The organism is Alteromonas sp. 5E99-2, assembly GCF_017368475.1.
Taxonomy (GTDB): domain Bacteria; phylum Pseudomonadota; class Gammaproteobacteria; order Enterobacterales; family Alteromonadaceae; genus Alteromonas_F.
This window is the reverse complement of sequence record NZ_JAFNJE010000005.1, coordinates 1-57,671: the sequence shown is the minus strand read 5'-3', so window position 1 is coordinate 57,671 and position 57,671 is coordinate 1. Positions and strand designations below refer to the sequence as shown.

Here is a 57,671-nt window from a genome sequence, read left to right as displayed (position 1 = left end):
ATCGACCTAATTCGGTCCACCGTCCTGGAGCATGAAAATCAGACCCCACAGAGCCTTTCAAACCGGCTTCAGCAACAATTTCATGAATAAGTAACTGCTTTTGCCCTGTAACACCTGGACCTGCAACTTCCACAGCATCTCCTTGTACATCAGCAAAATGAGAAACTAAACGGCGTATCCATTTGGTACTTAAATCGTACTTTAGCGGATGAGCTAATACGGCTTCACCACCTGCGCTTTGAATAGCATTGACCGCCATTTCAATGCTTGGCCACTGAGCTTTAACATCGCCGGCTTTGCCTTTCCCTAAAAAGCGCTTAAACGCTTCGGCCATCGAGCCTAAGCCATGAAACTGCACCAAAGCACGGCCGAAGTGAGCCCGTGTAATTTCGCCGTCTTTTGCTGCGGCCTGAGCTTGCTCATACACTCCATGGAAACCGGTTCTCTCTAGCTTTTCACCAATGCGCAAAGCTCGCTCTTCACGTATCCGTTTTTGTTCACTGACGAAATGATTGAATTCAGCATTATTGGTATCAACGTTCAAACCAACAATGTGAATACCAAAGCCTTGCCATAGCGTAGACACCTCGATTCCGGCAATAACAGTAAGCTTCAAATCATGCTCTGCAATCGCTGCTCTAGCTTCGTCAATACCGCCTAAGGTGTCGTGATCCGTTAATGCTAATACGTCTACTTGCATATTAGCCGCTCTCAACATTAACTCTGTTGGCGTTAACTGACCATCTGATGCAGTTGTGTGCGAATGTAAGTCTATTTTCAAATTTACCTTGACACTGAGGCCATTATGTTTTCTCCTATGGGGTATTGTAACAGGTAATGATTTACAACACGCACAGGTTTTTTAATGAAAACAATTTCTAGAAAAGTAGCTAATTGGTGGTGGCTGTCCTAACTCGACGGGCCGGCGTGTGTGTGCGCAAAATATATGAAAGCCCGTTTTTTTAACGGGCTTTTTTTTTATTCTTAACTTTATAAATTATGAGGTATGCCGTGGCTTTGGCAACACTCGGAACACAAACAGGACAAGTTGAAACCATTGTCCATTCGGTGCCCTATAACAATGATCCGCTGAGTATTATGGAGCAAATTTGCGACCCTAATACACCGGCTTTGCTACTAGAATCCGCTGAAATTGACAGTAAAGACAACCTCAAAAGTCTACTGATGACCAGTGCCGCAGTAAAAATAGAATGCTGGGCTGATAAGGTTGAAATTAGCGCACTTACCAATAACGGGAAGTCTGTTTTACCCGTGATCTCTTGTGCACTTGAAGGCCAATGTCAGATTGAATCAAGCCTCGATGAAACGAACTTCAGTTTGCGCATTTGCATTCCCTCTCGACCTGATAGCCTCGATGAAGATGCTCGTTTAAAAGCCCTTAGTGTGTTTGATGTTCTACGGGTTATTTCGTCAACATTAGAGCCCATTCGCGACATAGACAATGCTGTTTTCTTAGGTGGCGTATTTGGTTACGATGTATTTGCCACTTATGAGACTTTGCCCGAAGTTCCAACCAAAGAAAACACCTGTCCTGACTATTTGTTTTATTTGGCTGAAACCCTGATTACTTTTGATCATCAAAAACGTATTGCAGATATTGCCGGTAGTGTGTTCAGTGGCGAAGACGTCGCACAGAATTACTTTGCAGTGTCTCAACACATAGATACGCTGAAAACAAAACTAGCATCACTGCCAGAAAATTATACGAAAGAGCTAAATCAAAGTTCGAATACAGATTTACCTCTAGTAACCGATAAAAGCGATGAACAATACAAAAATGATGTACTAAAATTAAAAGAAAATATTCTCGCGGGCGATATTTTCCAAGTTGTTCCCTCTCGGACCTTTTCGCTACCTTGTGAAGCACCATTAGAGGCTTACCGCTGTTTAAAACAGCAAAACCCCAGCCCTTACATGTTTTACCTACAAACACCCGACTTTTCCCTGTTTGGCGCATCCCCTGAGTCAGCGTTAAAATACACTGCGAGCACAAATGATGTAGAAGTCTACCCAATCGCAGGTACTCGCCCCCGAGGGAAACACGCAGATGGCAGTCCGAATCCTGATTTAGACAGCAGACTTGAATTGTCTTTACGAGAAGATAATAAAGAAAAAGCAGAACATATCATGCTGGTCGATTTGGCCCGTAACGATGTTGCAAAAGTGAGTCGTCCTGGAACTCGTCATGTAAAAGAATTATTGAACGTAGATAGATATTCTCACGTAATGCATTTAGTGTCGAGAGTTGTTGGTAAACTTCGCAGCGATTTAGACGCGTTACATGCCTATCAAGCTTGTATGAATATGGGAACCTTAGTGGGTGCACCCAAAGTCAGTGCAGCCGCACTTATTCGACAAGTAGAACAAAAACGCAGAGGCAGCTACGGCGGTGCTGTAGGCTATTTAAACGGCAACGGTGATATGGACACTTGTATTGTAATACGAGCTGCATTTGTGAGAAACGGTATCGCTCATGTTCAAGCCGGTGCTGGCGTAGTTCACGACTCCATTCCGCAAGCCGAAGCCGATGAGACGAGAGCAAAAGCACAGGCCGTGATCACCGCGGTAAAAACGGCGTCTGGAGCGAAATAGTTATGACTAAATTAGCAGTTGTTTTATTAGATAACGTCGACTCATTCACTTATAATTTAGTGGATGAATTAGAAAGAGTCAGCGACTTTGTTAGTGTGTTTCGAAACACATTAAATGTACAAACCGTACTCGATGCCATTGCAGAAAAACAAAAAAACCATCAGGTTGTGGTTGTCCTATCGCCCGGCCCAGGAGAACCTCAAAATGCAGGTTGCATGCCCGAACTTTTAACCCAAATTGCGGGCTCAATTCCAGTGTTAGGTATCTGCTTGGGTCATCAAGCCATTGTTGAACATTACGGCGGTTCCGTAGGAAGAGCGCCCGTTGTGATGCACGGTAAAGCGTCATTGCTTCCCCACAATGAAAGCGGTGTGTTTTCTGAATTGCCTAACCCGTTACCCATCGCAAGGTATCACTCGTTAGTTGCACAAAAACTCCCTGATTCTTTACAGAAATTAGCGAGTATCGGCGACCAAGTGATGGCAATTTGGCACCCACAAGATAAAATGATGGGCTTTCAATTTCATCCAGAATCCATATTAACCACAGCGGGCAGCCAACTCTTGGCCAACACGCTGAATTATTTAACCCTAGGGGATGCTTAGAACCATGAATCCGAGTATGGACATGCCAACCGCTCTGAATTTAGTGCTTGAAGGTAAAAGCCTGTCTCAAGCAGACGCATTTTCGGTATTTAATGAAGTGCTTCATGGAAAAATTGATTCAATTCCATTAACGGCTTTGTTGGTTGCTTTAAAATTAAAAACAGAATCACCTGATGAAATCGCCGGTGCTGCGCGAGCAATGATTGCAAATGCATTGCCTTTCCCCACCCCAAGCTACCCTTTCGTGGACGTAGTAGGAACAGGCGGCGATGGCCACAACACCATTAACATTTCTAGTGCAGCAGCAATATTGGCAGCAGCCTGTGGCGTAAAAGTTGCCAAACACGGAAACAAAAGTGTATCGAGTAAGTCCGGCTCTGCCGATTTATTTGCGGCCTGTGGCGTAAACTTAACCATGTCTCCTGAAATCGCACGTAAGTGTTTAGATAACACTGGGCTTTGCTTTCTTTTTGCCCCTGTTTACCATTCAGGTATGAAACATGTCATGCCTGTTCGCACCCAACTAAAGACCCGTACTGTATTTAATATATTAGGGCCATTGGTTAATCCAGCGAACCCTTCTCACAGTTTACTGGGCGTATATTCTCCCCACTTACTCGATGTCTATGCGGAAACATTAATGTTAATGGGCCAACATAAAGCCATGATAGTTCACGGTGACGGCTTAGATGAACTTGCTCTGCACGGCGAAAGTACTATTGTAGAGCTCGATCACGGAGACAAGCGTGTACTCACAGTAACATCAAAGGATTTTGGACTACCTTCCTACCCTATAAGCGATATTGAAGGCGGAGAGCCAGAAGTAAACAAAATGCTGATAATGGATGCGTTAAACGGTGAAGGTAAAGAGGCCCATAAAGCTGCTATTGCGATGAACTGCTCTGCGTTGTTGGTGTTATCAGGGCTTGCTAAATCCTTCTCTCAAGGAACGGAATTAGCGATGAACGTAATGAAGCAAGGTAAAGCAATTGATTTACTCGCCCGCACAGCTGAATTGAGTAATGGAGGCAAATGCTAATGGCCAATGTTTTAGAAACCATTGTTGCAGATAAACGTGTTGAAGTCGCCCAAAGAGAATTGGACTTTCCCCTTACTCATTTTATTGACGATTTGACACCATCAACACGCTCTCTTTTTGATTCATTAAATAAGTCAAAGGTTGGATTTATTTTCGAATGTAAAAAAGCATCACCATCAAAAGGATTAATAAGAGAGCATTTTGATTTAGATGAAATTTTGTCTGCCTACTTGCCTTATGCCGCGGGTATTTCAGTATTAACCGATGAAAAATACTTTCAAGGTAAATACGAGTATTTAAACTATGTAACCCAAAGAGCAACGGTACCGGTTCTCAATAAAGATTTCTTTATATCCCCTTACCAAGTCTACCTTGCTCGTTACTACCAAGCTGATGCGATTTTGCTAATGTTGTCAGTACTCAGTGATGATGAATATCGAGACTTGGCAGCGATTGCCGAACAGTTGCAATTAGATGTATTAACAGAAGTCAGCAACGAAGAAGAAATGACCCGTGCTATTGCGCTTGAAGCAAAAATAATGGGAATCAACAATCGCAACCTTCGCGACTTATCTACAGACCTTGCGACAACCGAACGTCTAGTCCCTATGCTTGCAGACGCACAACACGATTTTGTGGTTATATCTGAATCGGGTATTTACACCCATGATGACGTAAAGCGTTTATCACCTATCAGCCACGGCTTTTTAGTCGGCAGTGCCCTAATGGCACAAAAGAATCTACCTAACGCAGTAAAAAGCATAGTGTTTGGTAAAAACAAAGTCTGTGGGATCACCCAAGCGAAAGACGCCATTTCTGCGTTACAAGCGGGCGCGACCTACTTAGGCTTTATTTTTGTCCCTTCGTCTCCCAGAGCTGTAACTCTTGCACAGGCTAAGCAAATAGTTCAAGACGTGCCTGACGAAGCTGTATTTGAACATTATGTTGCCGTGTTTAGAAATAACAGCCTTGATGAAATTACAGCGGTTATTGACGCTTTGCCGATTAAAGCAATTCAACTTCACGGTAGCGAAAACGCCTCGTTTCGCGCTGAATTGAAAGCGAAGTTATCGCCTGAACAGCAATTATGGCAGGCCGTTCCTATGTCGGTATCACCCACCAGCGAACAACTTGAGTTAGCAAACGATACACTGAATGACCCTAACTGTGATCATGTATTGTTCGATTGTAAAGTGGGCGAACAAGAAGGTGGAACGGGACAAGCATTCGATTGGTCACACCTAGCCGATTTACCCGAACAGCAAAAATGGATATTAGCGGGGGGTATAGGTGAGCACAATATTGCGAACGCATGTCAGGTATCTCCCAACATTATTGACATTAATTCATGTGTAGAAAGCGCGCCCGGTATTAAAGATGCTGATGCTGTTTATCGCACATTACAACAAACTCGATGCTTATCAGTAAGCGCCACTCATTCAAAGAATTAAAGAGACAATCATGAATCAGCTTAACAGTCGTTTTGGACAGTACGGTGGAATGTATGTTCCTGAGCTGCTGATCCCTGCGTTAGATCAGCTTGAAAAAGAATTTTTGTTAGCCAGTGAAGATCCTAGCTTTCAAAAAGAATTTCATCAATTACTCACCGAGTATGCAGGACGTCCTACCGCCCTCACACTTACGCGAAATATTGTTAATAACCCAAAAGTAAAACTCTATTTAAAACGAGAAGACTTACTGCATGGTGGCGCACATAAAACTAACCAAGTGTTAGGCCAAGCATTACTGACTAAGCGTATGGGTAAAACGGAAGTTATTGCCGAAACAGGTGCTGGACAACACGGCGTTGCAACGGCTTTGGCTTGTGCTTTATTAGGCTTAAAAGCGCGAATTTATATGGGTGCAAAAGACGTTGAGCGTCAATCACCTAACGTATTTAGAATGCGTTTAATGGGCGCTGAAGTGATTCCCGTTACCGCAGGCTCTGGCACATTAAAAGATGCCGTTAACGAAGCCATGCGAGATTGGTCGGCAAATTACGATAAAGCACATTACTTGCTTGGTACTGCAGCAGGCCCACACCCTTTCCCAACTATGGTTAGAGACTTCCATAGAATGATTGGAGAGGAAACGAAGCGCCAAATAATAGAGCGTGAAGGTCGTCTACCTGATGCTGTGGTTGCGTGCGTAGGTGGAGGTTCAAATGCCATCGGCATGTTCGCAGATTTCATTGACGAAGAAAATGTCCGCTTGATTGGCGTAGAGCCAGCAGGTAAAGGTGTTCACACAAAAGAACACGGCGCAACAATTGTGACAGGAACCCAAGGTATCTTGCACGGAGCGTATACCTACATAATGCAGGACAAAGAAGGCCAGATAGAAGAAAGTTATTCTGTTTCTGCTGGTTTAGATTACCCTGCGGTAGGCCCGCAACATGCTCACCTTGCCGATATAGGTCGCGCTGAATATGTTGCTGCGACCGATGATGAAGCATTAAATGCCTTTCAGCTTCTAGCCAAAAAAGAAGGGATCATTCCTGCTTTAGAGTCGTCACATGCCTTAGCTCATGCACTGAATATGGCCGATGAAGCAGAAGAAGAAACCATCATAGTGGTCAACCTTTCTGGACGTGGAGACAAAGACTTGAATCACGTCATTAGCATTTTAGGAGAAAATTTCGATGCCAAATAACGCTAACCTTTACGATGCTATGTTCCAGAGTCTCGATGAAAAAAATCAAGGCGCATTTGTTCCTTTCGTCATGATCGGCGACCCTTGTATTAAAGAATCTGAACAGATTATTTTGCAATTAATCGAAAGTGGCGCTGATGCACTTGAGTTGGGCATTCCCTATTCCGACCCCATTGCCGATGGCCCCACAATACAAGCGGCCAGCATTCGTGCATTGAGCTCTGGTATTACCCCCTCAGATTGTCTAGCACTGCTTGCAAGAATTAACGAAAAACACCCTAATGTGCCTATTGGTTTGCTACTTTATAGCAACTTAGTGCTTGCTGCGGGTATAGAAAGTTTCTATGAAAAGGCGGCTAAGTGCGGTGTGAATTCAATTCTTATTGCCGACGTTCCGTTAAGAGAATCAGCAAGCTTTAAAGACATTGCTGATAAAACTGGCATAGATCAAATACTGATAGCCCCCCCCAATGCGACGCAAGAGACCTTACAACAAATAGGTGACCTATCGTCAGGGTACACGTACTTGTTAGGTAGAGCCGGTGTTACTGGTGCAGAAACTAAAGCCGATATTCCAGCAAAAACCCTTATAGATAATTTAACCGCGGTCAATGCTGCAAGGCCCTTACTTGGGTTTGGTATATCGACACCAGAGCAGGTTTCAGAAGCCATCGCAGCCGGCGCAGCAGGCGCGATCTCTGGCTCTGCGACGGTAAATATTATTGCTAAACACTTAGGCAACGCAGATAAAATGCTAGCAGAGCTTGGTGATTTCGTTGCAAGCATGAAAGCTGCAACTCAGCGCTAAAAGGAACAAAATCAATGACTATGCCCTACTTTGTAATTTACTCACAAGATATTGAAAATTCTCTTGAAAAAAGAATGAGCGCTCGACCCGCACATATTGATAGATTAAAAGCGTTAAACGAAGAAGGTCGCCTTTTAGTGGCAGGTCCATGCCCTTTAAGCGAAGTTCCTGACGACACACAAGCTGGCTTTTCAGGTTCCGTTGTTATAGCCGCATTCACCTCGTTAAAAGAGGCAAAACAATGGGCCGATGCCGACCCATATATTGAAGCAGGGGTTTACCAGCAAGTAGAAGTGAAACCCTACAAACCCGTGTTAGGCAGCGCCTTAGAAAATAGCTGAATATGAAAATCAGCGGTTAAAGACATTAAAGACGCCAGTAGTGCGTCTTTTTTTGTTTCTGATATTTGCCAATAAAAAGGGGTCATCATCAGCAAGGCTTCTCGAATTTCAGGAGAAGAAAGGTTCATAGGAAAGGTTAAACTTTTAGTTTCTAATAAAGTGAACCCCGAAGGTACAAGTGTATCAACAGTGTGTTTTTCAGGAGTGTCATACACTTTTTGTTTAAGTTCAAACAAGTGTTCTGGGCCGGGAGAGACTTTTATCCATAACCCTTGGTCATCTAAAATACGGTGAATTTCTTGTTCTGAACTTGGTGCAAACACTTGCACAACGGCATCTTGTGTTGCCGAACACAAAGGGACAGAATAAGTACTTGCAACGGCAAACTGACCTTGTTTTAACAACTTAGCTGCCTTTTGCACTGCAGGTTTAGAAATATCCACACCAGACACCTTAGGGGTTATTCCTTGATTAACTAGCCCAGAGAAAATGGCACTTAAGTATTGCCCTTCTCCACAACCTGCATCAAATAGCGATAGTGTATTTTCTTGTGACTCGGGCTTTGACTGGACACCAGCTTGAGTATGTTTTACTAAAGCAGCAACGATTTCATCCATAAGAGGCTGATAATATCCTTCAGACAAAAATCGCCTACGGGCTGTTATCATAGCCTTACTGTCACCGGGTTCCTTACTGTTTCTGTGTTGCGCCAATAATAAATTAACGTAACCTTCCTTAGCTTTATCGAAACTATGCTTGTTTTCGCAAGTCCAGGCTCCATCACAATAATTTAAAGCCAAAGAACAAGATGGGCAACGCCAAAAAAAAGATGAGATAGGCTGCATAAGAACACTTTTTGAAATCCAATCTACACATTATATCAATGGATTTGCATTCAGTAAGCATTCAGATGCAGAATATATACTGAAACTATGGTTATCGAAGAGTTTAATATGCGTTTTCATTTGTGGTTAAAGGTTTTGTGTATTGCAACTGGCTTAATTGCCAGCAGCGCAGTTTTACCCACTGCAGCACAAACCCCATCAAGCTCAGAAAGCAAAAAACAAATCAGCCAGTCACAAGCCGTTAAGGTTGCCAGAAGTCGAGTAGAAGGCCGTGTACTTAGAGTTGATAAGAGTTCAAACAGCTATAAAGTCAAAATGCTGTCTAAATCAGGCCGTGTTGTATTTGTAAATGTGAATCGAACAACCGGCAAAGTACAATAAAAAAGCAATAAAAAGCCGAATAAATCCAACTATTGAACGTCGAACTAAATTAAGAGAGAGCTGATAATTATGCGTTTACTTGTCGTTGAAGATGATAGTCGTCTTCTTACCCAACTCGATGTGATGCTACAGCAACAAGGGTACAGTGTCGATCTTGCCGATGACGGAGAAAAAGCCTTATTTTTAGCCAATGAGTATCCCTATGATGCGGCTATCGTCGATGTTGGCCTTCCCAAAATAGATGGTTTTGAATTAGTCAGGCAATGCCGTAAAAAAGATATTTCAATGCCCATACTTATGCTGACGGCAAGAGATCGCTGGCAAGAGAAAGTCGAAGGCTTAGATGCTGGAGCAGATGACTACCTCACCAAACCTTTCCAAAACGAAGAATTGCTGGCTCGTCTCAAGGCGTTAATCAGACGTGCGTCAGGTCAAGCGAATCCATTACTTAGTCACGGCCCTATTGCACTCAATACACTCAGTGAAGATGTTACAGTAAATGATGTATCCGTTTCACTTACTGCATATGAATATAAGGTTGTTGAGTATTTCTTACTGAATCCTGAAAAAGTGATTTCAAAAACTGAGTTAACGGAACATATCTACGACCAAGATTTCGATTTAGACAGCAACGTAATCGAAGTATTTATCGGTCGTTTACGAAAGAAGCTAGACCCCAATGGTGACGTTAAACCCATTGAAACACTTAGAGGTAGAGGCTACCGACTAGCAAAATGGGCTTAAATTCTGTTTCACTAAGAGCAAGAAGCGCAATTATTGCGCTAGTCGCCCTTATCTTATTTACACCTATCGCGATTTTCGCTATTGATAGAGCCTATGCCGCTACGCTTAAAAGCGCCACATTAGAACAATTAAAACTCACAGCATTAATGCTGATAAGTGAATTTAATTTCGAAGATGACGCGCCCAATATGCCGATATTTGTTTACGATGAAAAATTGAATCTGAGTGAATCTGGCGTATACGGTTATATTCGATGGAAAGACACCCTAGTTTGGCAATCAGCCTCTACCGACGGAATGCCTCTTTATCATTTACCTGAGCCTCCTGACACCGGCCAAGAAAGCTTTATTGAAACAAATGAGCACTTCATTTATTCCTACACCGCTGAATTTGAAACCGACTGGGGCTTCTCCCCTGTGTATTTTTCTGTTCTGTTCGATCAATCTAGCTATATTGCTGCACGAAGGACCTTTTTAAAAACCTTGTGGGGCTGGATGGGCATGTTAAATTTAGGGTTATTGGTATGTCTGATTATGGGAATACGCTTTTTATTGCGACCTCTGTCTCGTTTGCGGCATGAAATTAAGCGCACCACATCGGGATCCCAATCCCACATTAAGAATGAATACCCTAAAGAAATTGCACCGTTAACCAACAGTATTAATCTGCTGATCGACAATGAATATCAACAAAGAGAACGCTATAAAAACAGCTTAAGCGATTTAGCTCACAGTTTAAAAACCCCTTTAACTGTTGCATTAGGCGAAGCTAAAATTCATCAAGCATCAACTGAAACACTAGAACAACCCTTGTTTGAAATTAAAGCCATTATCGATAGGCAACTTAAGCGGGCGTCGACAACTTCCGCTGGTATTCAACAAATGACACAATTAGCGCCTTTAGTTGGAAAATTAGTAGGCGCAATGAAAAAAGTACACGCCGATAAATCTTTGATTATTGAGCACAGTGTTGCCGACGACATTGAAATAATGGCAGAACAAACCGACCTTATGGAATGCCTTGGTAATTTGTTCGATAACGCCTGTAAGGCCGCCAAATCCAATGTTGCATTGAGTATAGAAAAAAAGCTCAATACCTTTGATATTCATGTGGATGATGATGGCCCAGGGATCCCTGAAAACAAACGACACCTTTTACTCACTCGAGGTAATCGCTTAGATAATTACCAAGAAGGCCAAGGGATTGGCTTGGCCTTAGTGGTGGATATTATGTCTAGCTACGCAGGTAACTTGGTGATTGGAACTTCACCTTTAGGTGGCGCTAGAATGACCTTGTGTTTTAATTGTCCTGAACATTCCCGTCGCTAGATAATAATATAGCAAGCCACTGGCTTTCAGGACGAGATTCCAACGCAATTTTTACTACCATAGTCAGTGGTACTGACAACAGCATACCTACACTCCCAAGTAGCCATCCCCAAAAAATTAATGATAAAAACACCACTAAGGTAGACAGCCCTAACCCTTTGCCCATAAACCTAGGTTCAACCACATTGCCCATGACCATGTTCACCACAACAAACCCTAAAGCAGTTAAGCCTGCAACGCCCCAGCCTTGTTCAATAAACGCCATCATTACAGCAGGCACTGCCGCGACAATAGAGCCAATGTTGGGAATGTAGTTCAGTAAAAATGCCAATACCGCCCAAAGTAAAAAGTGATCCACACCTAGAATACTTAAATAAATACCAATAACAAGCCCAGTAAATAGACTTACAACTGTTTTAATCGCAAGATAGCTGTTCACAGATTGAATGAACCTGTCTACGTGTTGATATTCCATTTCTGGATCTGACATTGCAATGTGAATACGACGAGGCAGTGATTCAGCTTCAAACAACATAAACACAACGGTAAGCAAAATAAGAATAAGGTTTGATAACACCCCTCCCATTCCACTTAAAAAATTGGTGGCGATAGACATTGCCAAACCAGGATCTAAATGACTTTGAACCAATTCTCGATTGAGTTCGATATTAAAACGAGCCAGTTGATTTACGATCCAATCAAACTGTACTGACATTTGTTCTTTGTAAGTGGGTAAATTCTCTCTAAATTCCGCCATAGATTGCGCAACTAATCCAGCAATCATGAATCCGACTACCAAAATTAAGAGTATAACTAGTACTATGGATGCCCATCGAGGAACGCCTTTGGTGCTAGACCATTTAATAATTGGTCCGCAGGCAATGGCAATAAAAATCGATAAGAAAAACGGAACAACAATGGTTGTCGCCGCTTTAATGCCCGCCATAATGATAATTAAACTGGCAAAAACGATTAACATTTTTGCCACGGGTGATTGAACTTGCATGTATAGTTTTTTCCGGAAAACTGTATTCTATAGATAGAGTAACAAAAACAGACAATAAGCCAACAGGAATTCGAATGACGTTGAACGACGCCACAATAAAAATAAAAAACCTTCGCTTGCGCACTTACATTGGTATTAAAGACGACGAGATAAAAAATAAACAGGATGTGGTAGTGAATGTTGTCATTCACTACGATGGCGCACGGGCCACTGACAGCGATCAAATAGACGACGCGTTAAACTATAAACTCATTACTAAATCTATTATTAAGTTAGTAGAAGACAACCGGTTTTACCTTTTAGAAAAACTTACTGCTGAAGTGTTAGCCATTGCATCAGAGCATCCGTGGGTGAAATTTGCCCAAGTGGAAATAGACAAACCTCACGCATTGCGCTTTTCAGATTCAGTGTCCTTAACCTTGTCTTGCAATAAAGAAGCGATTTAATTATGCGATATCTGATCACCGGAGGTACTGGGCTTATCGGAAGCCATTTTTGCCAATCACTTAACGCCGATGATCAGGTTACAGTTCTTAGCCGAACTAAAAAGCCAACATCTTCGTCTTTAAAAAGAACTGAGTGTTCAATTCGATTTATATCGTCTCTTGAGGCGTTGTCCAACTTGAATGATATCGACTGCGTGATTAACTTAGCCGGTGAACCCATAGCAGACAAACGCTGGACTAAACAACATAAGACTACCCTTGAACAAAGTCGTTGGGAGACGACTCAAGCATTAAACGCCTTGTTTAAGACAAGCTCTACTCCACCTCACACCTTTATATCTGGCTCTGCTATAGGATTTTACGGTCGTCAAGGCACAAGGCCTATGGTTGAAAGTTCAACGGAGATTCACGACGAATTTACTCACCGTTTGTGTTCGAAATGGGAATCCATTGCGCTAGATGTACAAAGCCCTGCAACCCGTGTTTGCGTGCTAAGAACGGGTATTGTTTTGGCCAAAGAACAAGGTGCGTTAGCAAAAATGACCTTACCTTTTCAGCTTGGTCTTGGTGGGAAAATCGGCTCTGGGGTGCAAGGTATGTCTTGGATACATATAAACGACATGATTGCAGGTATACATCACCTCATTCAAAATAAACACCTAAACGGCGCCTTTAACTTCACCGCACCGTTTCCTGTATCAAATAAAGACTTTGTAAATGAGCTAGGTCATGCACTTAGCCGCCCTACTTTAATTCCAATGCCCGCCTTTGCACTACGTACATTAATGGGAGAAAGTGCAGATATACTGCTAACGGGGCAGTTTGTCTACCCAGAAAAATTACTCTCGTCGGCATTTAAATTCAGTTACCCAAAACTAAACCAAGCTTTGGGTAACTTATTTGATTAAGACTCTGGATACAGTAGTAACATCAAATCATTTTCCTAAGCAGTGTAGTGGTATTTAACGACAACAACCTCCAGCAACTTATTGCGCCTAATACGCCAACCACCGCTGCTCCCGATACAGAGGCAATTAGCCAGTAATTCAAATGTAAACTCGCTTGCATTTGAAAGACTTTTGTTTGTAATAGCAAGAGTGTTAATTCGTTGCCAATGGCAGCCATAAGTCCAGCGACTACCCCAATAATCACGAACTCAAAAATAACACTTTGTCGAATAAGAGAGCCTTTCGCGCCCAAAGTACGCAAAATTGCCAACTCTTGTTGTCGTTCATCCATACTCGCTTGTACCTGTGCAACTAACACTAGGCTACCCGCAATTAGCACTAATACTAAAATAAACTCTACAGCCAATGAAACTTGATCTACTACCGCTCTTAATTGATTAATTCTCGATTCTACATCAAACAAATTCACCGTAGGGAAAGGACTCAATAACGTGGTTAAATCTTCTCGACGTTCTGCGGCCAAATAGAAACTCGTCAAATAAACGGGAGTAAATTCTTTAAGTGCTTGGGGGTGCAAAATAAAAAAGAAATTGGGCTGCATTGACTGCCAATTTACTTCTCTAAAGCTTGTTATACGACTGTGAACAATCTCACTACCTATATTAAATGTGAGTTCATCCCCTAGCTCCAAAGATAACCGTTGGGCTAAGTCTTTTTCCACCGATACAGGATATAACGTAAGCTCATCAGTATTCGGGTTTACCCAATCTTTATGCCATTCTCCATCAACAATTTTATTTTCATTGTGCAGTTCAAGATCCCAGGTTAAATTGGCTTCTCTACCAAGCCCATCTCGTCCTTCTGATTCACTGTCGTCTTCATCGTTATCGTTTACTTTGGTGTTTATCTGCTCACCATTTATAGACACAAAACGCCCGCGAACAACGGGGTACAAATACCCCATGTCTACATGGTTATCCGTAAAATGCTGGGTAAGTGTTTGTTTTTCATCTTCCGTGATATTCATCATGAAGTAATTAGGAGTACCCGCAGGCAGCTGATCTTGCCATTGCGATATCATGTCGTTACGCATGACAAGTACCACCAATAGCAACATAATGGTGACAGAAAAACTGATCAACTGAACACTATTGTCCATAGAGCGGCGCTTGATTCTAGCCCACGCCAATTGCCAAGGTCCCATGCTACCTTGACCTAATTTTCGTCCCACAAAAATTAAAATATACGTAACGCCAATTAAACTAGCCACTAACGCAATGCCAGACGCAAACATAATAGCGCTGATCAGAAGTTCTCCACTATAAGCCCACATTAACGCAAAAATAGCGCCCCCAGCAGCAGCGAACTGAAGCCATTTAGCGGATAAGTTCGAATCTATATCTCTTCTTAACACCCGTAATGGCGGTATAGAAAAAAGTTGCAGTAAAGGATAAATAGAAAACATAAAGGCGCACAACGCACCAGTAAACGTCGCAATAGCGACTGGCCGCCAATGCCATACAGATAAGGACACATCTACCGAATTTGCCAAAGCCAACACCACTATATGCTGAGTAACAAACCCCACTACAAGGCCTACTGCAATGCCCAACAACATAATAAATGTAACTTGAAGCACATACACTTTACGTATAACCGATGTCGACGCGCCAAGGGTTTTCATAATAGCTACAGGGTCGTAATGTCGTCGACTATATCGCTGTGCAGCAACCGCAATAGAAACCGCCGCAAGCACAATGGCCAGTAAGCTTGCTAATAAAAAATACTGCTCAGCCGTCGCGACGGATTCACCAATAGGAGAGTCGTCGTCTTCCAACGAGCGCCAACTGTGTATTTCATCGTCAAGTTGGGGTTTTAACCAATCGAAATAGCTACTGATTAAGTTGCTTTCACCAGCAAAATAAGTTTTATAGTTAACACGGCTTCCCTCTCCCGTAATTTTTGTCGCTTCTAAATCAGATAGCGGCATTAACGCGATAGGATCAGAACCAAAGAAAGCAAAGCCCGCGTCGGGAATTTCACCTAGTACTTTTTCAACAACAAAGGCTTTGTCGCCAATGAATACCGTATCTCCAAGACTGACATCCAGCAATTGAAACAACCTAGAATCTAACCACACATTGCCGTCGCTTGGGGTATCTTGGGTCACCGAGATTTTACCAAAAGGCTTATCCATCACTTTAATATCGCCTTTGAGTGGATAAGTTTCACTTACCGCCCGTAAATCCACAAGTGACATGGCTTGTTCGCCAAATAGCATCGAGCGAGTACTTGCTTGGCGAGCAGTAGATAAGCCCTCTGTAATACCAGCTTGTTCCCAGTCGTCATTAAAACCTTCTCGGGAGCGCAATTGACTATCTGCCGCCATAAATGCAGCAGATCTGTCCACTAACGCGGCTTGTAACCGTTCACTGAATAAGCTTAGTGATAACACAGCCGACACCGACAGTATTATTGCAAATAAGATAATAGTTAACTCGCCTCTGCGAGCTTCGTGCCGAAATAAGCGCCACGCAAGATCTAATACCATTAAGCCACTTCCTCAGCGTTAGCGGTAATTTCTTGTAACACCCCAGCATTCATTCTTAGCTGGCGATCACACTTTAAGGCCAATTCGTCGTCGTGAGTTACTAATACCAAGGTTGTTCCTTTATCACGATTAAGTGTGAATAGTAAGTCTTCAACTTTAGTGCTGTTAGCTGCATCTAGATTCCCTGTAGGCTCATCAGCAAACAAAATACTGGGTTCACCAATAAAGGCTCGGGCTATAGCCACACGCTGTTGCTCACCACCAGATAGCTGATTCGGAAAATGATACGCTCGATGCGATAAACCAACTTGTTCCAAAATTATTTTTGCTTTTCTTGCGGGATCATCTAAACCTGCAATTTGCGCTGGTAGCATTACATTTTCTAACGCGGTTAAACTTTGAACTAGCATGAAACTTTGAAAAATGAACCCGACTTTTTCACCCCGTAAACGAGCGCGTTGTTCTTCGTTCATGGTATGCAAAGGCGACTCTTCGATGTGAATTTCGCCACTGGATGTTTCATCAAGGCCAGCAAGTAAACCTAGCAAAGTCGACTTTCCAGAACCCGACGCGCCGACAATCGCGATTGACTCTCCATGTTGAACATTAAAAGAAATAGGTTGAAGAATTTGAAGTTTACCTTCCCCCGTAGACACAGTTTTAGTAACCTTGCTAACCGCAATACTGTATTTGGAGTGTTCATTGTCATGTTGAGTCATGTAAAAGTTCTTTTTGTTGTTTTGGCCATTATAACGAATTTTATGTCTTCGGCTTCAGCTGAAAATAAAACCACTAAGCTATTAATTGTAGGTGATAGTTTGAGTGCTGCATATGGATTATTGTCATCCGAAGGATGGGTTACTTTGCTGGAAAATAAATACAAACAGAGCGGTTTTGAGATTGATGTGGTGAATGCTGCGATAAGTGGCGATACCACTCAAGGTAGCTTGTCTCGACTACCTCGTTTACTTGAGAAACATCAACCAACCCATGTTTTTTTGGAGCTTGGTGGAAATGACGGTTTACGAGGGCAAAACATTCAGGATATGCGTAAAAACTTAGCTAAAATGATCACATTAATCCAACAAGCGGGAGCTCAGGTTTTTCTACAGGATATGGAAATACCTTCAAACTATGGCAGCCGGTATACTCAGCTGTTTGGTGACAGCTATGATATATTGGCAAAAGACAACGACCTTATTCTGTTTCCTTTTTTTCTTGCTGATATCGCACTAGATAAATCATTGATGCAAAACGACGGTATACACCCCAATAAAGCAGCACAACCGATAATTGCAGATTTAATGTATAAGCGACTGTCAGCTTACCTTCCGGCAGAGCCTCAAAATTAATTGAATACAAGCATTGTCTTAAATCACCCTAGAATGGTCTAAATTAATGCTTGTTTAATCAATCCTTTTAAAGAGTTACCCTTGCTGGGTTGGCGTAAATCCCCATACGCCTTTCCATATATTCAGACATTAAAAACTCGAAATCTATTAGGCTTCATTCTGAGAGAAGAGAAGAGAAGTTAAGTTTCGTAATGCTTTTCTTCAATCCAAGTGATGAGTTCGTTAAAAGGCTTAGGTTTACATATATAATAACCTTGAGCCAAGGTACATCCCCATTCAGTTAATAACGCCATAGACATTTCATCTTCAACGCCTTCTGCTACAACCATTAGTCCAAATGACTGTGCAAGCTTCAAAACAATATTTACGATTTTTTGATCTTCTTTGTTTGACGCCAAATTCATCACAAAGCTTTTATCAATTTTAATCGTATCTACAGGTAAGTTTTTCAAATAAGATAATGAGGAGTAGCCTGTACCAAAATCATCAATAGCAAAATTAAATCCTAACTCCCTCAAAGAGGATAACTTTTCAGATGCCATCGCTTGATCACTAACAAAATCGCTTTCGATAATTTCCAACTCAACATCACTTGGCGTTAATGATAAGGCTTCCAATCTATCAGCAAAACGAGTAAGCAATACTCTATTTTCAATATCTTGAGATGAAACATTAATAGCCACACACAAGTTGTACCCTTGCAATTTGAGTTGCTTCAGGTCAGCCGTTGCTTGCCCCATCACCCACTCGGTCATGACTCCAATTAAATTAGCTTGTTCAGCAATAGGAATGAACTCATCTGGAAATACATTACCTAACTTATGGTTATTCCACCGTAATAGAGCTTCTACACTTGTCACCTTTTTTGTGTGAAGACAGACTTTTGGTTGATAAACCATGGAAAATTCCGATTGCTCTTTCCAAAGCGCTCTTTTTAATTCGGTAATAATATCCAGTCGTCGCAAGTAACAGCTTTCTAAATCTTCGCTATAGCGCATTAACCATTGTGTGTTGTCGGACGACTGGTCTATCACTATATTCATACGCCTAAATAAATGCTCTGCATCTTGTGCATCTACGGGTAAATCCATTACACCAATTTTTATACGTATAGGGATAGTCAAACCGTTGGTATCAACAGGCTGCTCTAAAATAAATTTTAACGTTTCTAATTTAACATCATCTAACGGCGATTCAGGTATCCAAAATATATCACTACCTGATAATCGCGATGCGTCACCAGGCCAGCGAGTTAAACGTTCCGCAATGCGAATTAAACATGCATCACCATTTTCATAACCATAAAGATCATTTATCTGTCGAAAACCGATAATATTCAAGCCTATTACTTGAATATGTTCATCGTTATCTAACCTTCTATCAATGGTATTCTTGATATAGTTTCGGTTAAAAAGTGACGTTAAATTATCATGCTGAGATTGATACAAAATATGTTTTTCACGACTCGCGATGCTCTCTTGCATTGTTTCAAAAGCTATAGCTAAATGCTTAATTTCTAGTAATTTTCCTGAAACATCTAGGGTTTTTCCATAATTTCCAGAGGCGATCCTCTTCACACCTTCAATCAGTGAAGTCATGGGCCTTACCACTCTTCTCGCGACAAAAAAAGCGATAACAGTAGATAAAATAATCGCCAATATGGAAATTCCAATAATGGATAGTTGTAATTGGAAAAAACTGCTGTGTTGCTCGATAACGTTAAAGACTAGCGTCACTCTTAGTTCAGTGTTATCAAATTTGCTTAGAACTAAATCTCTAGTGACAAAAGGGTCTGAAGTTTGAAATAGAGCTTCAAACCAACTAACTTGATGACTTCCCTCAATAACAAGATTAGCCGCCGTATCAGCACCGATTGTGGCCGATACTACATCAACAAAGGGAGCGTGCTTTGACTGTTTGTAAACGACCAGATCTGCATTTATTATTTCTTTAAGAGATGTAAGAACCTCTGTATCCATCTTAAAACATGCTAACAATACAGTATCATTTTCATTCGATGGAATGGGTACTATCGTCATATAATAAAGCGCGTTATTTAATATTCCAATCCCATTAGTGCTTACGCGGTTGTCCGCTAGTAAGTCAAAAACTAAATGCTGATATTCAAATGCATCTCCAACTTGAAACGTTTGAGGCTCATTAAAAATGAATTCACCTTGATTATTGAGAACTGCTACGAAATCGGCACCCGTACCTTCGATGTGTAAAGACAATAAATCTGAGGTGGTAACTTCATCACGGCTAAGGATAGCTTGTAACATATGACTATTTGACGCAATCGCCATAGCAATGTGTTGAAACTGGATATGCTTTTCATCTTGAAGCCGAATTAGCACTTTTTCAGCAGAGTCTAATTTACTTTCTAGTTGTTTTTCAACCAAGCTAGACGTCACCGTCCAAACGTTAATTTGAATCACTCCAACGGTAACAACAATACTCCAAAAAAGTAGCCGAAAAAGACTCTGCCTGAGCGTCAAGCCCATATAAACCTCACAAATCCTTTCATATATCGAATATAAATCGAAAACATTGATATCATTTTAAACAAATTGATAAACAAATAAGTCCTTAAAAAAATAAACTTATCACAGTTATAATTAATTTACGTATAAATACTTTAGGCATGAAGTAGGCAAAGCGCCAATTGAATATATCACAATATGATTTTATCACGTGAAAATTGAAAAAAGCGCCCTAAGGCGCTTTTTTCAATTTTTGGTGCGGAAGGGGGGACTTGAACCCCCACGAGCATAGCTCACCACCCCCTCAAGGTGGCGTGTCTACCAATTCCACCACTTCCGCAAAACTTTAACATTAGTTATTTGGTACGTCAGATTCTTCGTTACCTGCTGATTCTGCTGTCACTGGAACATCATCTGTTGCAGGAGCAACGTCTGTTGGCCTTGCTTCTACCACAGGAACTTCAAGATTTTCCCATTCATCAACCGCTTTTTCTTTATTTGCAGTTAAAGAACCTAAAAGTAAACTAATAAGAAAAAACAACGTTGCAAGTACGGCTGTTGTTTTAGTCATAAAATTACCGGACCCCGAAGAACCAAATACAGTGTTTGACCCACCTGAGCCAAACGATGCGCCCATACCCGCACCCTTGCCTTGTTGAATAAGCACAAAGCCAATTAACATAAGTGCGACAATTAAATAAGCCACAATTAGCACTTGATAAAACATTCTAATGTTCTCCATTGGCATAACGACATATTGTAGTGAAACTATCGCTTTTTAAGCTTGCTCCACCTACTAGTCCGCCATCAATATCATCTTGCGCAAACAAGGCTTGCGCGTTATCAAAATTAACACTGCCACCGTAAAGAATACGAACTTTCTCAGCAGCACTTTCACTTTTGCGTGAAATTACATCACGTATAAACTTATGTATACATTGCGCCTGCTCTGGTGACGCACTTTTACCTGTACCAATTGCCCAAATAGGTTCATATGCAAACACTACTTGCTCAAGTTGCTCACAATTCACTGCGCTTAATACAGGCGCTAATTGTTCAGCAATATAATCTTGTTCGGCCTTCGCTTCTTTCATAAGAAGCGGTTCACCAACGCAAACTATTGGTTTTATTCCTTGCTCAATTGCCCTTAGTACTTTCTGTGCGACTTGCTGGTTTGTTTCACCATGCATTTCTCGCCGCTCAGAATGACCAACCAACACATATTCACACCCTATCTCTGCCAACATGGCCGCAGAGATATCACCCGTATATGCGCCGTCGTTGCAATCACTAACGTCTTGTCCCGCTAATAAAAAATCAATACTACCAAAAGATTGAATTAGACAAGCTGGTGGGCAAACAACAACATCTACCGAATTAAAACAATGCAAGCTCAATGCTGTAGTCAGCTCATTTACATATTGACGACAACCATTCATTTTCCAGTTGCCTACGACCATAAGCTTTCTCGCCATTGTCATACCTAGGTTGCAAAAAGCGGCGCTGATATTAACGATATACGCAAGATTATACAAGTATTAAAATAGCAAAGACGCCTTTATGATGAAGCTTTAACCGCATCTGCAATAGCTTCTGCCCATTTTATTGTGTCTGCATCGCTTTCTGATTCGACCATAACGCGAATAAGGGGCTCTGTTCCCGACTTTCTCAACAGCACTCTACCTGTAGATCCCAAAGCTTCTTCAGCTTCACATTGAGCCGCTTTTACTGTTTCAGACTCTAGCGGATTTACTTTGCTCTCGTCATAACGCACGTTCACTAATTTTTGCGGAAACTTTTCAAATCCCGCAGATAAACTGAATAAGTCCATATGCGACGTTAACATAGCAGCTAACACTTGTAGTCCGGCTACAATACCGTCTCCTGTTGAAGATGCAGCAAGGTTTAAAATATGCCCTGAATTTTCTCCGCCAATCAACCAGCCTTTCGCTTGCAGCATTTCAAACACATAGCGATCACCAACATTACTACGAGCAAAAGGTACACCCAACTTCTGTAATGCCAACTCTAGCCCAAGGTTGCTCATTAATGTACCTACTACACCACCTTGCATTTTTCCTCGCATTAGGTTGTGTCGAGCAATAATAAACAAAAGCTGATCTCCATCGAGTACATTCCCTTTGTGATCAACCATCATTAATCTATCGCCATCGCCATCTAGTGCAAAACCCACATCGGCTTTGTGCTCTAATACAGCCTCAACAGTCGCCTTCATTGATGTTGCCCCCACTTGATGATTTATATTTAAACCATCGGGTGAAGTACCGATTTCAATGACATCCGCACCTAATTCGGATAAAACGTTTGGCGCTATATGATAAGTGGCCCCATGAGCGCAATCGACAACTATTTTAATGCCTTTTAAAGATAATTCAGACGGGAATGTGCCTTTACAAAATTCGATGTAACGCCCCGCGGCGTCAGCAACACGGCTTGCTTTACCTAACTTATCAGAAGCAACGCATGTCATGGGTTGGTCCATCATAGACTCAATAGCAAATTCTAATTCATCATCTAATTTGTATCCTGTAGATGAAAAGAACTTTATCCCATTGTCATAATATGGATTATGAGAGGCGCTGATTACAATGCCCGCCTCGGAACGAAATGTTTTAGTCAAATATGAAATTGCAGGCGTCGGCATAGGCCCAAGTAAACCAATATTAATACCTGCTGCAGAGAGTCCGGCCTCTAACGCTGACTCCAGCATGTAACCAGAAATACGCGTATCTTTCCCGATAAGGACTTTGTTTGTACCTTGCCCTGCCAGCACTTTACCCGCTGCCCAGCCTAGTTTAGTGACAAACTCAGGGTTAATTGCGCTTTCACCCACTTTCCCTCGAATACCATCGGTCCCAAAATATTTTCTTTCTGCCATAACCTAATCACATCTCTTATGTTTTATTTATTATCAACGCCATACTTAAACGCGTTAAACACTTTCAGCGCATCCATAGTTTGCGGTACATCGTGTACTCGAATAATATGCGCACCACAATGCATCGCCAAGGTCGCAGCAGCAACACTTCCCGCTACCCTATTGTCATTATCTCTTTGAGTTACCTCGCCAATCATACGTTTGCGAGACATGCCAACCAAGACTTTATTACCTTTAGAAGAAAATATAGTTAAATTTCTTAACAAGTGATAATTATGATTGCTGTTTTTGCCAAACCCAAATCCAGGATCAAATAAAATATTTGAGTTGGCGATACCTATGTCTATACAAGCTTTCGCTCTATCAATTAAAAAAGCGAATACTTCGTCGACAACATTTTCGTAGCTAGGTGCCAATTGCATAGTTTGAGGCTTGCCTTGCATATGCATTAAACACACAGGCACATTACAATCTTTAGCCGCCTTTAAAGCACCATCTTGCTGCAAAGCACAGACATCATTAATCATACTTGCGCCAGCGCTCACCGCCTCTTTCATAACAGCTGCTTTGCTTGTATCAATAGAAATTGGAGTAGATGTTTGTTGCTTCAATGCTTGAATAACCGGAATAACGCGATCTAATTCTTGCTGTTCCGATACAACACTGGCTCCAGGTCGAGTGGATTCTCCACCGACATCAAGCCAATGAACGCCTTCATTAACCATATTCAGCGCGCCTTGTACGGCTTTACTTACCGTATTGTGCTCACCACCATCGGAAAATGAATCAGGGGTAACATTGATTATTCCCATAACTTGCGGAGATTTATCACCTAGCATAAAACTTTAATTCCATATAGAAAAGGCGCTTATAATAAGCGCCTTTGTTGACTTCACTCTACTACTAGTGAGTAACATCACCAGGGTTGCCCGCCGGCTTATCCTTTCCGCCAGACAACTCTTCTTCATCTACCGTTGTGCCGCCTGAAGGCTTATTATCACTGCTTCCGCCAGAAGACCTGTCATCCCAATCAGCTGGAGGCCTTACATCTTTGCGATCCATTAAATCATCAATTTGTTTAGCGTCAATAGTTTCATATTTCATCAACGCATCTTTCATTGCTTCAAGAATATCCATGTTCTCTTTAAGCAAGGTTTCCGCTAAATCGTAATTGCGATCAATTAACAATCTAACTTCTGCATCAATGGTTTTTATTGTTTCATCTGACATAGAGGTTGCTGGTCCACCCGCAAACATATCTCTATCTTTATCTGCATAAAGCATAGGACCCATTTTGTCAGACAAGCCCCATTCAGTAACCATTTTACGGGCTATTTCAGTGGCTCTCTCTATATCATTTGAGGCACCCGTCGTAACACCAGCTTGACCCAAGGTAATTTCTTCCGCAATTCGGCCACCAAACAAGGTTGCAATCCGCGATTCTAATTCTTCTCTAGATGAACTGTACTTATCCTCTTCAGGTAAATACATAGTTACCCCTAAGGCTCTTCCTCTAGGAATAATCGATACTTTATACACTGGATCATGCTTAGGCACCAAACGCCCAACAATAGCGTGCCCAGCTTCGTGATAAGCGGTATTGGTCTTTTCTTCTTCCGACATCACCATAGATTTGCGCTCTGCACCCATCATGATTTTGTCTTTGGCTTTATCAAATTGCTCTTGCGAAACAACACGAGAGTTACTACGTGCAGCAAACAAAGCCGCTTCGTTGACCAAGTTAGCTAAATCAGCACCAGAGAAACCGGGCGTACCACGAGCAATCAATGATGCTTCGACATCGTCACCAACTGGAACTTTACGCATATGTACTTTAAGAATTTGCTCTCTACCGCGAATATCAGGCAAACCAACTGTGACTTGGCGATCAAAACGACCAGGTCTTAACAATGCAGGGTCTAGCACATCAGGACGGTTTGTTGCGGCAATTACAATGATACCTTCATGGCCGTCAAATCCGTCCATTTCAACCAACATTTGGTTTAGCGTTTGTTCGCGCTCGTCATGTCCACCACCATGGCCAGCACCACGCTTGCGACCAACAGCATCGATTTCGTCAATAAATATAATGCATGGTGCAGATTTTCTTGCTTGTTCAAACATGTCCCGTACACGTGACGCACCAACACCAACAAACATTTCTACAAAATCTGAACCTGAAATACTAAAGAAAGGAACCTTAGCTTCACCTGCGATAGCTTTAGCTAATAAGGTTTTACCTGTACCAGGAGGACCTACCATCAAAATACCTTTTGGAATTTTACCGCCGAGCTTTTGGAATTTAGATGGGTCTCTAAGGAAATCTACTAATTCACCGACTTCTTCTTTTGCTTCATCACAACCTGCAACGTCAGCAAATGTCGTTTTAATTTGGTCTTCACTTAATAATCTTGCTTTACTCTTACCAAAAGACATTGCACCACGGCCACCACCGCCTTGCATTTGACGCATGAAGAAGAACCATACACCAATCAATAGCAACATCGGGAACCAAGAAATGAAAATGGTAGTGAGTATTGACGGTTTGTCTGCAGGTAAACCATTTAAGCGAACATCTTGCTTAACCAAGTCATTCACTAAATTTTCGTCATAGTAAGGAATATACGTGACAAAACTATCGCCCGAGCGTCTTATACCACGGATCTCTCTTGCATCGTTGTCAATGGTAACTTCTCTTATTGAACCTTGATTAACCTCTTTAATAAAGGTTGTGTAGTCCAGTTGAGATTTTGACGATTCGCCAGGTGAAAAATTCTGGAATACCGACATAAGTACGACTGCTATAATCAGCCATAAAATTAGATTTTTTGCCATGTCGCTCAATGCTTTTAACCTCTAATGTTTCATTTATCCACGACGTTGTGTCATGAGTATAACGCGTTTAACTGAATTTTGGGTGAATAATTATTGCTAATTTTTGTAACTACTTGCTACCGAATAAACCTTATCGCTATGAATTTCATCATGGGGTTCGATTTTTTATTCTGCCACCAAACAAGCTAAGCGAATAGCTAAGTTAAGATTACCAATACCGCTTAATACAGTTGCAATACCTAATTTTAATGACTCTACGCTACCTAAGATCCATTTTTTTAGCGATTCTTTAATATTGCTATTAGGCTTATTGATGATATGGCGGTAGAATAATCGTTTTTCAAGGGAATCATAGCGAGAATTTGTTAACGCTGTGCAAGTCCCGCTAATTAACTGATAGATTAAATGACATTATCAACGAAACAAAAGCAATTCCTTAAAGGCCTAGCTCATACGATAAAGCCTGTAGTACAACTTGGTGCTAATGGTTTTACTGAAGGTGTACTTGCTGAAATTGAAGGCGCACTAGACCACCACGAATTGATCAAAGTTAAAGTTCCTTCTGATGATAGAGAAGAAAAAGCACTCATTATGGACGCAATCATCAGAGAAACTAAAGCAGTAAAATTACAAACTATCGGTCATGTTTTAGTGTTATATCGCCAAAGCGAAGAATGCAAAATAGAGTTACCAAAGAAGTAACTCTCACTCCGTGCCATTGACGATATTCGCGATATTGTGCAGGCGTTTCACCGCATGGTAGTTAATTGTATTTTTAGGATACCTACCTCGCGGTGATAATTTACCGGCTTCACGCCCCATAAATAACTCCAATGCTTCATTCACATTCGATACCCCGTAAATCGTAAACTCTCCCTTTTGAATTGCGTTCATCACTGGCTTATTGAGTACTAAATTAATTTTATTGGATTCAGGAATAACGACGCCCTGCTGACCGTTTAGCCCTCGATGCAAACACAAATCAAAATAGCCTTCTATTTTTTCATTTACGCCACCAACGGCTTGTATCTCACCGTATTGGTTAATAGATCCAGTCACCGCCAAGCTCTGTAAAGCAGGTATATCCGTAATGGCTGAAATCAATGCGATTAACTCACCTAAGGATGCACTATCACCATCGATATAACCGTAGCTTTGCTCTAATGCAATATTTGCAGACAAGGTTAACGGAAAATCTTTTGCAAATTTATGTCCTAGGTAACCAGTTAACAGCATGACGCCCTTACTGTGAATAGACTGCCCGAGTTCGACTTCTCTCTCAATATCAACCACGCCGTTAGCACCGGCATACACTGTGGATGTGATACGCGCAGGCGTACCAAATGCAGTATCCCCAACTTCAAGAACCGTTAACCCATTGACCGTACCCACAGCACTTCCGTCAGTAGCAATTAACACATGGCCTTCTTTAATGTCGTCCAATAAGCTACTACTAACACGACCCGTTCGTCGTTTTTTAGCATCGAGCGCAGCTTCTATGTGTTTTAATTTTAACGTGGCTTTTTCTGCTTCTTTTTCTAGGCCTTTTCCTGCCCTTTTCTGTGCAAATACATTTGCTTCATTGATTAACTCAAGTACATCTGCAAATCGAGCAGATAGTTTCTCTTGGTGTTCAGCCATACGCAAAGAATATTCAACAAGGCGGTACATAGCTTGAACATCTATATTTTCCAGACCCACTTTACTTGCGTGTAATCGACAACGACCTACAAAATCTTTCACATTTTTTGCTGTAACGGGTATTTCATGGTCAAAGTCCACTAAGACTCGAAACAACTCGTCAAATTCAGCGTCGTAATCTTGCAGGTTGTAGTAAAGTTCGCGAGACCCCATCAATATTATTTTCACATCTAAATCGATTTCTTGGGGCGATAGAGAAATCGCATTGACCATACCGATTTCGTGCTGATTCACGTCAATTTTTAGCTTTCCAAATTTAATAGCACGCTTTAACGCATCCCATACATGAGATTGTATTAACAACTTGTCAGCTTCTATAAGTAAAAAACCACCATTTGCTTTGTGCAACGCACCTGGATGGATCATTCTATGATTAGTAAATGGCGAGCCGCTGGCATGGGTATATTCTATTTGGCCAAACAAATTCTGATAGGTAGGATTCGCTTCATAAACAACGGGTACACCATCGTCGACTTTATTACCTACTACCACATTGGGCAAAAAATGCTCTTCTAATAAACCGCGTTTTTCAACATCGTCGAGTTTATCTTCTTTATTCTCTTCTAAACTCAAGTTGATAATGGCGTCAATTAAGGGTGTACGCATTTTTCGCAAATACTTTAGCACCCCTAAATTATTCGCATAACGATGTTCTCGCTCTTTCAACAACGGCTTAATTCCCATTTCGACCGTGTTTTTATTTAACTCCCGCAGTTTTTCAGATAATTCTCTTTTCCAAACGGGTAAAGAAATCAGCCGCTCGTTTAGCTCATCTTCTAATGAGTCGATGGCTTGGGTAAATTGTTCTTTTAGTTCTTCTGGTAAATTACCAAGGCTTTGGTCATCAATAGGCTCTCCATCAACAACAGGATAAAACGTCACCGCTCCATCCTCTTCTTTTAACGCTACATTCTGAACAAAAGCCAACGCCTCTATCTCGCTGATAACCTTATCGTATCGGCGTTCAAACTCTTTTCCTAGCGACGCTTTTTTACGCTGGTAACTGGGGTTGTCAAACGCAGCGGGGAAGGTATCGAGTAAAGCATCGATTAATTGTGTTAAGTCCTTAGCAAAGGCTTTTGCCTCTCCAGCACCCATTTTTAATGCAAAAGGCTCTCTTTGTTCATCAAAATTATTGATGTAGCACCAATCGTCGAGAACTTTATCTGTGGAAACGTGCTGACGAATATACTCCAATACCAAAGAATGACGGCCGGACGCCTGTTCACCCATCACATAAAGATTGTAACCTTTGGTATTAATGTTTAATCCAAACTCTAACGCTTCCCTCGCTCGACTTTGTCCAATGAAGGTTGCATCAAGGGCATCACTGTCTTTTAGTGCTTGTTGAATGTGTTTTTTAGGAATAGTTGGCGCAACGGCATCGAGTGCTAAAGGCTTTGCCGTGAAAGTTTGAGTCATATTAATTTATCATTCTTTAATTCAGTGAAACTTACATTTTTCGCGTTCTTATTAAAGCGATCTTATCTTTTCTTCATAAACAAAGTGCGAAAACCTATCAAAACAATTGAGGCGAACAGTCTGCCTGAGTTATTCTATAGGATATAGAGCGAAAAACATTATAAACATTCTGGAATTACACGATAAATGACTGATCACCAATATACACCCCAGCAAATAGAAAAAAATATTCAACAGCGCTGGGAAGACGCGCAGCATTTTAAAACTGAAGAAAACCCAGACAAAGAAAAATTCTACTGCTTGTCTATGTTCCCTTACCCTAGTGGCCGTTTACACATGGGCCATGTAAGGAATTACACTATTGGTGATGTAATCAGTCGCTTTCAGCGTATGCAAGGTAAAAATGTAATGCAGCCCATGGGCTGGGATGCTTTTGGTCTACCAGCAGAAAATGCCGCTATCAACAATAATACAGCGCCGGCTAAATGGACCTATTCAAATATTGAATACATGAAAGGCCAGCTTAAATCGTTGGGGTTCGGTTACGATTGGTCTCGTGAAGTTGCAACCTGCAAACCCGACTATTACAAATGGGAGCAATGGTTCTTCACTCGTTTATATGAAAAAGGATTGGTTTACAGAAAGTTATCAACAGTAAACTGGGATCCTATCGACCAAACAGTATTAGCGAATGAACAGGTTATCGATGGTCGAGGGTGGCGCTCGGGTGCCGTTGTCGAACAAAAAGAAATCCCTCAGTGGTTTATAAAAATTACTGATTACGCTCAAGAACTCCTTGATGATTTAGAACAGTTGGAAGACTGGCCTGAGCAAGTCCGTGCAATGCAAGCAAACTGGATTGGTCGTTCTGAAGGTGCAGAAATCACCTTTGATCTTGAATCTTCCATTGAAGGCAACGAATCTTTAAGTGTTTACACTACCCGTCCCGACACATTATATGGCGTAACGTATTTAGCCGTTGCTGCGCAACACCCAGTCGCACTGCATGCTGCACAAACTAACGCTGAACTTGCATCGTTTATCGAAAACGAAAAAAACACCAAAGTGGCCGAAGCTGATATGGCAACGATGGAAAAGAAAGGGGTTGCAACGGGTCTCTATGCAATTCATCCATTTACCGGTGAAAGGCTTCCTGTTTGGGTTGCGAATTTTGTATTAATGGATTACGGCAGTGGTGCGGTTATGTCTGTACCCGGTCATGACCAACGAGATTGGGAGTTCGCAACCAAATACGGCCTAACGATAAAACAAGTGGTTAAAGCAAGCACTGAAAGTGACTTATCAGAATCAGCAATCACAGAAAAAGGCGAATTGATCAATTCTGGTGAGTTCGATGGTTTGGATTTTCAAGCCGCGTTTGATGGCATTACTCAATCATTAGAAAGCAAAGGTTGTGGTAAAAAGAAAGTGAATTACCGATTGCGTGATTGGGGAGTTAGTCGTCAGCGTTACTGGGGTTCCCCCATTCCAATACTCAATCTTGAAGACGGTACTGCCGTTGCAGTTCCAAAAGAAGATTTACCTGTCGTTCTACCTGAAGATGTGCAAATGAATGGAGTGACATCCCCGATTAAAGCGGACCCAGAATGGGCAAAAACCACGTTTAACGGGCAAGCGGCTTTACGAGAAACCGATACCTTTGACACCTTTATGGAGTCCTCATGGTATTACGCTCGTTATTGTTCTGCAGGTAACGAAAATGCGATGCTAGACCCAGCCCAATCTAATTATTGGCTACCCGTAGACCAATATGTAGGTGGCATAGAACACGCAATTTTACATTTGTTGTATTCTCGCTTTTATCACAAGTTGTTAAGAGACGAAGGTTTAGTAGATTGTGACGAGCCTTATAAGCGTTTGTTGTGCCAAGGTATGGTTTTAGCCGATTCATTTTATCGCGAAGATGAAAAAGGCAAAAAAACTTGGGTTTCACCTGCTGAAGTCACCACGGAGAAAGACGAAAAAGGCCGCATAGTAAGTGCAACCTGGAATAAAGATGGTGAACCTGTTACTCACGGCGGCATGACAAAAATGTCTAAGTCGAAAAACAACGGCATCGACCCTCAAGCAGTTATCGACCTATATGGCGCTGATACAGTTAGGCTATTTACTATGTTTGCTGCGCCACCAGAGCAAACTCTTGAATGGATTGACTCAGGAGTTGAAGGTTCGAATCGCTTCCTAAAACGCGTTTGGAAATTGGTTCAAGACCATATCGAGCGCAAGCCTGATGTAACCCTAACATTCGACGCAGCCAGCTTGAATAAGAATCAACAAGCACTGAGACGCGAACTGCACAAAACCATTGCTAAGGTGACTGACGACTTGGGTCGCAGACAAACCTTTAACACGGCTATTGCTGCCATTATGGAATTGTTGAATCACCTACAAAAAGCACCTCAAGAAAGTGATTCAGACATTGCTATTATGGGCGAAGCCGTCAACGCATTGGTACAAATGCTCAACCCGATCACGCCTCATATTTGTCACGAATTATGGGCAGCTCTTGGCCACACGACTGACATCGAAAGTGTTAAATGGCCTGTAGTCGATAAAGCCGCTATGACAGAAAGCGAAAAGCTTATTGTTGTGCAGGTAAACGGAAAAGTACGAGCCAAAATTACTGTTGCTGCCGATGCCGCCAAAGAGCAAATAGAAGCGACTGCATTATCGCAAGAGAATGTAGTCAGTTTTACCGACGGGAAAACCATAAGAAAGGTTATTGTTGTACCGGGTAAACTTGTGAATATAGTAGCGAACTAATGAATAACTTATTCAAACCGTTATTTCTCGTACTGGTAGTGTTGGAGTTAACAGCGTGCGGTTTTCAGCTGCGCCAATCTCCCCCTCTGCCAGAAGGTATTGAGGGAGTGAGTATTATCTCTCCCAATTTACAATCTAAATTAGCGAGAGCCTTATCAAGCAGATTAAAAATCTATCAGTTAAGTGAAATTACAACGCAACAAACAGATAATTCTACGGTGCAGATCACACTTCAACCTGAAGATTTAGAACGCCGCTTACTATCTATATTTTCTACCGGTCAGGTTGCTGAATATGAATTGATTTACTCGGTGAACTACACTGTGTCTTTCCCCGATTCGGCTCCGGTTAACGGCTATGTTGAAGTATTAAGGGAATATCAAGATGACCCCGACCAAGTACTAGCGAAATCCAGAGAATTAGAGGTTGTGCTATCGGAAGTGCGTCAAGAAGCCGCGGACAGAATCATTCGTTTACTTTCAAGCCAAGCGCCGTAAAACGAGTTTTATCACTTATGCAAATTTACCCAGATAAACTTCAAGCCGCATTAAATCGAACGCTGGCTTCAGTTTATCTTGTGTTTGGTGACGAGCCTTACCAAAAATATCAAAGCATTGATCAAATTCGAAAAGCGGGGTTAGCACAAGGTTTTGATGAGCGAAAAACCTTCGTAGCGGATAAGGAATTTGAATGGTCGTCACTTATTGACGCCACTCAAACCATGTCGCTGTTTAGTGCTAAACAGCTAATTGAGCTTGAATTACCGACAGGTAAACCAGGTAAAGATGGCTCTAAAACCTTATTGTCGATATTCGATACATTATCTACCGATACACTGCTTATCATTCATGGGCCTAAAGTAGGTAAAGACGTACAAAATACAAAATGGTTTAAACAAGCTAGTTCTTTAGGTTCGTTTACGCCTTGCTACCCTCTCGAAGGGAGAGCATTGAGCCAATGGCTAGTCAATCTAGCACAAACTAAACAATGCCAGTTGAGTGCTGATGCATCTTCTTTATTAGCCGAATACTGCGAAGGAAATATGCTAGCAGGGGCGCAAGAAATCGACAAACTCGCACTCAACTTCCCTAATAAAACCATTGAATTAGCTGATATTGAAAATGCAGTGGTGAATCAATCCAGATACAACGTATTTCAATTAGTTGACGCCTTTTTAGCAGGCGACGGGAAAAAAACCACCAAGTTGCTTCTCGCACTTGAAAGTGAAGGGCTAGAACCCGCTATTGTAATCTGGGCATTAGCAAAAGAGTGGCAAACATTAACAGAGTTAAAATTAACGTCAGGCGCAATAAATTGGAATAAATTTCGTATTTGGGGAAATAGGCAGTCTATTTACCAATCGGCCCTATCCCGTTTATCAATAAATGATTTGAAACAACTGGGTGATACCCTGTCTTACGCCGACAGCACATTTAAAAGTAAAGTGGTAATGCGCCCCTATGTAGCGTTAAGTTATTTATGTTTGTTGTTTATCCATCCCAATTTAATTCAGTTAGGCTGGGAAGCATAAGTGCTAGGGTTTTATGGTGGCAGTTTTGATCCGCCCCACATAGGCCACAGCCAATGTGTAGTTAATGCAGCTAAAGAAATAAACTTAAACTCAGTTGCGTTACTTCCCTGCGCTCAATCTCCGCTAAAAGCGCTAACAGCAACACCACAACAGCATCGACTTGCGATGTTAAATTTAGTTTGTGATGACAGTAATAAAAAACAAAAAAATGTAACTCTGAATCTTGATGAAACAGAGCTTAATCTTCCCCGCCCTTCTTTTACCGTAAACACACTAAAACACTTACGTAAAAAATACGGAACAAATTCATCCCTATGTTTTCTACTTGGCGAAGATTCACTGTATACTTTATATAAATGGAAAGAATGGCAGACGATTACAAACTATTGTCATTTGGTGGTTATGCGCAGAGAAGGTAATTACCTGCGGGATAATATTGAGTTTAATCAATGGTTAAACGCTAGATTAATAGATGATGTAAATACGTTGCACAATACACCCAATGGGCATATTTATTTATGCAACTCGTCATTAGTGACCATTTCTTCCAGTGCTATTCGACAAATGATTGCCGAGCAGCCAGAATCAGCTCGTAATTGGCTACCCGAATCGGTAGCGAAGTACATTTTTAAACATACATTATATACCTCAGAGTAAAGGAGCTAAATTGCTACCAACTGACATAAAAGCATTTGCCATCGACAAAATTGAAGACATGAAAGCAAGAGACGTAGTGGTTATTGACGTCACCGGACGCTCTTCAATAACGGATACTCTCGTAATTTGCTCAGGTAATTCAAAACGCCATGTAATGTCTATTGCAGACAATGTCGTTTCTGAAAGCAAACAAGCCGGAATGCCTCCATTAAGCGTTGAAGGGAAAGATTCCGGAGAATGGGTATTAGTCGATTTGGGTGAAGTCATTGTGCACGTAATGCAAGATGAAACCAGAGATTTTTATCAGCTAGAAAAACTCTGGGGTTAAGTATTTTACTATGAAAATAACAATTGTCGCTGTGGGCAATAAGATGCCCAAATGGGTTGAAGAAGGCGTAGATGCCTTTATAAAACGCTTCCCGAGCGACATGCCCGTTGTTTTCAAAGAAATAACACCCGCAAGACGAACAAAAAATGCGGATATTGCCCGCATAACAGCAATGGAGGGTGACGCTATGTTAGCCGCCATTGGTGACGGCAAACGCATTGTTACCCTAGAGGTAACAGGTAAAGCATGGGATACCAATCAACTAGCGAAACAACTAGACAGCTGGAAAATGGACGGTAGAGACGTTGCATTATTGATTGGCGGGCCTGAAGGGTTATCCCCAAAGTGTATTAGCGCAGCAGAGCAACGCTGGTCTCTATCGGCCCTGACTTTACCTCACCCTCTGGTTAGAATTATCGTAACAGAAAGCCTTTATCGGGCTTGGTCTGTTACTCAAAATCATCCGTATCACAGGGAATAATGGGTGCCTATTAAGCGTCAAACAATTCGAGACCACACGGCCGAAGCAAACTTGGTAACCCGCCGTGCTTTTGTCGCCTTTATTGGTGCAGTCTGTATTCTGCTGGCGGTAATTAGTAATTTGTACGTTTTGCAAGTCAAAAAACACGAAGCCTTTCAAACACGTTCAAATACAAACAGAATAAAAGTTCTCCCTGTAGCCCCTAACCGCGGACTTATTTATGATAGAAATGGCGTTATTCTCGCTGAAAATAGACCTGTTTTTAGTTTAGAGCTGGTTCCCGAATCTATTTCTGATTTAGATGACACTATATCTCGTTTACAAACACTTTTATCTATTGCTGACGAACAAGTAGAGCGATTTCACAAAAATAGAGATGGCCAACGCCGATTCAAACCCATTGCATTAAAAACACTACTCAGTGAAGAAGATGTCGCTATTTTTTCTGCGCACAAACATTTATTCCCTGGTGTTTCAGTAGAGGCTCGACTCTCTCGCCACTATCCATTTGGCGAAATTATGACCCATGCACTAGGGTATGTTGCAAAAATCAATAAAAAGGACTTACAAAAAATTGTCGAAGCGGGTGAAGAAGAAAACTACAAAGCAACCTACGATACCGGAAAGTTAGGTGTAGAGCGTTTTCACGAATCAAAGCTTCATGGCAAGGTTGGCTACCAGCAGGTTGAAGTGAACAGTGCTAGCAGAATAATTCGAGTATTAGATGCAACGCCGCCAGAACCTGGACAAGACATTATTCTAAATTTAGATGTGCGTTTACATGAAAAAGCTGCTGAGCTATTAGATGGAAAAAGAGGCACAGTTGTTATGTCAGACCCTGAAACAGGCGGCATTTATACTTTGTATTCCAATCCAAGTTATGACCCCAATTTATTTGTACACGGTATAAGTAATAAAAATTACTCTGCATTACTCAGCTCTCCTAACCGACCGTTAATAAACAGAGCGACACAAGGGCAATACCCTCCAGCGTCAACGATTAAACCTCATTTGGCACTACTGGGTTTAGAACAAAAAATCATTACGCCCGACGAAACAATCAAAGACAACGGTCAATACCGATTGCCCAAAGTAAACCACGTTTGGCGAGATTGGAAACGATGGGGACATGGCGATGTCAATGTCACCAAAGCAATCGAAGTGTCCTGTGACATTTACTATTACGATTTAGCGTACCGTACTGGTATTGATAAAATGAGCGCGTATATGAACGAGTTCGGTTTTGGCGATTATACCGGTATCGATTTATATGAAGAATCTGATGCAAATATGCCAAGTCGAGGTTGGAAACGAGCCCGGTTTAACGAACCTTGGTACATAGGTGATACTATTCCCGTAGGCATAGGCCAGAGTTTTTGGACCGCTACGCCAGTTCAGATCGTACAATCCATCAACACCTTAGTAAACCGTGGCGAACGCTATATTCCACAAATAATACGTGGAACAAAAATGGAAAATGAAGACAAGATAGATCTCCCTAAAACGTTACGCCCTATTCCCGTAGTTGATGAAAAAAACTGGGACATAGTAATTGATGCTATGTATGGCGTAGTAAACCGCGAACACGGAACTGCGTTTAGAGCATTCAAAACGTCATCTTATCAATCTGCAGGTAAATCCGGAACTGCCCAACTATTTACCGTAGCTCAGAACGAAAAATACGACGCAAAAAATGTCGCAGCGCACCTTAAAGACAATGCCATGTATGTTGGCTTTGCTCCCTACAACGCACCTAAAGTCTCTATTGTTGTTGTACTTGAAAATGCTGGCGGTGGCAGCGCAAATGCGGCACCAATTGCCCGTAAAATGATGGACTACTTCTTCGAGCTATACCCATTAGCCGATGAATACGTTTATTCTCCTGAAGAAAAAAAATCGGTCTTGGAGTACACCAAAGAATGAGAAAGTTCTTCAATGCATTACATATAGACCTATGGTTATTCGTTGGGTTACTTGTTCTTATGTCTGTGGGATTAATCACTATCTATTCTGCTGGCGGTCAAGATATTGGTTTAATTCAAAGACAAACCACACGGTTAGGTATCGCCCTAACTGGCATGTTCATTTTAGCGCAAATTCCGCCTTCATTTTACAGACGGGTTTCCGTGTATGCCTTTGTTGTAGGCGTAGCAATGTTAGTTGCCGTTATATTATTTGGCGATGTGGGAAAAGGCGCTCAGCGCTGGCTTGACTTGAAAGTCATTCGGTTTCAACCTTCGGAAATAATGAAACTGGCTGTTCCCATGATGATTGCTTGGTACATTAGTAAATTTGACTTACCCCCTAAAACACAGCATATCGCAGTGGGTTTTATACTTGTCTGTATTCCTACCATTCTAATTGCTAAACAACCCGATTTGGGAACATCGTTACTTATTGCATGTAGTGGACTTTTCGTTTTATTTTTAGGCGGCATGAGATGGCGACTCATTGGTTATGTTTCGCTATTGCTAGGTGCGTTTCTTCCTATTATGTGGTTCTTTTTAATGAAGGGGTACCAGAAACAACGGGTGCTTACTTTTTTGAACCCTGAAAGCGACCCTCACAATACGGGTTACCATATAATTCAATCAAAAATTGCTATTGGATCTGGTGGCCTTGAGGGAAAAGGTTGGTTACATGGTACTCAATCACAATTAGAATTTTTACCTGAACGTCATACCGACTTTATTTTTGCAGTCTATAGTGAAGAATTCGGCTTACTTGGTGTTTTAGCCCTTTTGGCTATTTATCTTTATATCATAGGCCGAGGATTAATTATTTCAGCCCGTGCGCAAGATGCTTACAGTAAGTTACTTGCTGGAAGTATTACATTGACCTTTTTTGTTTATGTCTTTGTAAACATGGGCATGGTATCGGGAATGCTCCCAGTCGTAGGTGTTCCTCTCCCTTTGGTCAGTTTTGGCGGTACTTCAATGGTAACTCTGCTCGCTGGGTTTGGTATCATCATGTCTATCGGAACACAAAAACGGCTGTTATCACGATGACAAATATGCATAAAAATTGTCTTTGTTATATATGGCTTTTTTTATTAATGTTAGTGATGTCATGCGCTCAACAGCCCACTGGCCGTTATTCACAAGTTAACGATTCAGCGCCACCAACTCAAAACATACAAGTTCAACAAAACGACGCCACGCCTCGCTATGAACCCTATCGCTCGCATAATTTTAATTCCTACACAGTGCATGGAAAAACCTACCACCCTCTAAAAACAGGGAAAGGTTTTACACAACAAGGGAATGCATCTTGGTACGGACAAAAATTTCACGGCCATTTAACCTCAAATGGCGAAACGTATGACATGTTCGCCATGAGCGCCGCACATAAGACACTACCTTTACCTTCTTATGTGAAAGTCACAAATACTGAAAACAACAAAACCGTTATTGTAAGAGTGAACGACCGAGGCCCCTTTCACGATAGTAGAATAATTGATTTGTCTTACGCCGCAGCGAAAAAAATAGACAGCCTTAAGCACGGCACAGCACACGTAAAACTAGAGGTTATACACGTAACCAAAGACGACTTATATACCGTAGGTGATGGCCCTACATTGAGCTTTAGCGAGTACATTGGTATTTCTCCGGTGAAACAAGAATTCCAGCCTAATGATTCAGCCAATCAAGGAAGCTTTATTCAAGTGGCTGCGCTTTCAGATGAAGCGGCTTTAACTACATTATCAAATGTACTTTCAACACTTTACCATGTGCCGTTTCTCATTTTACCATCGAATACGCTTTATAAATTGCAACTTGGTCCGATTGCTGACCAACATCAATTAGCACAATTGCTAACCGACTTACGCAGTAATGGTTACCCTTCTGCTTTTGTTGTTAAATAATAATGAACTTATTATCAACAAAGACACTCTAAAAGCGGTGTAGCAGCTAGTTCTCGTTTCCCTGATGCGGTACTATACTGCGAGATTCACCATCACGAAAAATACTTAATAATCATAAATGGAAATACGATGGCCTCACGACCTTCTCGATCGTTATTAAAAACACTATTTACGCTTTGTTCTTCAACGCTTTTAACCATGCATATTGCCAACGCTGCAGTTGTTATTCCTCCAGCTCCATCGGTTGCTGCCCAAGGCTTTGTATTAATGGATCATGAAACTGGTCACATTATCACTAGCCAAAACGAAGATATGCAAATTTATCCTGCCAGTCTCACAAAAATAATGACTGTTTATGTTATAGGTAAAGAAATTGAGGCGGGAAATATTAGTATTGATGACATAGTCACAGTATCTGAAAATGCGTGGGCTAAGAATTTTCCCGATTCATCAAAAATGTTTATTGAAGTGGGAACAAAAATACCCGTTTCTGATTTACTCAGAGGCATCGTAGTGCAATCAGGAAACGATGCTTGTGTTGCTATGGCTGAGCACGTTGCAGGCTCTGAAGATGCCTTTGCTAGCATGATGAATGCTTATGCGGCTCAATTGGGAATGTCGGCAAGTCATTTTGTTAATAGTCATGGTTTACAAGACCCTGAGCACTATACCTCTCCTAGGGATATGGCAACACTTTCACGTGCTCTCATCGAAGAAGTACCAGAGATGTATGCAATATATGGCGAAAAAGAGTTCACCTACAATGGCATAAAACAATACAACCGAAACAGTTTGCTTTGGGATCAAAGTCTAAATGTTGACGGTATTAAAACAGGACACACCTCAGACGCCGGCTACAGCTTAATCACTTCAGCTTTACAAGGCGATATGCGATTAGTCAGTGTTGTTATGGGTACCGAAAGCGAGCAAGCAAGAAAAGTTGAAAATAAAAAACTGCTTCGATACGGCTTTCGCTTTTTTGAAACGGTAACGCCCTATAGTGCTGGCGAAAGCTTTGTCGCTCACAGAATATTTATGGGTGACAGAGACACTGTCGATTTAGGTATAAACCAATCTACCCCTATTACCATTCCTAGAGGCCAAGCCAAAAACTTAGAAGCCAACTTCGAATTAAAAGAACGTTTAGAGGCCCCCCTACAAAAAGGCCAAGTAGTAGGTACTCTTTACTTACAGCTTGATGGCGAGGATGTGGCTACCTACCCATTAGTAACATTGCAAGAAGTCAATGAAGGCGGTTTTTTCGATAGAGCCAAAGACTATGTGCTTTTACAATTGGGACTCGCGGGAGAGTAAGGTATAATCCCCGCGTTTTTTTAATTTAAGCGCGGGAGTTAATACAATGGATACCAAATTTGACGAATTATTAGAGTTTCCAACCAACCAAACATTCAAAATAATGGGTGTTGCGGATGACGCGTTACCAGAACAAGTTATTTCTCGCTTACAGCAAATTGTGCCTGGTGATTACTCCCCCACTATCAAGCCTAGCTCAAAGGGCACGTACAATTCACTGTCAATTTGCGTTCATGTATCAAGCAAAGAACAAATGGAAACCATTTACACTGAGCTTTCAAAATTAGAGCTCGTTAAAGTGGTATTGTAGCTTTGGTTACTATCCGACAACTAGGCCGTCAGCCCTACTTACCTGTATGGCAAGCAATGCAAAGCTTTACAGACAATAGAGATGAATTTACCAATGACGAAATTTGGTTGGTTGAGCACGAGCCTGTTTTCACCCAAGGCCAAGCTGGAAAAGCAGAACACATACTCTCGCCCGGTGATATACCTATTGTAAATGTCGATAGAGGTGGTCAAGTCACTTATCACGGGCCAGGCCAGCAAGTAGTCTATGTGCTAATTAATTTAAAAAAGAAGAAATTAAGTGTCCGGCAATTGGTTTCAGCACTAGAACAGTGTGTCGTTAACGTTATGAACGACTATAATGTTGAAGCTTACCCCAAACCTGACGCTCCCGGTGTTTATGTAAACGAAGAAAAGCTGTGTTCATTGGGATTGCGAATTCGAAGAGGCTGCTCTTTTCATGGTTTAGCATTAAATGTAAATATGGATTTATCGCCGTTTAAACGCATAAACCCTTGCGGATATGCTAGCATGCAAATGGTAAATAGTGCGTCACTGGGCGGCCCACAAAATACAGATATTGCGAGTGAAAAATTAATTGATCATTTAGTTAATGAACTCGGTATAGAAGAGATAAACAGAAAAGAAGGTTTCGATGACTAGCGCAAGAGCTCAAGCAGGTGTAAAGCTTAGGGATGACGAAAAAGTAAAGCACATTCCTATTACAATTATTCCCACTGAAAAAGCAGAAATGCTACGTAAACCTGAGTGGATAAAAGTAAAACTACCTAGCACCACTGGAAAAATCGATCACATCAAAAAGACGCTTCGCAAAAACAAACTCCATTCAGTATGCGAAGAAGCGAGCTGCCCCAATTTAGCGGAGTGCTTTAACCACGGCACAGCTACATTTATGATATTGGGTGATATCTGTACCCGCCGCTGCCCTTTTTGTGATGTTGCTCATGGTAAGCCGCTTCCTCCCAGCGCCGAAGAACCTGAAAAGTTGGGTAAAACAATTAGTGAAATGGGGCTTCGCTATGTGGTGATCACATCAGTAGATAGAGACGATTTACGTGACGGTGGTGCACAACATTTTGTAGATTGTATTAGTGCCATACGCAAACACAGCCCTAGTACCACTATTGAAGTATTAGTCCCTGACTTCCGCGGCAGAATGGACCGAGCATTAGAGATATTGAAAACGTGCCCACCGGACGTGTTCAATCATAACCTAGAAACTATCCCTCGCCTGTACAGAGAATGTAGGCCTGGTGCGAATTATCAATGGTCTTTAGATTTGCTTAAAAAATTCAAAGCAAACCACCCTGATATCCCAACGAAATCAGGGGTTATGATGGGTATGGGTGAAAACAAAGATGAAATTGCGCAAGTTTTACGTGATTTACGCGCCCATGATGTAAACATGCTAACACTGGGGCAATATTTACAGCCTAGCCGCCACCATTACCCTGTTAAACGCTATGTTCACCCCGACGAATTCAACGAGCTAGACCAATATGCGAAAGAAGTTGGCTTTACTCACGCGGCCTGTGGCCCTATGGTTCGTTCAAGCTACCACGCTGATAAACAAGCTGCTGGGGAAGACGTAGGTAAATTCGAGCCTAAATAAAATAGACGTTTATCTTAGGGGCTTTTAATTCTTTAAAAGCCCTAATTTATTTTGAAAATGATAAATTGTTTGAATATTCATACACTTTATTTCTACCTTTGCTTTTAGATTGATACAAAGCCAAGTCTGCGGCAGACATTAAGTTATCAAAATTATATCCAACTGACGTAGTATCACTCACACCAAAACTGGCAGTTATAACAAATGACTGTTTAGTTGGTTTTGTGTCTATTTTTTCAATAATGTTTCTACAGTTTTCAGCAATAGATATCGCCTCTTGAGCATTGCTTCCCTCAAGAAAAATAGCAAACTCTTCTCCTCCCATTCGTGCTAGCGTCCATTTTGCGTCCAACTCAGAATTTAAGGTTCTTGCTACAGCCTTCAACGCCCAATCACCTACTTGGTGGCCATAGCTATCATTTATACGTTTGAAATGATCTAAGTCGAGTAAAATAATAGCCGTAGAAGAGCGCTTATTTCGAAGCTTATCTAGCCGCTCTAACGCTTTTTGGGTGAAAAAAGACCGATTATATGTTTTTGTAAGGTAATCTATTTCAGCCGCTATTTTTAACCGTTTTTGAACCTTTTTGGCTCGCCATGACCAGTACACCAAAAAGCACACTAAAATGGATACAAACAAAAGCAAGAGCAATGTACTTTCCATTCTTTCACGAGAAAGCTCTGCTTTGGTATGAAGTAATTTGTTTTCGCTATCTAGCATTTCCATTTCTGCTTCAACTTTCTGAACATCAAATTTTGCTTTTTCAATAGCTAATAGTAACTTCGCACTGTTCTCTTGAGTAACGTGATTTAACGCTATATATTTATTAAGAAAGTACACTGCTTTTTGATTGTTTTTAATCTGAGTATTTACGTTAGCTGCGATCTGATAAGCTTCCAGATAGGGCCTGTAATACCCCATTTCCTTTCCATCGCCAATAACCTTATTCACGTAACTTAGCGCTAACTCTATGTCATTTAACTCATACGCCATTTGCGCAATAAAAACCTGAAGAGTACGAGTTGATGGCGTATAACCAAACAAAATGACTTCAGGCTCAAAAGCCATTGCCTTTTCAATAACCGCCCGCTCAGCATTGTCATGCCAAAGTACTTTTAATTTGTCTACCTTAACTAAATGACTAGAAATTGATGGCTTTGTGTCCGAACATACATCTTCAAAGCGCTGAATAGTCTCTTTTGATTTCTCAAAATCAGCCTTCTCTACTTGTGCACTTAACATCAATGAAAAAACTCGGCATTTGTCTTCGCTAGTTAGCCGTTGATGCATCAAGTTTGACATCATAGAGACAACTTCATCATATTCACCAATTTCCCAGAAAAAATTTGATATGCTAAAAATCATATTTTGACGGGTTTGCGAGGAAAGTAACTCAGGTGCCGTTTCTAACAGTAAGCGTAATTTGTGTAACGTATGAAAAGAATCTCCCCAAGTTTTAACACCTGCGTTAACTGACAACATGGTCGTTAATACTGCTGCAGCGAGCTCTTTATCTTTTAAATTATCAGTATCAATTTGTGCCATCTGCGCCAAAGATTGCTCAAGCTCACCGTGTAATGCCATATGAAAAGCACGCAGATATTTTACTTTCTCACGTTGTTCGCCTACAAAAGTAAGTTCGCTCATATTGTCAATCATCGCAGATGACCTGTGCGGGTCTTTTATTCGTAATTCGAATGCACTTTGAAGTTCATCAAAGTGATCTGCATAAACATCACCAACAATTAAGCAACCTAAAAAAAACCAAATTTTTTTCAACTATTATATTACCTGGATAAATGTTACTAAGACGGAGTTTTAGATTTAATGGTTTTAGCGATATGAAAATCACTAAAGCGCATATTTTATACTCACCAGTTTATCTACACTCCAGCTTCCATACAACATAATCGTAATAGCAGAGTGTTTGCTCTAAGAATTAAAACATATATAGGCGTTTAGGTATCTTCCCTAAGCAAAAAAAGCTTTTCTCGGCATATTTCAGTATTATGCTACATAAAACATATCGTCATAAATAAGATAAAAACGCCATGAAGAAAACAATTTATATTGCATATACAGGTGGCACCATAGGTATGCAAGTATCCAAAAATGGTTACATTCCAGTTCCAGGTTTTCTAGAAGAAACACTGGCTAACATGCCAGAATTTCATCGTTCTGAAATGCCAAACTACGTACTTCATGAATACGAAAACTTAATTGACTCATCTAATATGAGTCCAAGCGATTGGAATTTAATTGCCGAAGACATCCGTAGTCAATACCATAAATACGATGCCTTTATCATATTGCACGGAACCGACACCATGGCTTATACCGCATCGGCACTAAGCTTTATGTTCGAAAATTTGCAAAAACCCGTTATTGTCACAGGCTCGCAAATTCCTTTAGCTGAATTGCGCTCAGATGGCCAAGAAAATTTACTTAATGCGCTCTATGTCGCTGCAAACTATCCCATTGCAGAAGTGACATTGTATTTTAGTAATAAACTCTTTAGAGGAAACCGAAGCAGAAAAATCGACGCGAATGGTTTTGACGCGTTTGGATCGCCTAATTTTCCCGCATTATTAGAAGCAGGTATCAATATATCGCTACTTGCAGGTGAACTAGTAACCCAGTCTTCTACTGAGCCCTTAATTGTAACGCCTATAAACACTCAACCCATTGGCGTAGTAACGCTCTATCCAGGGATAGCAACAGAAGTCATTGAAAACACGTTAAAACAACCTGTTAAAGCATTAATATTGTTAACCTATGGCGTGGGAAATGCGCCGCAGAATCCTAAGTTACTCGCTCAATTTGAACGAGCGACTCAAGAAGGTATTCTAGTCGTCAATTGTACTCAATGCTATAAAGGGAAAGTCAGTATGGAAGACTACGCTACTGGCCATACATTGTTTGATGCAGGTCTAATTTCTGGTTTTGATATGACGCCGGAAGCAGCCCTTGCAAAATTGCACTACGTGTTAGGTCAGCCAATCAACCATAGTCAGCGCAAAACACTAATGGCTAAAAATCTACGTGGTGAACTAAGCTGTTAATGTTTAATAACATATCAACTGGCTTCTACACCGCCTTCCCTCGCAGACAAATCATCCAATTGAGATAGTGTGGTATCAAAGTCACCTTTTTGCACTGTGTATTCAATGAGAACATGAAAAGATGACTGCCCGAATTTAACAGTTAACCCAGGAACATCCCAATGGCTTACCGTATTTAAAAAACGGTAAGCGATAGGCTCTCTGTCAAATACGTATTCGACTCTATTTTTCACTCAATTATTCTCTATACTTCAGAATTAGTAGGTTCGACATACGCAGCATTAACTACACAGTCTATTCGTTCTAAAACAGTTTCATCAGGAGAATCTACAAAAGTGCCGACAAACACATTGAGTAACTCACTCACACTTACTCGCTGAGAATTATTAAAATTATCACTTAACAACTTCATTTGCAGAGCCTGTTTTATATCTTGATGCTCTTTAGGGGTTTCTAGTTTTAATAAAATTTCTAACGTAACTAGCTGTTCAGAAAGGTTTGCTACACCGTTAATTTCGTTCTTTGCGGCCTGCTGCCACACTTTAGGCAACTCATTCCACGACGTAAAAGCAGTGATTTCTACGTTACTATTGTCGCAACGAAAACGCAGAAAATCAGATAAATTCTGAGCATGCGCTTGACGCTTTACTATTGCACTTCTCTGGCTATGTAATTTTCTTTTTTCTTCTACTTGGTTCAGCTTTTCTATCAATGAACCCCCAACACCTTTGGGTAAAGTTTTAACTTTATCGCTCAACTCAGAAAATAAAGTATCGTAAGCGCCTTTTTTCAAGTCGACACTTTGAACTAGGAAATCATTTATCAATTGCGTTATTGCGTTTATTTCAGCGCTTAGGGCTTGTTGCTTAACGTCACGTTCGTCCTTAGCCCTAGCAAACACTTTGTCATTTGCTTCGCGAAAAGAGCGCCATAACTTATTATCAAAGCGCTTTCCAGACGTTCCTATGTTACGCCATTGCTTTTGTAATGTTTTGGCCTCTTCTACTGCCTCTGAACTGTGTTCCTTGGACAATAGGGCTTCAACCTGTTTGATCAAAGCTGATTTAACACGTTTGTTTTCTTCAAAATAAGGGGTTAATTTCGCGAAAATAGCGTCTCTTCGTTTATCAAACTCTTGTTTAAAATAGGCGTAATCTTTTGGTGGTAATGAAGGCGTATCTCGCCATTGCCTTTGAATATTTTCAAAGCGCTTCGCATAGTCTTCATCAATAGACACAGTGTCTTTTAACATCTGATCTAACTCAAACAATAATGACTCTCTTTCTGTCTTTGCTGCTTGTCGTATTTCTTCTTGTTCTGCGAAAAAAGCGCGACACGGAACAAACGCCTGCTCTAACGCATCATCAAAAGCCTTATTTTGTTCTATATCACTTTGGGATAATTGGCTCCCCAAAGAAAGCGATTGCCACTGTTTTCTCAATACCTTTATCTGATCAGCACGTTGTTTCATCGACAATTCAGAATCATTAATAAGGCTTTGAGCTTGCGTCACCAACTCTGGCTTTCTGGGGCTAGCGAGGTACTGCTGCCACTCTTCCAAATGAGTGATTTTCTGTGAAACATCATCGTACTTGCGGGCAAGGTTTTCTTTTACAGCATCAGTGGCTTTTTCCCACTGTTTGTCTAATAGTTTGAATTGACTAAAAGCCGCCTTGTATTTCCCTTGTTCAATAAGACTAGACACCTTACCAAAAGAGCGATTTAACTGTGTTACTGCCTGTTTAACTGTTTCTTTGTGGTCGCGGAGACGCTTTCTAAGTTGTTTTTTAATGCTAGACCATTGTTCAAAATGCACTATTGCTAACGGTGATGATTTATCATAGACATCGTGAAAGTGGCTTTCTAACAAAGGTAACTTTTCTTGAATAGCCTCAGGTGTAGTTAAGATCTTTTCTTTTTCTTCTTCAACAAATTGAATAGCCTTAGACACTAACTCTCCATGTCTTTGCCATTCTGGTAATCGAATTAGTTTTGTTTTTAGTTCATCAAGGCGCTGTGCCAAAGGTTCGCTATTTTCTCTACCTATAAGGTCTGCAAATTTAGCAAGGTCATCGTTTGCGTTTTGAATTCGAACTTGTAGCTCTTCAAGTTGACTTAATGTAACAGCTTCAAGGTCGTTAAATATTGTGTTTACATCATTAGCTAATATTTGCACTAATGAGGTTATTGCCTCTAGCTGTAATTGCTTTTCCTGTAACAACTGCTCTTCTTTGTAGCTAGATTCCATACTCTCTATATGAAACGCCACTTTTTTATCTATCGTCAGCTTCTTTTCTTCAAACTGAATTTTGTCTCTTTCTTTTAGTACATCAAATTCAGTCGCAAATTGCTGATATTCTGATTCCAACAATTCTTTTTCTTTTACAACTATTTCAAAGTCACTTTGCTCAGTTAATGCCAAGTACTTTGCTAAATTCATTTTAACCTGTCGAATCAACTCTTCCGGTCTGGATTTAAGCGCTTCTAAACGAGAGATTTTTTTAACGATTAATTCGCTGTTATCTGCGATTTGATTCTTTTTCAACCAACGTTGTAGTACGCCAACATCATTTTGGCTTTCTACTAAGTGTGCTTTTAAATCCATTTGGCCATGTTTTAAAAACACTGCTTCAGCAAGAGAAGGTTTATTGACTTTATCAATCAGCTTGATTGCGAAATCGGTATCGTCAAAAAACACCCCACCCCGCTCTAATACTTCTGAGCACAGTTCCGTATCAGCAGACTCGATAAGAAACTGTTTTTTCTCACTATCAGACATGCTTTGTGACGAGAAAATAGTTTGCTTCACTTTCACTACCGCTGCTTTTTTTACTCTTGCATTTTTTGCTATTTGCGCCATTTTTTGCCAAAGCGCGAATGAATCAAGCTTAGTCAGTGCGGCAAGAGTAACGTCTACCGAGTCATCATTGAACGCAAGCTCGTGCAGTATCTGTCGTTCTTTTGGTAATGAAGGAGATAATTTGTCAATTGCTGCACATCGCAATTTAGGATCGGGTTTTGCGTAGTCAGGTGTGAAAAATTTACTAAAAATCATTTTCTTTAAATTTGGCTATTGTCTGAGAGTTGGGAATATCAGTAGACGCTGAATAACTTTCATCAAGTTCATTTCTAAATTCACGCTTACTTTTATGAACAATATTGCCGTCGGCACCTAAGGTCATATGCTCATTAGATTGCTCTACTTTAGCTTGATACAACATTACGGCTTGTAAGCAAACTGATTTTTGATTTTCGTCTAAAGCCGTACCATCTGGCCACTTGCCTGTTTCAGCCGCTTGTCTCAAGCGGCTGTACACATCAGGAGACATGGACGACAAAAGTACATCGAGGTTCATTGCGAAAACCTCTTAGCAATGACAATACGCACGCGGTTAACTGCATACCAAACAAAGCCCAAAGTACAGGTTCCCATGGCTAAGTTGTGCTGTAGGTCTCCAGGTTGCGCCCCTCCCCAAAACATAAAACCAAACCCTGTAACAAACAACAGTATTGCCAACATGGATTGATTTTGTAGCCCACGTAATTTATTAAAATGTTTTAGCTTTTGCTTTCTTAAAATATCATCAGCATCTGCAGCCTTTACGCCAAAGGCGCAATGACTGCAAGTTTCTGCTTTATCCGAAATTTTTTTATTACACGAAGGGCATTCTATTAACGCCATTTATAAACTCCAACCCACTATTTATCTTTTACCTTACTCCAATATTCTTCGGCAGTTGATTTCATTTCTTTGCATAAAAGCATGATGCCCAACAAATTCGGTAAGGTCATTACAACAATTGCAACTGCACTTAGCGCCCATATCAACGTCGTGTCAGAAAACGATGCCCAAACAAAACCAGCAACGTAAACAACGCGATAAGGCATGACTGATTTTGGCCCAAGCAAATAAGTCATTGCTCTATCGCCATAATAAGACCAAGCTATTGCAGTAGAAAAAGCGAACAACAATAAACCAATCGATACTATGTACTTACCAAAATCACCAAAATAACCACGAGTAAATGCAATTGCGGTTAATGGCGCTGAATGTACCAGAGATTTACCTTCAATAATAATATTGTCTTTCATTGGCTGACCATTTTCGATACTTAGCGTGCCGGTAAATAAGTCTTCATTACCCAGTGAATACGTTACATCTTCAGCAAACGAGCGAGCATGTAGTAACGTATAACCACCACTAATCGCTTTACCATTAGCAACGGATATTGAACCTGTATATGGCGTTACACCATGCTCATCTTCTTTATTCAAATAGCGGTATAGATTAGTTACGTCATCTGTATTTGACTCGTTATACTCACCTGAAATAAACAAGGTATCTGAGCGCTGGAATTCATTGTAGTGTTTTTCATTCCAAACCCCTGATGACAAAATAACCAAACCAGTAATCGTACAAATAATGATGGTATCAATGAAAGGTTCTAACAAAGAAACCATACCTTCAGAGGCCGACTCTTTGGTTTTCGCTGCAGCGTGAGCTATAGGCGCAGAACCTTGTCCTGCTTCATTGGAAAATAGACCTCGGTTAACACCGCGACTGAACGCATAAGACAAAGATGCTCCCAAAAATCCACCTGCTGCTGCAGAGCCAGTAAACGCATCGCTGATCACAGAAGAAAACGCAGGCCCGATGTTTTCAACATTGGCAAAAATAACCGCTAACGCACCGATTAAATAAATCAACGCCATAATAGGAACAATTTTAGATGTCACAGCTGCAATGCGCTGGATACCGCCTAAGATCACAAGCGCCAGTAAAATCCCCAACACACTTCCCACAATAACCGGCTCTATGCCAAAAGTAGATTCAATACTGGTAGCAATACCATTACTTTGAGGCAAGTTTCCGGTACCAAAAGAACAAATCACAGTGGCAACGGCAAAGGCTACCGCTAGCCACTTCATGTTTAATCTGCGGTCCATGTAATACATAGGTCCGCCAGCCATGGTGCCATCTTCAGTTTTAACTCGGTATTTATGAGATAGAGTTACTTCTACGAACTTGGTGGTCATACCTAAAAAGGCCGTCGCCCACATCCAAAACAAAGCCGCAGGGCCACCTAAAAATATCGCAAACGCCACACCACTAATATTACCTGTACCTACGGTGCCAGATAGCGCAGTAGTCAGCGCTCTGAAATGAGACGTATCGCCAGGTTCATCTCCGTGATCATATTTTCCCGTAACCACTTTCCAAGCATGACCAAAGAAACGAATCTGTGGGAACTTCAAATAAATGGTAAAAAATAGACCGACACCCAGTAATACATATGGGAACCAAACTGCTGAGCCTAAGAAACTATCCAGCAAGGTTAATAATTGATAAAAACTTTCCACGTTTTTTCCTCTTTTATTGTTATTTTATTCTGTGCTTAACGTAAAAATGGCAGCACACAGCCCACTGCCGAAAGAATATCTTCGCCTAATCTTTGACAACGAGGCACACTCCATCCGTACACAGGGTCTGGCAGGTTTGCATTATCTTTGAAAGGCATTTCAAATGTATACGACAAACAGTCGAAACGTTGACCCACTGCGTTACATGCTACGCGCATATCCGCTTCACCCGGCTTATCTTTGGAGTAACCGTATTCATCCTGAAACTCAGGTGTAATGGTTAATAAAGCGGTCTTGAATTTAGACTCCAACGCTGCAATTCGCTCAGAGTACTCAGGGTTGCCTTCAGCGCCAGCAACAAAATTATACGGTAGTGCTTCGTCACCGTGTAAATCTAAATACATGTCAACGCCAATATCATCCATTGCCGCTAATACAAGAGCAACTTCAGGGCTTTTCTCCATTGACGGGTTCGCCCATTCTCGGTTCAAATTCACACCCGCAGCGTTTGTTCTTAAATGACCACGAGCGCCACCATCAGGGTTCATATTCGGTACAACATAAAATGTCGCTTTATCCAAACAACGTCTTGCCACACCGTCTTCATCATCGAGTAAACGAGAAATGAGTCCTTCGGCGCACCACTGGGCCATAGTTTCACCAGGATGTTGCCTTGCAGTCACCCAAACATTTAATTTGTCTTCACTCGGCTCACCAATCACTAAAAGAGACATATCTCTACCGTCGAGGGTTTCGCCAAGTAATGTATGAGTACACAGGGAAGACATTTGAGCATCAGCGATAAGATCGAGATGTCTTTCGTAACTGTAAGGTGCGAAGTACGCAAAATAAATTGAAGGGTACTCAGGGTTGAATTCAAACGAGAGCGTGTCTCCATCGAATTCTGATTCTATCCTAAACCATGTCTGTCTATCGTAAGAGGCTACAACGCCGTAGTTTTCCCAACCCCCGGGATAAGCGGAATTGGCTAGTTCAGTAAGTTTAATTTTGTGGGCAATAAAGGGTTGTGTGACAAGTCGAAAGTGAAACCATTGATAAAAATCAGATTGGTTATCTTTTTTAATTGTTAAGACTATATCTTCAACTGAATCCGCTTTTACTACCTGAATGTTTCCACTGTCAAATTGACTGGAAATATGAAATTCAGACATCTGTCGTTCCATCTATTTCTATTAGAATATAAATAACATTGCACTAAGCTACTACTAAAGTAGCCCAAGTGATAGTGATTTCTAATTCTAGCCTTTTCAATAGACACAAAGGAAGTAAAACAAAGCGTAGATGTGCAAATAACCATCTATTTTGATAAATAAAACACTAGACCAAACCTAAGGAGGTAATAATATATGTCCATAAGATGAATGACGCAGACACCATAACTCATAAAGGCTTCTTAATACTAATCTTCAGAAAATTGAGTAAGTTCAGTAAAAGATGATAAGTATTCAATCACTTTTAAAGTCTCTATATTGAATACCTTATAATTACTAAGTTGAGTAACCTTAGTACTGTCAATTTGGCCATTCCGGTTAACAATAACGCTGATTTTAACCAATTTATCATTCGACGTTATATCGCAAATCTACGTAGTATTTTCATTGACTCTATTTGTAATACTTTCCACAAGGAAGTACATGAAGACAGAATGTTAACCGTTTGAGTTGATTTACAAGCTTACAACGAATCAACAACAAGCAAAGCACAATTCTAATTGTCTTTTAATTTACCTAGAGGTCCGTTTACTATGCGCGTCTTCTGCTACGTTTTAAAATAGAATGGAGCTTTGAGACACTAAAAATAATGACTAAATTAAATACAAAACCCCTGCATACGAAAAAACGTTAATGCAACCAGTTTCATTAAATTGCCTATTGAACACTCAATATCCAAGGAGCAATACCAGCCACGCCGCTCACTATAGTCTAGGCATTAGTTCGAAAACGGCTTCAATTCAATTGAAGGAAAGATCAAACAATATGTTCCGAAACTGCGAAACACCCAGAGACCTTACCTTTCGGTAAACCTTTATGCACATCATTATTATGCTTATTTGAAAAAGATTGTCTGAGTGTAATTTTCAGGAACCTTCTGAATATTCGATTTCGCTGGAATAAACTTTTGTTTTGACACAGCTTTAACGCTAGCTAAACCCCAAGCAGCCTCTGGTACTGATTTGATAATTTCAGGATTAAACGTATTCCCATTTGAATCTATTACGTATTGCAGGGTGACATACCCGTCTTCTAAATTTTTTGATATTTGTTTGCTAGATAGTGGAAAACTAAACTTGTCATTCTTCAATACCCAATATTCATCAATAGTGTCTTTTGATACTTCAATAGGATTTTGATTTAAAACTATTTTCTGGGTTGAAGTGCAACCTAAAATCAATATCGAAAAGAAAAAATTGAGAGAATTTTCATAAAGCATCCTTATCTATATAAATGAAAGTAATGCATAGCGAACGAAATAAACTACTTATTTCTTTTCGCATTAGTGAATGGCTAATCAGTTTGTAGTATTCAAGGCGTAATCGACAATTGCAAGACAAAACGACGTAAAAGAGATAAAAGAAGCAAGTTGCAAGATAAAATATCCAATACTTCTTAATGTGTAAGTGGTGGGAGCACTTTATCTAACTCACATTATAATCTCTAACTTTGTTGTCCGTCCCGTCAAAATTTGTGGAAAAAAGTTAATAAACGCCGAATGTAGAGCTACTGGCAGATTTTCTTGTTATCCAAAAAGTAATTGCTTGACAAAGGGGAGTCTATGTAGATTTTCTAAGCAGTAATAAAATTGTTGGTTAAAATAGCGAGGAACGAGCGAAAGGCAACTGTTTTTCGTCCTTATTAATTAGTTTATTATATTTCCCACGCTTAGTTATTTTTTGTTTTTTATACAACGGTATATCCCGACTAAGCTAATTAACACCCAGAAAGATTCAATCACAAAGGATGGGAAATTAAAATTTACGCTCAAAGAAATAATAATTAAAACAGACCCTAGGGCATTCATTACAGAATACTTTAATTCATGAATTGTCACCTTTTCTGTCTGCAATAAAAAATACGCATAGATAACAAAACTAACCCCAACTAAACCAATTAAATCATATATCAAGATGACTCCTTACGGTTATGTTCTCTGCTAGATATAAAGACTCTATATGAATATGTAGCCAGAGTTAAAAATAATGATGCAAATAATATATGTATGGAATTTTCCTTATTACTAAAAGTTAACCCAATAAGACCTGAGGCAGATATCAAAATGGGAATATAATAACTAATGTTTAATTTCAGTATCGTTTTTAAGGGAGCTTCGTATAATAAAATTAATAATTGTGCAAAGAATATATAGCCAAGTGAATAAGCGAAATATGTTTTCAATAAGTTATCGTCAAATTCTGGAACTGTTGTTCTAGATAAAGAAAAGTAACTTAAGCAGAATAAGAAAGCTATAACGATATCTATAGCTGCTCCGTATTTGTATGGTGATGACCCATCTTTACACAAATTTAGGGTCATGTGTAAATAGTCTACGACAAAACATAAACCAATCAAAAAACCAGTTAACCTTACCTCACTCATAACTCGAAATGGATCTGCTAAATCGAAAATTATTGATCCTAAAACCGCAGGGTATATTAATTGATATGCTAACTGATTAAATGCTCTTTTAGTGTCCATACAAATTTTCTATGTGAAATTGGTGTTACCCACTAAAAGTGGACATCCCTGTTAAGCGTACCTTGCCTCGTATTCATATGGGCTTACATAACCCAATGTTGAATGTTGACGTACGCGATTATAAAAAATTTCAATATACTCGATTTCATTTCTTGAAGCGAGTCGAATTTTTCTCCATAAATGAGCTCTACTTTCATTCTACTAAAGAATGATTACATAACAGCATTGTCCCAATAATTACTTCTTCGACTCATGCTGTATAGTGTTTTATTAGCGCGCACTTTACTCTTGGTCGCTCGCAAAGTACGCGGCTGACTTTTTTAAAAACGCATTCTCTTCTTTTAAATCGGCAAGTTGACGCTTAAGGCTTTGTACCTCATCAGAATCAGTTTGATGAAACTTAACACCTTGAATAGTTGAAAACTGATGAGCACTGCATCGCTTAAATTGTCGACGCCAGTTATAGATTTGCTGCGCGGAAATACCAAGCTCCGCTGCGACTGATTGGTTAGAATTACCTTCTTTATCCGCTCTACGAACAGCCTCTCTACGAAACTCTTCCGTATACGCATGAACCTTCTTTTTATTAGCCATAAATCACCTCTTTTCTAACTATAGGTGATGTCCACTTAAATTGGGTAAGTCCTGAATATAACGTTTCACTAAGGGGCGAAAACGCATTGCGTTTTTGTCCCAACGAGCAAAGCGAGTGAGTTTAGTGATTTGTTATATGCCATATTTACTCAAAAGCACTTCGGTCGATTGGCGAATAACCATAGATTCGCAACGATGTTGTCCCTTTCTCGTATTCAAATCCAATAGACTTGATAAGTGATTCCAAGCGAGCTGAATGATCAATAGTTACAATCTTGGTGGAACCGCTTTTAAAGCTATCTTCTTTATACTCGATTTCAAACCACATTACACTGAGCATCGGGTATGGTAAATGGTTATACCATTCATTGTCCCAAGCGGAAATATAATCTGAATCGATACAATTGAACCTGAAACATGGAACCCACTTGGATTTAAATTGAATACTTTCTCGCATAAAAGTAAACAGCTCATTCCATTTCGTATTGTTAGCCAGTCCAACGAGGTTTTTAGCAACTATTAACTTTTTTAATCTAGGGATTTCACTAACAAATGGGCGGTCATGTGGATGCAGTTCTGAATCAGCGTATGGAGCAATATTTTTCACGACTCCCCCAATGGCACCTAACGCTTCACTAACGGGCGAAAACGCATTGCGTTTTTGTCCCAGCGAGCAAAGCGAGTGAGTTTGGTGATGTCTTATAAACCTTACACATGAGCTTTAAAAAGAACATGCTCTTTTAGATTTGGAACATCCACTTTTGGGTGTATGAAATTGCTCATATTGTTAACCATACCAATACTCTCCATTACCTTAATAGAGTTTTTGTTATCTTTTACCGCAAAAGAAACAATTTCATTGAGATTGAGTGTTTCGAAGCCATATTCCAAGCACCCTTTTGCAGCTTCTGTGGCGTACCCCTTCCCCCAATAATTCTTTGAAAATCGCCAGCCGATTTCAACGCAAGGCGCAAATGGCAGACCATCTTCTATTTTGTTTAAGCCAACCAGCCCAATAAAAGTATTGGTTTCTTTGAGTTCACAAGACCAAAAACAACACCCGTTTTTTGCATTAAGATCCTTTAATCTCTGAACCACTCTGTCACATTCTTCTTTTGTCAGAGTTTTGGGAAAGAACTTCATTACATCTTCGTCTGCTGACATTTCATAGAAGTTTGGCCGATCACTTTCTATCCACTCTCTAATGATTAATCTATTTGTTTCAAAAATAACCATGCTAATCCGGTGTACAACGTCGCCTTAAGTTGTGAGTAATTGTTGGCTAAAATGTGACGCTAAGCGAAGCAACCTAGCCAACTGTATATTTTCCGTTTAATGTTCTCTTTAGCTCTAAAAGAGCCCAGAATTAACCGCGTATTCTAATTTGTTAGAATACCAGTTACATAAACAAACTTTGAAGCTCAGATTGTTGTTCCAAGCTAAGCTTATCAACTGATTTCAATGCGTATTGAAGTGCTGACTCGGCCTCTTCTGCCATATTAAAATTCAGATATGCCCTAATCAAGGCTGAATGAGCACCAAAAGATTGAGGATAGTTATTTCGATTCCACTTCAAAAGTTCCAACGCATCATCTTGACGGTTTAAATATTGTAACCACTGAGCGTAACCGTTTGCTTTATCTTCCGGAATTTTTATGTCCGTTTTGATAAGCGTCGAGCGATTGGCAAACTTCAACTGTAAATCAGCCAAAGTTTTAGGCACACCCTCTGGAATAGGCCATTCGGAAAACAAATATTTCAATCCCGCATACTGCCCTTGAAGCACGGTTGTATTATGCGTTTCATTACTAAAAATCTGAGACTTGACCATTAGTTCATCAGACGGATAACTAATCAATAAATCGAGAAAATGCTGATACGACTCTGTCATGGCTGGCTCTTCGTTAGCGATAGACACATACAAACGCCCTTGCAACTGATCGCTTTTGAGTGCCTTCTCGGCTATTCCAAGCAATTGCTGGTTGTTCCAGTATAAAGACGGGCTAATTGCGATAATGCCCTGAAATACGTCTGGTCGTTTTACCAATGTATTGATAGCAAACTGCCCGCCATGAGACGTTCCTGATAGAATTTGATAGTCCAGAGTACGGTATTGCTGTTTCACAAAGGGAATAACTTCTTTCTCAACAAAGGCTAGAAACCTGTCTGCATTTTCAAGTTGATTAGGGTTTTTCTTGTCTAAAGGCGTTACCGTCAGGTCTCTTACACGTGTTTTAAATGGGGTCACGATACCCACTACAATCATTTGCGGAATCTGCTCGAATTTTGCTAAATAATCTATTGTGCCAGCAGTATGTGGCCCCTGAATATCGCCATCGGTCACATACAACACTGGGTAACTACTCTGACTAGATTTATATCCCGCAGGCAGGTAAATAACCAAATCACGTTTTTCACCAAGTACAGCACTATTAATCGTCAATTCTTGTAATGTTGGTAATTCAGATACAGCCCAGCTCTCACAATGGCTTCCCAACATAGTTAATAGTAATCCGTATATTATGGTCTTCATTGATTTTCCTTAATTTTATTACGCTACTAGTAATTAGTGAGAGAACGACTGTAGCGATAACGAATGATATGGACTCCCCGGCCAAATTGGCATTGATTTAGCCAAATTAGTTTTTAGTATTCATGGCGTAGATGAACATGGCAAGATAAAACTACGCAAAACCGTTAAAAAAAAATTTTGTTAGCGGAAATAGCCAATTTACCTCAATGTGTCATTGGTATGGAAGCCTGCTCTGGTTCTCATTACTGGGCCACGATGTTCGCATCATGACATCTAAATTTGTTATTCCATACCGTCAAAATGATGCCAATGATGCTGAAGCTATTTGCGAAGCCGTCTCTCGCCCTAAAACCCGTTATGTCAGTATAAAAAGCGAAGAGCAAAAAGCGGTTTTATGCTTACATCGTATTCGTCAAGGCGCGATTAAAGACAGAACCGCTCTCATCCAAGGTGCCAGAACCGTTATACCCGTCAAGAATGCCCGACTCATTTGGGCTATATTACAATCAGGCAAAGAATATCAGGTTGATTATGTAGCTAACTAAATAGCTGTTACATACAAAAAGG

The 57,671-nt window shown here is 40.7% G+C and carries 53 protein-coding genes, 1 tRNA gene and 2 pseudogenes (1 of these 56 running past the window's edge); 29 read left to right on the top strand and 27 right to left on the bottom strand.

Translation table 11 applies throughout. The features are described from left to right. On the bottom strand, positions 1-781 hold the 5' portion of the coding sequence (locus J3L16_RS07065) for a PHP domain-containing protein (RefSeq protein WP_207612193.1). Its footprint begins 65 nt before the window's first position; 781 of the gene's 846 nt are visible here — the first part of the coding sequence; it begins with the start codon at positions 779-781; its stop codon lies off the left edge, out of view. A 230-nt stretch (positions 782-1,011) separates the two neighbouring features. Between J3L16_RS07065 and J3L16_RS07060 the strand changes: the two genes are divergently transcribed. From J3L16_RS07060 to J3L16_RS07030, 7 genes are read left to right on the top strand one after another with little or no spacing between them, the layout of a single operon-like run. Beyond that, positions 1,012-2,613, top strand: coding sequence for an anthranilate synthase component 1 (locus J3L16_RS07060; RefSeq protein WP_207612336.1), 1,602 nt, complete (start codon positions 1,012-1,014; stop codon positions 2,611-2,613). 2 nt (positions 2,614-2,615) lie between these two features. Then, positions 2,616-3,218: an aminodeoxychorismate/anthranilate synthase component II gene (locus J3L16_RS07055; protein ID WP_207612192.1), complete on the top strand. Its 603-nt coding sequence runs from the start codon at positions 2,616-2,618 to the stop codon at positions 3,216-3,218. A gap of 4 nt (positions 3,219-3,222) precedes the next feature. Then, positions 3,223-4,257: an anthranilate phosphoribosyltransferase gene (gene trpD, locus J3L16_RS07050; RefSeq protein ID WP_242698722.1), complete on the top strand. Its 1,035-nt coding sequence runs from the start codon at positions 3,223-3,225 to the stop codon at positions 4,255-4,257. Beyond that, entirely contained in the window at positions 4,257-5,708 is a 1,452-nt protein-coding gene (trpCF, locus tag J3L16_RS07045) for a bifunctional indole-3-glycerol-phosphate synthase TrpC/phosphoribosylanthranilate isomerase TrpF (RefSeq protein WP_207612191.1), read from the top strand. Before trpD ends, trpCF begins: the two co-directional genes overlap by 1 nt. A 10-nt stretch (positions 5,709-5,718) precedes the next feature. Continuing rightward, a complete protein-coding gene (gene trpB / locus J3L16_RS07040; RefSeq protein ID WP_207612190.1) occupies positions 5,719-6,909 on the top strand; it encodes a tryptophan synthase subunit beta in 1,191 nt (396 codons plus the stop codon). Then, entirely contained in the window at positions 6,899-7,717 is an 819-nt protein-coding gene (gene trpA / locus J3L16_RS07035; protein WP_207612189.1) for a tryptophan synthase subunit alpha, read from the top strand. The genes trpB and trpA overlap by 11 nt, the downstream gene beginning before the upstream one ends. A 20-nt stretch (positions 7,718-7,737) precedes the next feature. Next, positions 7,738-8,058: a YciI family protein gene (locus tag J3L16_RS07030; RefSeq protein WP_207612334.1), complete on the top strand. Its 321-nt coding sequence runs from the start codon at positions 7,738-7,740 to the stop codon at positions 8,056-8,058. Here the strand turns inward: J3L16_RS07030 and J3L16_RS07025 are convergent. Then, positions 8,019-8,903, bottom strand: coding sequence for a putative RNA methyltransferase (locus J3L16_RS07025; RefSeq protein ID WP_207612188.1), 885 nt, complete (start codon positions 8,901-8,903; stop codon positions 8,019-8,021). The two genes, J3L16_RS07030 and J3L16_RS07025, sit on opposite strands and share 40 nt — an antisense overlap. Before the next feature lie 108 nt (positions 8,904-9,011). On the opposite strand from J3L16_RS07025, the gene J3L16_RS07020 reads away from it, so the two are divergent. From J3L16_RS07020 to J3L16_RS07010, 3 genes are all read left to right on the top strand, one after another. Then, on the top strand, positions 9,012-9,284 hold the full coding sequence (locus J3L16_RS07020) for a PepSY domain-containing protein (protein WP_207612187.1): 273 nt from the start codon (positions 9,012-9,014) through the stop codon (positions 9,282-9,284). 69 nt (positions 9,285-9,353) lie between these two features. Further along, on the top strand, positions 9,354-10,028 hold the full coding sequence (locus J3L16_RS07015) for a response regulator transcription factor (RefSeq protein ID WP_207612186.1): 675 nt from the start codon (positions 9,354-9,356) through the stop codon (positions 10,026-10,028). After that, entirely contained in the window at positions 10,019-11,356 is a 1,338-nt protein-coding gene (locus J3L16_RS07010; protein WP_207612185.1) for an ATP-binding protein, read from the top strand. Before J3L16_RS07015 ends, J3L16_RS07010 begins: the two co-directional genes overlap by 10 nt. Here J3L16_RS07010 and J3L16_RS07005 read toward each other — a convergent pair. Continuing rightward, positions 11,328-12,362 carry an AI-2E family transporter gene (locus tag J3L16_RS07005; RefSeq protein WP_207612184.1) on the bottom strand — a complete coding sequence of 345 codons (1,035 nt, stop codon included), beginning with the start codon at positions 12,360-12,362 and terminating at the stop codon, positions 11,328-11,330. The two genes, J3L16_RS07010 and J3L16_RS07005, sit on opposite strands and share 29 nt — an antisense overlap. Positions 12,363-12,436: 74 nt before the next feature. Between J3L16_RS07005 and folX the strand changes: the two genes are divergently transcribed. Together folX and J3L16_RS06995 are read left to right on the top strand one after the other, a co-directional pair. After that, positions 12,437-12,808 carry a dihydroneopterin triphosphate 2'-epimerase gene (gene folX / locus J3L16_RS07000; RefSeq protein ID WP_207612183.1) on the top strand — a complete coding sequence of 124 codons (372 nt, stop codon included), beginning with the start codon at positions 12,437-12,439 and terminating at the stop codon, positions 12,806-12,808. A gap of 2 nt (positions 12,809-12,810) precedes the next feature. Then, the gene (locus tag J3L16_RS06995; RefSeq protein ID WP_207612182.1) at positions 12,811-13,716 is read left to right on the top strand and encodes a TIGR01777 family oxidoreductase; all 906 of its coding nucleotides are present in this window, start codon (positions 12,811-12,813) and stop codon (positions 13,714-13,716) included. A 22-nt stretch (positions 13,717-13,738) separates the two neighbouring features. Here the strand turns inward: J3L16_RS06995 and J3L16_RS06990 are convergent, their stop codons facing one another. Together J3L16_RS06990 and J3L16_RS06985 are read right to left on the bottom strand one after the other, a co-directional pair. Next, positions 13,739-16,267 carry an FtsX-like permease family protein gene (locus J3L16_RS06990; RefSeq protein ID WP_207612181.1) on the bottom strand — a complete coding sequence of 843 codons (2,529 nt, stop codon included), beginning with the start codon at positions 16,265-16,267 and terminating at the stop codon, positions 13,739-13,741. Continuing rightward, a complete protein-coding gene (locus tag J3L16_RS06985; protein WP_207612180.1) occupies positions 16,267-16,986 on the bottom strand; it encodes an ABC transporter ATP-binding protein in 720 nt (239 codons plus the stop codon). Before J3L16_RS06985 ends, J3L16_RS06990 begins: the two co-directional genes overlap by 1 nt. Positions 16,987-17,028: 42 nt before the next feature. Between J3L16_RS06985 and J3L16_RS06980 the strand changes: the two genes are divergently transcribed. Then, on the top strand, positions 17,029-17,619 hold the full coding sequence (locus J3L16_RS06980; RefSeq protein WP_242698721.1) for an arylesterase: 591 nt from the start codon (positions 17,029-17,031) through the stop codon (positions 17,617-17,619). A 179-nt stretch (positions 17,620-17,798) separates the two neighbouring features. Here the strand turns inward: J3L16_RS06980 and J3L16_RS16270 are convergent, their stop codons facing one another. The 7 genes from J3L16_RS16270 to ftsH all read right to left on the bottom strand — a co-directional run bounded on the left by J3L16_RS16270 (position 17,799) and on the right by ftsH (position 25,845). After that, positions 17,799-20,057 carry a sensor domain-containing phosphodiesterase gene (locus J3L16_RS16270; RefSeq protein WP_207612178.1) on the bottom strand — a complete coding sequence of 753 codons (2,259 nt, stop codon included), beginning with the start codon at positions 20,055-20,057 and terminating at the stop codon, positions 17,799-17,801. Positions 20,058-20,356: 299 nt separating this feature from the next. Continuing rightward, positions 20,357-20,442, bottom strand: a tRNA-Leu gene (locus J3L16_RS06970). A 12-nt stretch (positions 20,443-20,454) separates the two neighbouring features. Beyond that, complete coding sequence (gene secG, locus J3L16_RS06965; RefSeq protein WP_207612177.1) at positions 20,455-20,829, bottom strand: preprotein translocase subunit SecG; 375 nt, start codon at positions 20,827-20,829, stop codon at positions 20,455-20,457. 1 nt (position 20,830) lies between these two features. Beyond that, positions 20,831-21,577, bottom strand: a complete 747-nt coding sequence (gene tpiA, locus J3L16_RS06960; RefSeq protein WP_242698720.1) for a triose-phosphate isomerase — start codon at positions 21,575-21,577, stop codon at positions 20,831-20,833. Between the two features lie 83 nt (positions 21,578-21,660). Beyond that, on the bottom strand, positions 21,661-23,001 hold the full coding sequence (glmM, locus tag J3L16_RS06955; protein WP_207612176.1) for a phosphoglucosamine mutase: 1,341 nt from the start codon (positions 22,999-23,001) through the stop codon (positions 21,661-21,663). Between the two features lie 23 nt (positions 23,002-23,024). After that, on the bottom strand, positions 23,025-23,840 hold the full coding sequence (folP, locus tag J3L16_RS06950) for a dihydropteroate synthase (RefSeq protein ID WP_207612175.1): 816 nt from the start codon (positions 23,838-23,840) through the stop codon (positions 23,025-23,027). Between the two features lie 64 nt (positions 23,841-23,904). Then, complete coding sequence (ftsH, locus tag J3L16_RS06945; RefSeq protein ID WP_207612174.1) at positions 23,905-25,845, bottom strand: ATP-dependent zinc metalloprotease FtsH; 1,941 nt, start codon at positions 25,843-25,845, stop codon at positions 23,905-23,907. Between the two features lie 396 nt (positions 25,846-26,241). On the opposite strand from ftsH, the gene yhbY reads away from it, so the two are divergent. Continuing rightward, entirely contained in the window at positions 26,242-26,538 is a 297-nt protein-coding gene (yhbY, locus tag J3L16_RS06940; RefSeq protein WP_207612173.1) for a ribosome assembly RNA-binding protein YhbY, read from the top strand. 3 nt (positions 26,539-26,541) lie between these two features. On the opposite strand, the gene J3L16_RS06935 is transcribed toward yhbY, so the two are convergent. Beyond that, positions 26,542-28,959 (bottom strand): ATP-binding protein, encoded by a 2,418-nt coding sequence (locus tag J3L16_RS06935; protein ID WP_207612172.1) that lies wholly within the window; start codon positions 28,957-28,959, stop codon positions 26,542-26,544. A gap of 186 nt (positions 28,960-29,145) precedes the next feature. Between J3L16_RS06935 and leuS the strand changes: the two genes are divergently transcribed. The 13 genes from leuS (at position 29,146) to lipA (ending at position 41,840) form a co-directional block, all read left to right on the top strand. After that, on the top strand, positions 29,146-31,743 hold the full coding sequence (gene leuS, locus J3L16_RS06930) for a leucine--tRNA ligase (RefSeq protein WP_207612171.1): 2,598 nt from the start codon (positions 29,146-29,148) through the stop codon (positions 31,741-31,743). Then, positions 31,743-32,240: an LPS assembly lipoprotein LptE gene (gene lptE / locus J3L16_RS06925; protein ID WP_207612170.1), complete on the top strand. Its 498-nt coding sequence runs from the start codon at positions 31,743-31,745 to the stop codon at positions 32,238-32,240. Before leuS ends, lptE begins: the two co-directional genes overlap by 1 nt. Positions 32,241-32,257: 17 nt before the next feature. Further along, the gene (gene holA / locus J3L16_RS06920) at positions 32,258-33,274 is read left to right on the top strand and encodes a DNA polymerase III subunit delta (RefSeq protein WP_207612169.1); all 1,017 of its coding nucleotides are present in this window, start codon (positions 32,258-32,260) and stop codon (positions 33,272-33,274) included. Next, positions 33,275-33,931: a nicotinate-nucleotide adenylyltransferase gene (gene nadD / locus J3L16_RS06915; protein ID WP_207612168.1), complete on the top strand. Its 657-nt coding sequence runs from the start codon at positions 33,275-33,277 to the stop codon at positions 33,929-33,931. 10 nt (positions 33,932-33,941) lie between these two features. Then, entirely contained in the window at positions 33,942-34,259 is a 318-nt protein-coding gene (rsfS, locus tag J3L16_RS06910; protein WP_207612167.1) for a ribosome silencing factor, read from the top strand. Positions 34,260-34,269: 10 nt separating this feature from the next. Then, complete coding sequence (gene rlmH, locus J3L16_RS06905; RefSeq protein WP_207612166.1) at positions 34,270-34,740, top strand: 23S rRNA (pseudouridine(1915)-N(3))-methyltransferase RlmH; 471 nt, start codon at positions 34,270-34,272, stop codon at positions 34,738-34,740. 3 nt (positions 34,741-34,743) lie between these two features. Continuing rightward, positions 34,744-36,663 (top strand): penicillin-binding protein 2, encoded by a 1,920-nt coding sequence (gene mrdA, locus J3L16_RS06900; protein WP_207612165.1) that lies wholly within the window; start codon positions 34,744-34,746, stop codon positions 36,661-36,663. Further along, a complete protein-coding gene (rodA, locus tag J3L16_RS06895) occupies positions 36,660-37,748 on the top strand; it encodes a rod shape-determining protein RodA (protein WP_207612164.1) in 1,089 nt (362 codons plus the stop codon). The genes mrdA and rodA overlap by 4 nt, the downstream gene beginning before the upstream one ends. Positions 37,749-37,795: 47 nt before the next feature. Further along, positions 37,796-38,605: a septal ring lytic transglycosylase RlpA family protein gene (locus tag J3L16_RS16420; RefSeq protein ID WP_278252804.1), complete on the top strand. Its 810-nt coding sequence runs from the start codon at positions 37,796-37,798 to the stop codon at positions 38,603-38,605. Between the two features lie 129 nt (positions 38,606-38,734). Next, positions 38,735-39,919 (top strand): D-alanyl-D-alanine carboxypeptidase family protein, encoded by a 1,185-nt coding sequence (locus tag J3L16_RS06885; protein WP_207612162.1) that lies wholly within the window; start codon positions 38,735-38,737, stop codon positions 39,917-39,919. A 46-nt stretch (positions 39,920-39,965) separates the two neighbouring features. Then, positions 39,966-40,229 carry a DUF493 family protein YbeD gene (gene ybeD, locus J3L16_RS06880; protein ID WP_207612161.1) on the top strand — a complete coding sequence of 88 codons (264 nt, stop codon included), beginning with the start codon at positions 39,966-39,968 and terminating at the stop codon, positions 40,227-40,229. Then, complete coding sequence (lipB, locus tag J3L16_RS06875) at positions 40,223-40,870, top strand: lipoyl(octanoyl) transferase LipB (RefSeq protein ID WP_207612332.1); 648 nt, start codon at positions 40,223-40,225, stop codon at positions 40,868-40,870. The genes ybeD and lipB overlap by 7 nt, the downstream gene beginning before the upstream one ends. Next, positions 40,863-41,840 carry a lipoyl synthase gene (gene lipA / locus J3L16_RS06870; RefSeq protein WP_207612160.1) on the top strand — a complete coding sequence of 326 codons (978 nt, stop codon included), beginning with the start codon at positions 40,863-40,865 and terminating at the stop codon, positions 41,838-41,840. The genes lipB and lipA overlap by 8 nt, the downstream gene beginning before the upstream one ends. Before the next feature lie 46 nt (positions 41,841-41,886). On the opposite strand, the gene J3L16_RS06865 is transcribed toward lipA, so the two are convergent. Further along, positions 41,887-43,620 carry a GGDEF domain-containing protein gene (locus J3L16_RS06865; protein ID WP_207612159.1) on the bottom strand — a complete coding sequence of 578 codons (1,734 nt, stop codon included), beginning with the start codon at positions 43,618-43,620 and terminating at the stop codon, positions 41,887-41,889. Positions 43,621-43,892: 272 nt separating this feature from the next. Between J3L16_RS06865 and ansA the strand changes: the two genes are divergently transcribed. Then, complete coding sequence (gene ansA / locus J3L16_RS06860) at positions 43,893-44,903, top strand: asparaginase (protein ID WP_207612158.1); 1,011 nt, start codon at positions 43,893-43,895, stop codon at positions 44,901-44,903. Positions 44,904-44,917: 14 nt separating this feature from the next. On the opposite strand, the gene J3L16_RS06855 is transcribed toward ansA, so the two are convergent. The 13 genes and pseudogenes from J3L16_RS06855 to J3L16_RS06795 all read right to left on the bottom strand — a co-directional run bounded on the left by J3L16_RS06855 (position 44,918) and on the right by J3L16_RS06795 (position 57,104). Further along, on the bottom strand, positions 44,918-45,136 hold the full coding sequence (locus tag J3L16_RS06855; RefSeq protein WP_207612157.1) for a hypothetical protein: 219 nt from the start codon (positions 45,134-45,136) through the stop codon (positions 44,918-44,920). 11 nt (positions 45,137-45,147) lie between these two features. Then, a complete protein-coding gene (locus J3L16_RS06850) occupies positions 45,148-47,958 on the bottom strand; it encodes a DUF349 domain-containing protein (protein WP_207612156.1) in 2,811 nt (936 codons plus the stop codon). After that, positions 47,948-48,259, bottom strand: a complete 312-nt coding sequence (locus J3L16_RS06845) for a DUF1315 family protein (RefSeq protein ID WP_207612155.1) — start codon at positions 48,257-48,259, stop codon at positions 47,948-47,950. The genes J3L16_RS06850 and J3L16_RS06845 overlap by 11 nt, the downstream gene beginning before the upstream one ends. Beyond that, a complete protein-coding gene (locus tag J3L16_RS06840; RefSeq protein WP_207612154.1) occupies positions 48,256-48,585 on the bottom strand; it encodes a hypothetical protein in 330 nt (109 codons plus the stop codon). The genes J3L16_RS06845 and J3L16_RS06840 overlap by 4 nt, the downstream gene beginning before the upstream one ends. A gap of 17 nt (positions 48,586-48,602) precedes the next feature. Beyond that, positions 48,603-50,264, bottom strand: a complete 1,662-nt coding sequence (locus tag J3L16_RS06835; RefSeq protein WP_207612153.1) for an amino acid carrier protein — start codon at positions 50,262-50,264, stop codon at positions 48,603-48,605. 35 nt (positions 50,265-50,299) lie between these two features. Beyond that, the gene (locus J3L16_RS06830; protein ID WP_207612152.1) at positions 50,300-51,436 is read right to left on the bottom strand and encodes a M14-type cytosolic carboxypeptidase; all 1,137 of its coding nucleotides are present in this window, start codon (positions 51,434-51,436) and stop codon (positions 50,300-50,302) included. Positions 51,437-52,331: 895 nt separating this feature from the next. Next, complete coding sequence (locus J3L16_RS06825) at positions 52,332-52,715, bottom strand: energy transducer TonB (RefSeq protein WP_207612151.1); 384 nt, start codon at positions 52,713-52,715, stop codon at positions 52,332-52,334. A gap of 689 nt (positions 52,716-53,404) precedes the next feature. Beyond that, on the bottom strand, positions 53,405-53,977 hold the full coding sequence (locus J3L16_RS06820; protein WP_207612150.1) for a hypothetical protein: 573 nt from the start codon (positions 53,975-53,977) through the stop codon (positions 53,405-53,407). A 51-nt stretch (positions 53,978-54,028) separates the two neighbouring features. Beyond that, positions 54,029-54,234, bottom strand: a pseudogene (locus J3L16_RS16255) (IS3 family transposase); the annotation flags it as partial. Positions 54,235-54,259: 25 nt separating this feature from the next. Then, the gene (locus J3L16_RS06810) at positions 54,260-54,571 is read right to left on the bottom strand and encodes a transposase (protein ID WP_207612148.1); all 312 of its coding nucleotides are present in this window, start codon (positions 54,569-54,571) and stop codon (positions 54,260-54,262) included. Between the two features lie 145 nt (positions 54,572-54,716). Further along, positions 54,717-55,178 carry a DUF6678 family protein gene (locus J3L16_RS06805; protein ID WP_347564649.1) on the bottom strand — a complete coding sequence of 154 codons (462 nt, stop codon included), beginning with the start codon at positions 55,176-55,178 and terminating at the stop codon, positions 54,717-54,719. A gap of 101 nt (positions 55,179-55,279) precedes the next feature. Next, the gene (locus J3L16_RS06800) at positions 55,280-55,807 is read right to left on the bottom strand and encodes a GNAT family N-acetyltransferase (protein ID WP_207612147.1); all 528 of its coding nucleotides are present in this window, start codon (positions 55,805-55,807) and stop codon (positions 55,280-55,282) included. A 163-nt stretch (positions 55,808-55,970) separates the two neighbouring features. Then, positions 55,971-57,104: an alpha/beta hydrolase-fold protein gene (locus tag J3L16_RS06795; RefSeq protein WP_207612146.1), complete on the bottom strand. Its 1,134-nt coding sequence runs from the start codon at positions 57,102-57,104 to the stop codon at positions 55,971-55,973. A gap of 85 nt (positions 57,105-57,189) precedes the next feature. Between J3L16_RS06795 and J3L16_RS06790 the strand changes: the two are divergent. Further along, a pseudogene (locus tag J3L16_RS06790) lies at positions 57,190-57,550 on the top strand (IS110 family transposase); the annotation flags it as partial. Positions 57,551-57,671 lie beyond the last annotated feature (121 nt).

What these genes read in the sequence shown, in the direction of transcription:
- J3L16_RS07055 (WP_207612192.1), top strand. Translation starts at nt 2,616, where the DNA reads ATGACTAAATTAGCAGTTGTTTTATTAGATAACGTCGACTCATTCACT.
- trpD (WP_242698722.1), top strand. Translation starts at nt 3,223, where the DNA reads ATGAATCCGAGTATGGACATGCCAACCGCTCTGAATTTAGTGCTTGAA.
- trpCF (WP_207612191.1), top strand. Translation starts at nt 4,257, where the DNA reads ATGGCCAATGTTTTAGAAACCATTGTTGCAGATAAACGTGTTGAAGTC.
- trpB (WP_207612190.1), top strand. Translation starts at nt 5,719, where the DNA reads ATGAATCAGCTTAACAGTCGTTTTGGACAGTACGGTGGAATGTATGTT.
- trpA (WP_207612189.1), top strand. Translation starts at nt 6,899, where the DNA reads ATGCCAAATAACGCTAACCTTTACGATGCTATGTTCCAGAGTCTCGAT.
- J3L16_RS07030 (WP_207612334.1), top strand. Translation starts at nt 7,738, where the DNA reads ATGCCCTACTTTGTAATTTACTCACAAGATATTGAAAATTCTCTTGAA.
- J3L16_RS07025 (WP_207612188.1), bottom strand. Translation starts at nt 8,903, where the DNA reads ATGCAGCCTATCTCATCTTTTTTTTGGCGTTGCCCATCTTGTTCTTTG.
- J3L16_RS07020 (WP_207612187.1), top strand. Translation starts at nt 9,012, where the DNA reads ATGCGTTTTCATTTGTGGTTAAAGGTTTTGTGTATTGCAACTGGCTTA.
- J3L16_RS07015 (WP_207612186.1), top strand. Translation starts at nt 9,354, where the DNA reads ATGCGTTTACTTGTCGTTGAAGATGATAGTCGTCTTCTTACCCAACTC.
- J3L16_RS07010 (WP_207612185.1), top strand. Translation starts at nt 10,019, where the DNA reads ATGGGCTTAAATTCTGTTTCACTAAGAGCAAGAAGCGCAATTATTGCG.
- J3L16_RS07005 (WP_207612184.1), bottom strand. Translation starts at nt 12,362, where the DNA reads ATGCAAGTTCAATCACCCGTGGCAAAAATGTTAATCGTTTTTGCCAGT.
- folX (WP_207612183.1), top strand. Translation starts at nt 12,437, where the DNA reads ATGACGTTGAACGACGCCACAATAAAAATAAAAAACCTTCGCTTGCGC.
- J3L16_RS06995 (WP_207612182.1), top strand. Translation starts at nt 12,811, where the DNA reads ATGCGATATCTGATCACCGGAGGTACTGGGCTTATCGGAAGCCATTTT.
- J3L16_RS06990 (WP_207612181.1), bottom strand. Translation starts at nt 16,267, where the DNA reads ATGGTATTAGATCTTGCGTGGCGCTTATTTCGGCACGAAGCTCGCAGA.
- J3L16_RS06985 (WP_207612180.1), bottom strand. Translation starts at nt 16,986, where the DNA reads ATGACTCAACATGACAATGAACACTCCAAATACAGTATTGCGGTTAGC.
- J3L16_RS06980 (WP_242698721.1), top strand. Translation starts at nt 17,029, where the DNA reads ATGTCTTCGGCTTCAGCTGAAAATAAAACCACTAAGCTATTAATTGTA.
- secG (WP_207612177.1), bottom strand. Translation starts at nt 20,829, where the DNA reads ATGTTTTATCAAGTGCTAATTGTGGCTTATTTAATTGTCGCACTTATG.
- tpiA (WP_242698720.1), bottom strand. Translation starts at nt 21,577, where the DNA reads ATGGCGAGAAAGCTTATGGTCGTAGGCAACTGGAAAATGAATGGTTGT.
- glmM (WP_207612176.1), bottom strand. Translation starts at nt 23,001, where the DNA reads ATGGCAGAAAGAAAATATTTTGGGACCGATGGTATTCGAGGGAAAGTG.
- folP (WP_207612175.1), bottom strand. Translation starts at nt 23,840, where the DNA reads ATGCTAGGTGATAAATCTCCGCAAGTTATGGGAATAATCAATGTTACC.
- yhbY (WP_207612173.1), top strand. Translation starts at nt 26,242, where the DNA reads ATGACATTATCAACGAAACAAAAGCAATTCCTTAAAGGCCTAGCTCAT.
- J3L16_RS06935 (WP_207612172.1), bottom strand. Translation starts at nt 28,959, where the DNA reads ATGACTCAAACTTTCACGGCAAAGCCTTTAGCACTCGATGCCGTTGCG.
- leuS (WP_207612171.1), top strand. Translation starts at nt 29,146, where the DNA reads ATGACTGATCACCAATATACACCCCAGCAAATAGAAAAAAATATTCAA.
- lptE (WP_207612170.1), top strand. Translation starts at nt 31,743, where the DNA reads ATGAATAACTTATTCAAACCGTTATTTCTCGTACTGGTAGTGTTGGAG.
- holA (WP_207612169.1), top strand. Translation starts at nt 32,258, where the DNA reads ATGCAAATTTACCCAGATAAACTTCAAGCCGCATTAAATCGAACGCTG.
- rlmH (WP_207612166.1), top strand. Translation starts at nt 34,270, where the DNA reads ATGAAAATAACAATTGTCGCTGTGGGCAATAAGATGCCCAAATGGGTT.
- rodA (WP_207612164.1), top strand. Translation starts at nt 36,660, where the DNA reads ATGAGAAAGTTCTTCAATGCATTACATATAGACCTATGGTTATTCGTT.
- J3L16_RS16420 (WP_278252804.1), top strand. Translation starts at nt 37,796, where the DNA reads ATGTTAGTGATGTCATGCGCTCAACAGCCCACTGGCCGTTATTCACAA.
- J3L16_RS06885 (WP_207612162.1), top strand. Translation starts at nt 38,735, where the DNA reads ATGGCCTCACGACCTTCTCGATCGTTATTAAAAACACTATTTACGCTT.
- ybeD (WP_207612161.1), top strand. Translation starts at nt 39,966, where the DNA reads ATGGATACCAAATTTGACGAATTATTAGAGTTTCCAACCAACCAAACA.
- lipA (WP_207612160.1), top strand. Translation starts at nt 40,863, where the DNA reads ATGACTAGCGCAAGAGCTCAAGCAGGTGTAAAGCTTAGGGATGACGAA.
- ansA (WP_207612158.1), top strand. Translation starts at nt 43,893, where the DNA reads ATGAAGAAAACAATTTATATTGCATATACAGGTGGCACCATAGGTATG.
- J3L16_RS06850 (WP_207612156.1), bottom strand. Translation starts at nt 47,958, where the DNA reads ATGATTTTTAGTAAATTTTTCACACCTGACTACGCAAAACCCGATCCT.
- J3L16_RS06845 (WP_207612155.1), bottom strand. Translation starts at nt 48,259, where the DNA reads ATGAACCTCGATGTACTTTTGTCGTCCATGTCTCCTGATGTGTACAGC.
- J3L16_RS06840 (WP_207612154.1), bottom strand. Translation starts at nt 48,585, where the DNA reads ATGGCGTTAATAGAATGCCCTTCGTGTAATAAAAAAATTTCGGATAAA.
- J3L16_RS06830 (WP_207612152.1), bottom strand. Translation starts at nt 51,436, where the DNA reads ATGTCTGAATTTCATATTTCCAGTCAATTTGACAGTGGAAACATTCAG.
- J3L16_RS06825 (WP_207612151.1), bottom strand. Translation starts at nt 52,715, where the DNA reads ATGCTTTATGAAAATTCTCTCAATTTTTTCTTTTCGATATTGATTTTA.
- J3L16_RS06820 (WP_207612150.1), bottom strand. Translation starts at nt 53,977, where the DNA reads ATGGACACTAAAAGAGCATTTAATCAGTTAGCATATCAATTAATATAC.
- J3L16_RS06810 (WP_207612148.1), bottom strand. Translation starts at nt 54,571, where the DNA reads ATGGCTAATAAAAAGAAGGTTCATGCGTATACGGAAGAGTTTCGTAGA.
- J3L16_RS06800 (WP_207612147.1), bottom strand. Translation starts at nt 55,807, where the DNA reads ATGGTTATTTTTGAAACAAATAGATTAATCATTAGAGAGTGGATAGAA.
- J3L16_RS06795 (WP_207612146.1), bottom strand. Translation starts at nt 57,104, where the DNA reads ATGAAGACCATAATATACGGATTACTATTAACTATGTTGGGAAGCCAT.